The sequence below is a fragment of the Streptococcus dentasini genome, from assembly GCF_053206945.1.
This window is the reverse complement of record NZ_JBRUHS010000008.1, coordinates 1-56,197: the sequence shown is the minus strand read 5'-3', so window position 1 is coordinate 56,197 and position 56,197 is coordinate 1. Positions and strand designations below refer to the sequence as shown.

The following is a 56,197-nucleotide window of genomic DNA, read 5'->3' as shown; positions in this document are numbered from 1 at the left end:
CAGATAACCTTGCTGAAAATCAGGCTTACCAATACGCAGCTATCCGTAATATTCTTTATAGAAAAGGCTATGTGACAGAGGTTCTTGCGAATTACGAACCATCCCTGCAATACTTTAGCGAATGGTGGAAGCAGCTAGCTGGTGAGTCAGAAGGCAAGGATCAAAAAGGAATTTACCCGACATCGGCTAACTTCTCGACAGACCTTCATTCACTTGGTCAATTCATCCAAGAAGGCTATCGCAATCTATTCGAAACCGTTATCCGTGTTGATAAACCACGTAAAAATATCACTATTCCAAATGAAGAGGCAGATCTTGATGGACTCGGCTATCTTCAAGGTAAAGATGTTGATTTTGTCAATAAGAAAGCAACAGATGGTGTCTTGCTGGCTCATACAGACGGTGGTGTTCCAAATACCTACCTGACAATCCCTGAACAAAATGAGTTTACACTTGGCTATACGATTTATTTCTTTGAAATTGCTATTGCTATTTCAGGTTATCTCAACGGTGTGAATCCTTTTGACCAACCTGGTGTTGAAGCCTATAAGAAAAATATGTTTGCCCTGCTGGGTAAACCAGGTTTTGAAGACCTGAGTGCTGAACTGAATGCGCGTCTATAAGAATATCAAACTTTTTAAAAGAACTGAGAGTCTGTACCAATGTCTCATCAACCCCTAGGGTCGGAGTTTTTATCCGACCCTAGGGGTTTTTGATTGAGATATAGCAATCAGCTGCCCATTTTTTATGAGAATAGCTGTGTTAATGGTCAAGTCAAGTGCAACACGTTAGGTGGTAAACTAGAAAACCAGTGTTTAATTGCCTGAGCTGTTGGCCTTAGTAACTATAACCGAACCTAGTCGCTATGCTGTAAAAATCTAATCTGATGAAAAGCATCATATTAGTACACAAAATTTCTAAATTCCTGGGAAAAATGTGTCTTAATTTTATCTTGAAAGCGTTTTATAATTAAGTCGTTAAAAATAAATGGACGAGAGCTGAGCCTGAAATAAGTAAGAGTGAGCGCTACTACTGTCTCGAATTTCTTAGTCAGAGTCTCAGTTCTTATACCTAGTTAAAGGAGTTAAGAAAATGGCAGATTGGTTGAATATTATAGGTAAGACAGTTATTGTTACGGGGGCTTCATCGGGAATTGGGGAAGCAGTTGTAGATGAGCTGCTGGAACTTGGTGTCAATGTTGTGAATTTTGATATTGCAGATAAGAATAAAAAGCACGATAATTTTTTATTTCAAAAAGTAGATGTAACCTCACGTGAACAGGTTGAAGCAGCAGTGGCAGCGACTGTTGAACATTTTGGCACCATAGATGCCCTTGTCAACAACGCTGGTATTAATATTCCCCGCCTCTTGGTTGATCCCAAAGATCCCTATGGGCAATATGAACTTGATGATAAAATCTTTGAAAAGATTACCATGATTAATCAAAAGGGGCTCTATCTTGTCAGTCAGGCTGTTGGACGCATCTTAGTCAATAAAGGAGATGGTGTTATTATAAATATGGCTTCGGAGGCAGGTCTTGAGGGCTCTGAGGGACAGAGTGCCTACGCTGCCACAAAGGCAGCTGTTTACAGCTATACCCGCTCTTGGGCTAAGGAACTTGGGAAACACGGCGTTCGTGTTGTCGGAGTAGCACCTGGTATCATGGAAGCTACAGGACTGAGAACACTTGCCTACGAAGAGGCCTTGGGCTATACTAGGGGAAAAACAGTTGAACAAATTCGTGCAAGCTACGCTTCTACAAGTACGACTCCTCTTGGTCGCAGCGGTCACTTAAGCGAAGTGGCTGACCTCGTAGCTTATCTGATTTCCAAGCGTTCGAGTTACATTACAGGCGTTACGATTAACGTGGCTGGAGGAAAAACTCGCGGATAATAATTAAAAGTGAGGTTTAAGGGTGGCACTAGTTAATCGATGGTACCGAATTTTAAATCTCTTGGTTTCACAACACCAAGTTACGGTCGAAGAGGTGCGAAAAAACCTAGGCATCAGCACTAAAACGCTAAGAAGCAGTATTGATCAGCTAAACGATATTTTAGATGCCGATGTTCAGGTAGTACAAAGAGATGATAGTCTATTCTTGGAGGTAGCTGATTATGCTAGGTTGGAGGAGATTTTATCTGGCAGTTTGCGCAAGGAGAGCGACTTTAACTCTTCCAGCAGGCGGGCTTCCTATCTCATCAAACGCTTATTACAGAGTACTAAGCCTCTTTTGATTGATGATTTAGCTGAAGAAATAGGCGTCAGCCGCACAACCATTAACAAGGATTTAAAGCAGGTTAAAGAGCTGGCCAAAGACTACCAAGTTGAAATTTCAGGACGTCCAAACAGAGGCTTAGAAGTCTTTGGTGATGAGCTAAACTTACGGCTGTTTTACAGTCAACATGTTTACGCTTATTTCGGTTCAGAAACGTTAAAAAATGAGACTGGCTTTTTCTTACAGGAACTCTGTCAAAAATTTCAACTACCGAGAAAAATTCAAGATCTCCTAATCAAGGTGGTTGCGATCACAATTGCCCGTCTTAGGCGAGGAAAGTTCCTGACTCATCCAATTCCTTACTACATCAACGAATTGAAAGGTTCGCAGATTATGGATGAGCTAGTTTATCACCTTGAAATGACTTATAAAATCTCTCTTGGACAGTACGAACAGGATTTCCTAAGCTTTCCTTTGAATATTCAGTCTATAGCGGGCTTGGAGTATTGTACAATTGAAAACGCTCAAATCATAGCTCTCTATCAAGATATGGTTGAGCGTGTTAGAGGGACTCTGGATGTTGATTTTAATGATGAAAAGTTGCTTACTGATATTTATACCCATCTGAAATTCTTACTCAATCGTTTGGTCTTTCATGTGCCAGCTAGCGATATTTTTCACGGTGAAATTCAAAACAAGTTTCCTCTTGCTTTTAAAATGGCTGAAGTTGCTGCTAGTCTGCTGAGGGAAATATTTGCCTACCCAGTAGATGTCTCAGAAATCAGCTATTTAGCCCTTTATTTTGAAAGTATCCTTCGTGATTCTAATCAAACACAAGAAAGATCCAGCCGCAAAGTTGCAGTAGTCTGTACAACAGGTCTGGGAACAGCTGCAATGATAGCACGCCAATTAAAGAATGTTCTTGGCAATGATGTGGAGATTACTCAATATTCTGAGGAAAATTTTAAGCCGGAAGCCGATGATAATTACTTTGCTATCTTTACAACCGTTCCGCTAAAATATGGGAACTTAAAATCCCCTGTTATTCAATTAACCAATCTTTTTGATGACCATTGGCTTCGTGACATTTGGCAAAAGATTAAGACCTACCATCAGAAAGATTTAGAGACAACTGTCCTTAGATTTATACACCTAAAACAAGCGAAGTCATACAAAGCCTGTTTAATCGAGATGACAGCTGTTTTGAGAGAAGAACATTTGGTTGATGATGATTTTGGCAAGCGCATCTTGGAACGTGATAGGCAGCAGTCAACAATTTTTGGCAATGGTATTGCCTTTCCTCATGCTATCAATCACCTAGCAGATAAGCCAATCTTAATGTTAGGAGTTCTGCAAGATACCTTGCCAACACAGACCACTGAACTGGAATTTATTTTCCTTGTAGCTATTCCGCAAAAGCTGGATAAGCAAATAGAAACAGAATTGTTAGAACTCTATGATGATATTTTTAGAATTGCCAATAATGATAGCCTCAAAGAGGCTTTACGACCTGTGAAAACGGAGTCCGATTTTATTGCCTTAACCAAAAGCAAAGGAGTATTTTAATGGATTCAATACTTATACTGGGAATAGTCATTGTGTCTGCTTATGTTATGCAGATCCTGTTAGGGCTAAAGCAAATCAAACATTTTAATCAGGTATATAGCACTCTGCGTCAAAAAGGCCGTGTAGCTATTGGGCGCCGGTCGGGGAAATTAAAATCAGGAACCATCGTGATGTTTGCTATTGATAGTAACGGCAAGGTTCTTGCTGCTAAGAAAATGCAAGGGGTGACCATAGCCGCACAATTTAAAGATATGCCAGATTATCTGGGACAGGATATTCATTATTTTGATTACTATAACCCGCTGGTACGTAAAGAAAATAAGCTGTTGCGTATCGCCATTGAGGATGCCCGCGAAGTCTTCTTAAGGACAGAAGCCGGTACCTATAAAGATCTTCCTAAGGCGCCTCCTCTAGTTGATGCGACGACACAGCTGAAGCTATTGCCTCAGCGGCTAAAATTACAGTTTAAGAAAAAATAAAGGAGTTAAAAACCATGAATCATGTTACAAAATTAATTGAAGGCTTCATGAACCTATTCCAACTAGGTGGTGAAAATTTCGTCGGATGGTTGACAGGAATCGTTCCCAAAGTCCTCATGCTGTTGATTGCCATGAATGCCCTTATTGCCTTAGTTGGCGAAGAACGCATGAATAAACTGGGAGAATTATCTGCTAAGAACCCAGTGACACGCTATCTTATCCTCCCCTTCTTTGCTGCTTTTATGCTAGGGAATCCGATGGCCATAAGTATGGGACGCTTTGTTCCTGAATATTATAAACCCAGTTACATAGCCGCACAGATGCAGTTCTGTCACACGTCAAATGGGGTCTTCCCACATATTAATCCTAGTGAATTATTCGTATGGTTAGGGGTAGCCTCAGGAATTGAAGCACTAGGGTTGAGTACAATCCCTCTAGCGATCCGCTACTTGTTAGTGGGTCTCCTTATGAATTTCATCGGCGGCTGGGTGACTGACTTTACAACAGCCTATGTATCTAAGCAACAAGGAATCACCTTGAGTAAGAAAGTTGAATTGTCAAATAAGTAGAAAAAGAGGTAGAAAAATGGCCTATAGAAGTATTAGAGTCGTAAAAGGCAACGGTGGTTTCGGCGGACCATTGGTGATTACACCTACCGATGCAAAGCATAAATTTCTCTATATTACTGGTGGCGGTGAAAAGCCTGAAATTGTTGATAAAATTGCAGAACTTACAGGCATGGAAGCTGTTAACGGCTTTCAAACATCCATCCCAGATGAAGAAGTGGCTTTAGCTATTGTTGACTGCGGCGGGACTCTTCGTTGCGGTATCTATCCTAAAAAAGGCATTAAAACAATCAATATCGTTGCAACAGGAAAGTCAGGCCCTCTGGCTCAATATATCACAGAGGATATTTATGTTTCTGCTGTTGGGTTGGAGCAAATTTCACCTGTTGAAGCAGATGAATCTGTAACAGAAGCGGCTTCGGAAGTAGTCGAAGAGGAAAAAGGAGCCAGTTATGATACCAGCAAGAAAATTACGGAACAGCGCGCTGAATCTAGTTTTATTGCCCGTATTGGTATGGGAGCTGGTAGAGTAGTTGCCATTTTCAATCAGGCTGCGCGTGATGCTATTCAAACGATGCTAAATACCATCCTTCCCTTCATGGCCTTTGTTTCCTTGATTATTGGTATCATTAATGGAACAGGCGTTGGTAATTGGCTGTCCCATGTCCTTAGCCCCTTGGCCGGGAATATTTGGGGATTAATCCTTCTTGGTTTTATATGTTCTTTGCCTTTCTTATCTCCGCTCTTAGGGCCTGGTGCTGTCATTTCCCAATTAGTTGGTGCTCTGATTGGTACCGAGATCGGTAAAGGAAATATTCCTCCTCAGATGGCTCTGCCAGCCCTATTTGCGATCAATACTCAAAATGGCTGTGACTTTATCCCTGTTGGTTTAGGTTTAGCGGAAGCAGAAGCGGAAACTGTTGAGGTCGGTGTGCCTTCTGTTCTCTATTCACGCTTTCTTAACGGCGTCCCTCGCGTTATCGTTGCCTGGGTAGCCAGTATTGGGCTTTATTGATAGCAGCAGTGGTGAATAAATGCGGGTCAATAGAGGAAATTATTATATATAATCAAGTGATTAGAAAGTGAGAAGGTATGTCAAAAATTTTTGAAACAAGAGTGGCTGCAGTTGGTCCAGAAGCCCAAAGTATGGTAGAAGATGCCAATATGCTGATATTATTTGGCCAAGGAGCGCCGGCAGATTTAGCAGAATTCTGCTTTACAATTGATAATAATAATCTTACTGGTAGCCTAAAGAGTGACGGGAAAGTTTTAATCGATACGCAAGAGTATCGTATTACTGCAGTTGGAGATCTAGTTGAGACGAATCTCAAAAATTTAGGTCATATCACAATCTCCTTTGATGGTTCCAAAGAGAAAACCTTGCCAGGGACGCTTCACGTTGAAGGAAATGGTTTGCCTCAGCTGTCATCAGGAACGCTAGTGCAATTTTGGGATTAGTCTGGACAGCTGTTTAATATAGGTAATTTAGCATTAAACGGCTAACCCCCTCTTGCCTTGAATAATCTATTCAAGGTAAGAGGGGGTTTTTGTGTAGAGGTTTTTGCAAATTTTTTTTGAAAAAAGATCTACTTTTTAATATGATGGAAGCGCTTTATAATCTAAGTAGATGGGGGAAAGAACGATGAAGGAAAGAGCTCGTGCCGTCTTAAATCGATTGCTAAATTCGCAGATACCACTGACCATAAAGTATCTATCAAATGAATTTGAGGTCAGCGAGAGAACGATTCGCAACGACCTTGCCGCAATTGATGAATCGTTGATACAGTGCCGATTACCCTCGGTGAAAACCATCCGATCCAAAGGAGTGATGCTAAATTTAACAAGAGATGAAATCCAACAGCTAAAAGAATTTAATAAGGAAGGCTGTTCATCATTTAAATATTTAAGGCGAGAGGAGAGAGTGCTTGATTTAATTTTAGATATTGGCTTTGGAACAAGCCCCGTCTTTTTGACCAAGAAGGAGGAGACCTACCAGATTTCAAAATCTTCAATTGATGAAGATATCCGGCAGGTTCGAAAAAATTTGGCCCACTACCATGTCAAAGTTGTGAGTATTCCTAAAAAGGGTCTGCAGTTTCAAGCTAAAGAGCAGTTTATCAGAACAATGCTTTTTTCGATATTAAGCTCGGCCTTATTGGAAGTCGACAGTGACAAAAAGGATATCGTTTTTAAATATATCAACCAGTCTCAGTTACAGTACTTAGATGATAGTTACAGTCGCTTTATATCAAAAGTGGAAGTCAGCCATTACCGAACGAATTTTAATCTGCTGGCTTATATATGGCTTGAGCGAATGAAACAAGGGAAGTATATTTCGGATACCGATAAACAAAGAGATTCTGAAAGGGAAAAAACAGACCGTATTCAAAATTATATTAACGTGGTATCGGCTCGCTTATATCCTGATGTTAATGCAGAGGAGAAAAAATATATTTATTTTCTCCTCAATACCCTAAAAAGAGAAGATGACTACCGCCCCTTCAACTGGCTGGACCTGCAGTTATTGACCCTGCAATTTATTCAGTTTGTTGAAGATGGGACAGGGATTCCCTTTAATAAGAAGGAATTTCAGCTTCAAGAGGCTCTGTATACTCATATGATAGGTATGGTAGAGCGTATCAAGGGAGGTCTACAGCTCACGAATCCTCTGAAGGAAAAAATAAAACAGACCTACGGTCTCGTCTATCATGTCGTTGAAGAATTTCTAAAAAATGCAGAATATAAATTTGGTGGAAGTATTACAGATGATGAGATAGCCTTCCTAACAATACATTTTTCAACTGCTTTAAGTGAGCTTAATCAGGATAATAAATATTGGTACAGAGCAGTCGTTATTTGCAATCACGGTCTTGCTACGGGACGGCTGCTAGCAGAAAATCTAAAGGAATACTTCAATGTTGAAGTATTGGCGGTCTTAAGCAGCCGAGAAATCGATTTAGTTGAGAGGTTTGATGTCGATTTAGTTTTTTCGACAGTAGAACTTGACTATAGAGCCAAACCAACGATTATACTCGATTCTATCTTTAATGATGAGACCAAGTTACTCGTTCATAATTTTCTGGAGAATAATAGTCAATATCGACGATTAATATCTGTCAAGAGTGACTACACAGAAATGTTTCAGAACTTATTACGATTAATTGAAAGGCATTTAGGAGAGGTAAGTAAAGAGCTTTATACTTGTCTAGAGGAGTTATTCAATCATAATAAGTTAAACATTAATAAGAGGGAGGTGCAGCCTATGATTCAAGATGTATTATCTGATGATAATATTTCATTTGAAAAAGAAACATTTACCTGGCAAGAAGCCATTGAAAGAGTGGCTAAGCCACTGTTGAGCAAGGAGTTCATCACATATAACTATATACAGGCAATGATAGACAGTGTTGAGCAATATGGCCCCTATATCGTGATCGGCCCCCATCTTGCTTTAGCTCATGCTAGACCAGAAGATGGGGCTCAAAAATTAGGATTGAGTCTTTCCGTATTTGAAAAGCCGGTTGTTTTTGGTCACGAGTTTAATGATCCGGTACATGTCATATTTTGCCTATCTGCTACGGATTCTTATACGCATTTGAATGTTATGAAGAGTCTGGTCAATCTAATCAGGAAAGAGGATGACCTTAAGGCCTTAACAAGGGCGACAGACTTAGAAACCGTTAAGGAAATCTTATTTAAAGAAAGAAGTGAGGAGGAAAAATAAGATGGCTAAAAATTTAAATATTTTATTTGTTTGCGGAGCTGGTTTAGGTTCCAGCTTTGCTGCTCAAATGGCAGCAGAAGATGTTCTGAATAAGTATGGTATTGACGCTAAACTGGATCATGTAGATATTTCAACAGCAGCGTCAGTCGGACCGGATATTATTATTACGGCTCAAAATTTTGAAAAGCAATTCGCCCAGTTTTCAATTGATAAAGAAAAGACAGCGATTATCTTTTTAAAAAATATCGTGTCCAGTCAAGAAATAGAGGAAAAACTACTGCCTGTGCTTAAAGAACGTCATTTTATGTAATGACTCGTCTAAATGGAGGAAATAATTATGGGGATTATTAATTTTATCATCAATAATATTTTGACCCAGGCCTCAATTACCATCGCCTTAATCGCCATGCTCGGCCTGATTCTGCAGAAAAAATCAGTAGGGCAAATTATCTCAGGAACCTTAAAGACTCTCCTAGGTTTTCAAGTATTGAGCGCTGGTTCCAATATTATTGTTTCCAGTTTGACTTATTTTGGGAAGATTTTTCAGGCTGGATTTCATACACATGGGATCGTTCCTTCAATCGAAGCGATCAACGGCCAAGCCATGAATGATTTAGGCTTGGGTAGAGAGATCGCCTTAACCTTCCTTGCCATATTTGTTGTTAATGTTTTAATTGCTCGTTTTACTAAATGGAATTATATCTTTTTAACTGGGCAGGCCCTGCTTTGGATGGCAACGATGACAACAGTTTTTGGCTATTTTTCCGGTTTGCGTGGTTTTCTTCTCATCCTTATAGGCGGAGTCGTGGGTGGTATTTTTACAGTTGCTATGCCTGCTCTTGCTCAGCCGATTATCCGTAAAGTTACGGGAAATGATGATATCGCACTTGGACACTTTTGTACCATTGGCTATTTATTTGAAGCAGGAGTTGCTAAGCTATTTGGCGAACGTGGTGACCAGAAAAAATCCATCGAAGATATTGAAATGCCTAAATCTTTTGAGTTTTTACAAGATACTTATCTGTCAGTCATGGTGGTTATGGTTCCCTTGTATCTGATTACGGCGGCCTTTGCAGGAGCAGGAGCTGTTGACACAGGGAATCAAAATTATCTGATGTACGCATTTCTGCAGTCTATTCAGTTTGTTGTCGGTGTGTATGTCCTTCTTGCTGGTGTTCGCCTTCTTCTTGGTGAAATAGTACCGGCCTTCCGCGGTATTGCGATGAAGTTAGTGCCAGATGCTATTCCCGCTTTGGACTGTCCGGTTTTCTTCCCCTATTCGCCAAATGCTGTTATTCTTGGTTTTATCACAACAACGATTGGTACCGTCATAGCCATGTTTGTGCTTCCGATATTTGGTCTCGCCATGATTCTTCCCGGAATGCTAACAAACTTTTTTGCCGGCGGTACAGCAGGTATATTTGGAAATGCTGTAGGTGGCCGCAGGGGAGCTATCATTGGGGGAATTGCCCACGGCTTCTTCATCACTCTTTTGCCTGCCCTACTAGTTACAGCATTTAGCTCCCTTGGTTTTGTGAATGCGACAGCTACCGATGTTGATACGGTTACAGCAGCTCTCTTGTACTACTGGCTATTAAGTCCGATTTTCAAAATGTTTTAACGCCCCTATCTGATATTAAAGGAACTGGGTTGAAGAGGTGATTATACGATGTTTAAACTGTTTAAAAAAAGTCAAAAAACTACCGAAAGTACGAAGGTTCAGTATTCAGAAGAAGAGCTAGAAAAATTTAATAAGGAGATTAATCAGCTATTAGCAGACCAAGAACAACATTTGGACGATGCTGACTATTTTGAAAAACTGGGGCTGCTCTATGATAAAGTTTCCAAGAAAGATGAGGCTATTGCTCACTTGGAAAAAAGCTTATCCATTAAGCTGACAATAGGGGAGGGCTATAAAAAACTCATGTCGCTCTATAACCAAAGGCGAAAAGAAGCTGCTATGGCCCACGATGATGAATTAATTGAATATTATATGAGTAAAATGGACGAAATGCGTAATATTGCCAAGAAAGTAACCCTAACAGCTAAGGAGGATTAAAAATGTATAAAACGTTAAAAGAGTTGACAGATTATGCTGATAAATTAAATATGACTGTAGGTGCATTTAATATGCATAACTTGGAAATGCTACCTGAAATGATCAGAGCCGCTAAAGAAACTGGCCTGCCTATTGTCATCCAAACTAGCGTAGATACAGCCAAATACATCGGCTATGATGTCATAGTCGCTGTTTGTAAGCAATTAGCAGCTAATAATCCGGTAGACGTGGCCTTACATCTGGATCATGCACGAGATTTTAAGGCTATTCAAGATGCGATAGCAGCTGGCTATTCCAGTGTTATGTTTGATGGTTCAAACCTTCCCTTTAAAGAGAATATCGCAAAAACTAAGGCGGTTGTTGACTATGCCCATGCCAGAGGTGTCTCTGTAGAAGGAGAATTGGGTACAATCGGAGGAACCGAAGAAGGTATCTCTGTTTCTGAAGACGACAAAGAATATACCAGACCTAGCGATGCTATAAAATTTGTGGCTGAGACGGGAGTAGATGCTTTGGCTGTAGGCATCGGGACCAATCATGGCCAGTTTAAATCAAAAACAAATGTAAAAGTTCCCCTGCTTCAAAAAATTCACGAATCTGTTGAGGTTCCGCTTGTTATCCATGGCGGTACGGGTGTCAAAGAGGAAGATTACGCTGAGCTCATTAATAATGGGATCCGTAAATTTAATGTCGGTACAGAATTGCTTGTTAACTGGACACAGACAGCCAAAGGTTATTTTGAAGCGACAGAGGTCAATAAATCGCTGCGTCATAATATCATTCCTTGTAATGAAAAGGTCAAGGAAATTGTAAAGCACAAGCTTCTGTTATTTATGAATGCTGATAGCCCTTTAAATCGAGGAAACAGTCATGGATAAATTCCTGATATTAATTGCAGGTCCCCCTGCTACAGGTAAAACCTATTTGGTCAAGAAGATTATGGAAATCCAACCTCAATTATACAAAATTACACCTGATGAATTAAAAGAAACTATTGCGGACAGTGTCGGTTTTAATAACTTAGAAGAGAAGGCACAGTTGGAACAAATCGTTTGGCAGTCTTTTTATCAGGCGATCGGTGCTTATATGATGGTTGGCCAAAAAATAATCCTTAGCGACTATCCATTTTCTGATAAGCAAAAGCCTCTCTTAGCTGACTTAGCCGCTAAATACGGTTATAATATCCTTACTGTAAGGCTGGTTGCCGATTTTGACCTTCTGTGGAGCCGCCGCTTTCAGCGTGATCGAGACTACAGCAGACACCTAAGTCATATCATGACTCACTATCACTATGGTGATGAGTTACTTCAGCGCGAATTAGCGGATAACCACATTACAAAAGATGAATTCCGAGATATCCTCAACAAAAGAGACTATAACCATTTTGAACTCGGTCAGGTAGTTGAATTTGATGTCAGTGACTTCGCAAAAGTTGATTACACTGATCTTTTGTCCTACCTTGTTAAACTATAATTTTAATTTACGGCCTCACTTTGGAAACCAAAACTATACGTCAGTGACACCAGTCTATCGGACAAAGTATTACTGCACTTTGGCCTCTTGTCTGTTTCTGATTTTCTTTGAAGTAGGAAATGCCGACTCTTTAACAAATAGAGGATGCTATCAGAGACTAAAAGTAGCCCCATTCGTTAAGATGGAGCTATTTTTTGGAGATAATTAATATTCTTTCATCGTATGTCGTTTTCCTGCTGCAATAGCGTCGCTTTCTTTCATTTGAACAACTCGACTTTGGTTCGTGTCGGCAGGCATATTATCCATTGAGTACCAGTAGACATCAGCTGTCCCATCGCGAGCCACATAGACTATTCTATCTTGTTCTTGGTTTGGTTGTTCTTCATCTAATATTTTAGGGTCTTCTTGTGCTGGTTCTGACTGCACACTGGAGGAACTCTCTTGGATTGATGACGGCTGCTCTTGCGCTGCTATAGCAGTTGCTGAAATTTTCCCTTTCAGAAGAACTTTTTGAGGTTGTGGAGTACTTCGCCGAGTGACTAGTTGAAGTTGAATCATTGCTAAAAGCATTAAAGGCGATAATAGCCAATAAAGCTGCTAATATGTAAGTGATTTTTTTCATAAAGCTCTTTCCTAATAAAATGTTAGTGTTTACGAAATTATTATACAAGTTCTTTTTAATAAAACAATAGATTTTTTAAAATTAACAGAAATATATAACTGAAACGTTACTAAAGAACGCAATTAATTAAAAGAGTATAAAAAGCCCCCTAGGTTTTATTCCTAGGGAGCCAGAACTCCATTATAGATGTCACTTTGCTTGCTTCCCATCTAGCTCTTTACCCAGTTTAATGATGTAATCTTTAAGATCCTCTTTAACTTGTGGGTGCTGTAAGGCATAATCAATAGAGGTCTTCATAAAACCAAACTTATCTCCCACATCATAGCGGTTACCCCTAAACTCACGCGCAAAGACACGCTGAGTCTTATTCAAGGTATCGATAGCATCGGTCAACTGAACCTCATTGCCTGCACCAGGCTCTTGGGTTTCTAGAATGCTGAAAATTTCTGGTGTCAGTAAGTAGCGTCCGATAATAGCTAAATCACTTGGAGCTTCATCCGGCTCTGGTTTTTCGACAAAGGTTTCTACCGAATAGAGACCTGCTTCTCCTTGTCCTTGTGGAGCAATCACACCGTAGGCAGATACTTCATCATGGGGAACAGGCATAACTGCAATAGTGGAGGCGTGAGTTTCTTGATAATCGTCGATAAGCTGTTTTGTTAGAGGAACTGCCTTATCGTCTGTAATATCCATAAGATCATCACCTAGCATGACGACGAAGGGCTCATTACCGACAAAAGCCTTGGCTTGAAGTACAGCATCGCCTAGTCCGCGCGGATGGCTCTGACGGATAAAGTGGAGGTTGATTGCTGTGGTATCATTGACCAATTTAAGCAAATCAGTTTTGCCCTTTTGTTCCAGATTGTATTCTAGCTCAAAATTGGAATCAAAGTGATCTTCAATTGACCGTTTAGCTTTACCGGTTACGACTAAAATCTCCTCAATTCCAGATTTCAAGGCTTCCTCAACAATGAATTGAATTGTTGGCTTATCGACAATCGGCAGCATTTCTTTAGCCAGAGCTTTTGTAGCTGGCAAAAAACGAGTTCCCAAGCCTGCAGCTGGGATAACAGCTTTTCTAACTTTAGTCATGTTTTTTGTTTCCTTCTTAGATACTCTTTACTATTTAATGTTGTCTTCCTGCCACTCATTTTCTGAGCGGAGTTCGTTGGACATCATGTTAAGGATGGATTCCTTAATATCTGCCCCCTCGTAGATAGCCTTGTAAATAGCTGTAGTGATAGGCATATAAACGCCCAGCTGCTGGGACAATTCATAGGCAACCTTAGTAGTTGAAATCCCTTCAATTACCATTCCCATATTTCGCTCGACATCTTCTAATTTTTCACCGCGCCCAAGAGCGTCCCCAGCTCGCCAATTGCGTGAATGAACAGAAGTTCCCGTGACAATGAGATCACCGACACCAGATAAGCCGCTGTAGGTCAGTGGATTGGCTCCCATCTTGACACCTAAGCGCGTGATTTCAGCCAGTCCGCGTGTAATGACAGCAGCTTTGGCGTTGTCGCCATAACCCATACCGTGTAGGGCTCCGGCCCCGACTGCAATAATATTTTTTAAAGCTCCGGCAGTTTCAACCCCGACCACATCTTGATTGGTATAGAGACGGAAGTAGCGATTGCTGAAAATCTCCTGTACATATCTAGCAGCATTGAGATCTTTTGAGGCTGCCGTAATAAGAGTCAGATCGCGAACGATTGTCTCTTCCGCATGACTGGGACCAGATACGACGACAATTTCACTGCGCAGTTCTGATGGGATTTCCTCTTCCAGAATCGTAGACAAACGTTCGTGCGTGCCTGGTTCAAGTCCCTTGGAAGCGTGCATGATAACCACCTTGTGATCCAGAAGTTCAGCGACTTGTTTTGCTACTAGGCGGGTAACCTTAGTCGGTACCACAAAGAGAATAGCATCAACAGCCTCTAAAGCCTCTTTTAAGTCCTTATAGGCTTTGATTCTTTCATCCAAGACTATATCTTTGAAGTAGAGGGTGTTCATATGTTTGGTATTAATTTCATCAATCTGTTCTGGGATATTGCCCCAAATGCGGACCTCATGCCCGTTGTCATTAAGAACCTGAGCAAGGGCAGTCCCCCATGATCCCGGCCCTAAAACAGCGACTTTTTGTTTTGTCATAATAGGTCTCCATATCATAATATCGCTCTCATTATATCATAAAATAAGGGAAAAAGAGTGGTTAAGCGCAAATAGAAAACTTGTTTTTAACCGCTGTCAGCCCGTGATATAAGGGGGCTGACAGCGATGAAGTAGCTAGTTTTTTATTTTCTATTGCGAATATAGTATAATAAGTGCTAGCAATTATTATGAGGTGAACCATGTCAAAAATTCGTGGCTTTGAACTTATCAGCCAATATACTGATGAAAAATTACTGCCCAAGCGAGCGACGACCCATGCAGCTGGTTATGATTTAAAAGTAGCGGAGACAGTAGAAATTCCGGCTGGTGCTATTGCTTTAGTGCCCACAGGAGTCAAGGCCTATATGCAGCCGGGAGAAGTCCTCTATCTTTATGATCGCTCTTCTAATCCGCGTAAAAAGGGCTTGGTGCTCATCAATTCAGTTGGTGTTATCGATGGCGATTACTATAACAACCCTAATAATGAAGGGCATATCTTTGCTCAAATGCAAAATATCAGTGATCAACCAGTAACCCTCGAAATCGGCGAGCGTATTGTCCAAGCCGTCTTTGCCCCTTTCTTGATTGCTGATGGCGATCAAGCTGATGGTGTACGAACAGGAGGCTTCGGTTCGACAGGTCAGTGAACTTTTGTCATGATAAACTAGATTTATCTGGTGCATAGCGATAACCATCTGAATTGATATGAAATAAAGATGGTACAAGAAAAAGGAGATCTACCATAGCAAAGAAAAAATCAAGTTTCGTCTGTCAGGAGTGTGGCTATAACTCTCCTAAATATTTAGGACGCTGCCCTAATTGTGGCAGCTGGTCCTCTTTTGTGGAAGAGGTTGAGGCTCCAGAAGTTAAGAACGCTAGAGTCAGTTTAACAGGCGAAAAAACAAAACCGACCAAGTTAAAAGATGTCTCTTCTATTGATTATGCCAGAATCAAGACGAGTATGGGAGAGTTTAACCGAGTTCTTGGTGGCGGTGTGGTGCCCGGCAGTCTGGTTCTTATCGGTGGGGATCCCGGTATCGGGAAATCGACTCTCTTGCTGCAGGTCTCGACTCAGTTGGCCAATAAGGGAACGGTACTCTATGTTTCTGGGGAAGAATCGGCCGAGCAAATCAAGCTGCGCAGTGAGCGCCTAGGCCATATTGACAATGAATTTTACATCTACGCTGAAACTAATATGCAACATATTCGCTCTGAAATCGAGCGTCTGAAGCCAGATTTTCTGATTATCGACTCTATCCAGACGGTTATGAGTCCTGAAATTACCAGTGTTCAAGGTTCTGTTTCTCAGGTGCGGGAGGTGACAGCTGAGCTTATGCAGCTGGCCAAGAGCAATAATATCGCCACCTTTATCGTGGGTCATGTGACCAAGGAAGGAACTCTGGCTGGTCCGCGGATGCTGGAACACATGGTCGATACAGTTCTCTATTTTGAAGGGGAGCGCCACCATACCTTTCGGATTTTACGGGCGGTGAAAAACCGCTTTGGCTCCACCAATGAGATTGGTATTTTTGAAATGCAGACGGGTGGCCTGGTCGAAGTCCTCAACCCTAGTCAGCTCTTCTTGGAAGAGCGCTTGGACGGGGCGACAGGCTCGGCTATTGTCGTCACCATGGAAGGGACACGCCCGATTTTAGCTGAGGTTCAAGCCTTAGTCACACCGACGGTTTTTGGCAATGCCAAGCGGACAACGACTGGTTTAGATTTCAATAGGGTCAGTTTAATCATGGCTGTTTTGGAGAAGCGCTGTGGTCTCCTCCTGCAAAATCAAGATGCCTATCTCAAGTCAGCTGGTGGGGTCAAGCTGGACGAGCCAGCCATTGATCTGGCGGTGGCAGTCGCTATTGCCTCCTCCTACAAGGAAGCACCGACCAATGCTCAGGATGCCTTCATCGGTGAAATCGGTCTGACAGGAGAAATTCGCCGTGTCAATCGAATTGAGCAGCGCATCAATGAGGCTGCCAAGCTTGGATTCACCAAAGTTTACGTTCCTAAAAATGCACTCCATGATGTCACAACTCCTAAAACGATAGAAGTTATCGGTGTATCAACTGTTGGAGAAGTTCTACAGAAAGTTTTTAAATAGATGAAACAACTAGACGACAAGGATATTGTCTACGGTGTACATGCCGTAACGGAAAGCCTGCAGGCTAACACTGGTAATAAACTCTACATTCAAGATGATCTGCGTGGCAAAAATGTGGATAAAATTAAAGACCTAGCAGCTGAGAAAAAGGTCTCTGTCTCTTGGATGCCCAAGAAAAGTTTAAATGAGATGACAGGCGGGGCGGTTCATCAAGGATTTGTCCTGCGTGTGTCTGAATTCGCCTATACTGACTTAGCTGATATTTTAAAGAAAGCAGATCAGCAGGACAATCCCCTTATCCTTATCTTGGATGGACTTAACGACCCTCATAATTTTGGTTCTATCCTGCGGACAGCTGATGCAACCAATGTGACCGGCATCATCATTCCCAAACATCGGGCGGTTGGTGTCACTCCGGTTGTTGCCAAGACCTCGACGGGCGCAGCTGAACATGTTCCTGTTGCTCGTGTGACCAATCTCAGTCAAACTATTGATCAGCTTAAAGGGCAAGGGTTTTGGGTTTTTGGCACCGACATGGATGGAACGCCTGCCCACAGATGGAATACAGTTGGCAAGCTAGCCTTGATTATCGGCAATGAAGGCAGGGGTATCTCTGCTAATATTAAGAAGCAGGTAGACGAGATGGTTACCATCCCTATGACAGGCCATGTCCAAAGTCTGAATGCCAGCGTGGCTGCAGCCATTCTCATGTATGAGGTCTTCAGAAATAAATTATGATCAAAAGAGATTGTCAGCAGATATTAGAGGTCAGTCGAAGGATTAGATCAATTGATGGATGATGGTAAAGTTATCATGGAATTTTGTTTTGGTTTATTTTATCTACTTTGCTAATATCGCTTACCGACTTTAATAAGGAGGTGCTATGGTCAGAAGAAAAATTTTAATGGTTGATGGCTACAATATGATTGCCTTTTGGCAGGAGACGCGACAGCTCTTTAAAACCAACCAATTGGATGCCGCTAGAAATATCCTTCTGAGTAAACTTAGCCATTATGCCAGTTTTGAAGCTATTGAAATTATCTGTGTTTTTGATGCCCAATATGTTCCAGGCAGCCGACAACGCTATGATGATTATCAATTGACCGTTGTTTTTACTCAGGAAGATGAGACAGCTGATTCCTATATTGAGCGGACAGCTGCTGAACTTAATACACGACTTAATCTTGTTGAAGTCGCGACCAGTGACCTCAATGAACAGTGGACAATTTTCTCACAAGGAGCCCTACGGGTTTCGGCGCGCGAATTAGAAGAGCGAGTCAATATTGTCAAATCAAACCTAGACCAGCTGTCCAAAGATATTGAATTGTATACCCCCCGCCTAGGATCCTTTGACGAAAAGCAGTTGGACCAACTTCAAGGCCTCCTAGACGATTTATAACGCATTCAGGTGGGCAAGTCCTTCCTTTTTTGATATAATAATTCACGTTATATTTTTAGGGAGATGGCAATGACGTTTAAGATTATTACAGATTCGACAGCTGATTTAAATGAAGACTGGGCTAACCAGCAGGATATTGACATTCTAGGGTTAACAATTACCCTAGACGGCAAGGACTATCCAACAGTTGGTACTGACCGCATAACCAGTGACGTTTTACTGGAGTCTATGCAAAATGGCGGTCAGCCGACGACTAGTCAGGTCAATGTTGGTCAATTTGAAGCCGCTTTTCGCAAATACGCTGAAGAGAAGCAGTCAGTTCTTTATTTAGCATTCTCATCTCTTTTTTCTGGGACTTATCAGAGTAGCTTGATAGCACGTGATTTAGTTTTAGAAGATTATCCAGATGCGTGTATTGAAATTGTTGATACGAGAGCTGCAGCCGGTGGAGAAGGCTATCTTTCTATCCTTGCAGCTCAAATGCGGGACCAAGGGGCTAGCCTTGAGGAGGTCAAGGCCGCAGTCTCTCATATTATTCCGCGGCTCCGGACTTACTTTCTTGTCGATGACCTCTACCATCTCATGCGTGGCGGCCGTCTGTCTAAGAGTTCTGCGCTCCTTGGCAGTCTCGTAAATATTAAACCCCTCCTATGGTTGGACGCTGAAGGGAAGCTAGTACCTCTGGCCAAGTTGCGTGGCCGTAAAAAGGGAATGAAGGAAATGGTCAACCGGGCGCTTCAAGATGTTGAAACCAATACCGCTATTGTTGCCTACGCTAATGACGAAGCAGGAGCTGAGTCCCTTAAAGCACAGTTATTAGAAAGTCCATCGATTTCTGAAGTACTTATGATGCCGCTGGGGCCAGTCATCTCGGCCCATGTTGGCCCGAATACCTTAGCCATCTTTACGATCGGCCATGAGCCTCGCTAGGCGGATCAGTACAGGAAACTTTTTCGCTGACGAAATGCCTTAGCCTGATTTGTAAACGGTGAACTTTAATCATAAAAAAACTTCAAGTTCTTGAACTACAATGCTCAGGAGCTTATTTTTTCTTTTTACGAACATGACCTTGTAGAATTACTCTTGTTATGTTATCATGGTACAAAATTTAAGTAAAAATTTTAACGGAGATTTAAGAAAGAAAAGAATGTTATGGTAAATGTAAAAACTGCGCAAGACTATTGGATTAGTTTGGAATGCTGGTCTTTACTGGAATCTTAACATGAGGGCTGGGTTGCTGCTGGTCTTAATGAAGATTTGGCTGGCTGCTCTAATTGATGTCATTATCCTCATCAATTTCCGTATCTTAATCTATGTCATGCTTGCTCATAAAACTATTCACTCAGACGAAAACTCACTGCAAAATGGAGATACTATGAAAATATTTTTAGAAAAACTCAAATGGATTGGTCTTGCTCTTGGCCTCTTTCTGGCCGAGCAGGCAGGAGTATTTGTTATTAGTTTTGCGGCTGTTGTTAAAACAATAGCAAAACATGGTCGACAAGCCGATCCCAGTCATCTTTTACCGGCTGGCCCAATTGGTGTTGGTCTAGCTGTCTTAGTGGAGTTAGGAGCTCTAGCCCTGGCCGTTTGGCTCCTTTATAGGTGGGATTTTATTAAGAAGAAAGGGTTGAACTGGAAAATCTTAGTTTTTGGTCTTATTCTTGCTTATGCTTTAGTGCTAGGGATTGAGCAGGTAGCTAGTTTTATCATGCAGCTGGAAGATAAGACCAATACATCTAACCAACAGGCTGTGGAAAGTATGCTGTCCTACGTTCCAGCTTTCTTTATGATTATTGCGGTGGCTATCACAGCACCAGTTATTGAAGAATTAATTTTTCGTGGCTTTATTCAGCAAAAGCTCTTTCGCAATCCTTGGCTTAGCTATCTCTTTGGTAGTCTAGCATTTGGTTTGGCGCATACCCCTGATTCTTGGGGAGCAGCACTGGCTTACATTGGTATGGGAGCTGTTATAGGCTTCTTTGCCTTTAAATATAAACGGCTAGAGTATGGTATTGCCCTGCACATCCTCAATAATTTTATTTCTGTTTTAATCATGTACCAAATGATTAGCCTGCCTTGGTAGGTCAAGTTAGTAATTAAAATCGGCGGTTGGATTACCTATGGGAGGTAAGGGCTTGGTCTTTGGTTTTGTAGCGATGCAATCCAAGCGGGTTGAATATAGCATCGCTATCCACATATTTATGAATGCCTACGCTTCCTTCATCATGATTTTGATAACCTTAGGTCAATAAGGCTTAAAGAAATAAGGTGAAAGGCGTACGTCCGACTGAGCGGGCTAGATGTAATTGATAACCAGCACAATCCTAGACTCTATCGCATTGATATTTTCCTATTCATTCCAATCTTTACCATATGCTGACCTGATGGTAGGATTTTTATAGAAATACTAAAACTCCTCAGAAATCAATATTTCTGAGGAGTTTTGCTAGAAAATTAAAATAGACAAAGCGAGTCTTAGTTAAATTTGCTGTCCCTGACTAAGATTCTGTGTACTGGCTAGGACAGTTTGTGTAACAATACTCATGGCTTGATCCTTAGGCAAGCTATGCTTGACCCCAGCCAGAGCTGTGAAAGTATCAAAATTCTTCTCAGCAATTTCAAAGGTAGATCCGAAACTATCGGTGATGTTTTTTGCTAAGTCCCAGACTTGCTCATTCACATGCTGATTGGCGCAGATGGCCGTGGTACTTTGCAAAATCTGAGCATTAATATTAGGCATAATCCGAATCGGAGGCAGGCTAGGGTCGGTTAGCTCAGCCAAACGCTTTAGGTTGCTTCCAGCTGCCATGGATATGATGGGTTGGTGAAAGTCCAAGGGTGCCAGAACAGTTGGCAAGACCTGAGGATAGATTCCTAAGATGATGAGGTCAGCCTCCGCAACTAGATCTGTTTGATTTGGCAAGGCTAGGACGCCTAATTGTTCAGCTTGACGGGCTGTTTTTTTTGCGAGTTCCGTCCGGCCACTAAAATATCAAAGTCTGTTTTCTCTAGGCCCTTGATGATGGCTGTTGCCATCTTTCCAAGGCCGATAAATCCAATCGCAGCCCGCAGACTAACACCAGTTGCGTTAGTAAAGTCCCTTTCCTGAATAGTTTTTGATCAGATCAACTGTTGAGCGATCCAACTTTTTGATAATAGCTTGCAAGAAAGCCTGTGCTTGGTAAAAATCATCTATATTGTAGAGAGTTTGGTGGGAGTGGATGTAGCGAGCACAAACACCAATGGTAGTTGAAGGCACTCCGCTATTTTGCAGGTGGGCAGCTCCAGCATCAGTGCCACCTTTGGCTGCATAGTATTGGTACTTAATACCAGCCTCCTCGGCAGTCGTTAAGAGAAAATCACGCATGTTTCGCAGCATGATATGTCCGGGGTCATAAAAACGAATCAAGGTACCATCGCCGATTTTACCTTGGTCCCCATAAACATCGCCTGCAGGTGAGCAATCAACGGCAAAAAAGAGCTCAGGGTCAAACTTGGTCGTTGAAACATGGGCTCCGCGCAGGCCAACTTCCTCTTGAACATTGGCGCCAGCAATCAGGGTATTGTCCAGCTGGCTTACTTTCAGACTGTTTAAGAGCTCAGTTACCATGAGAATTCCATAGCGATTATCCCAAGCCTTGCTGATGATGTTTTTCCGATTAGCTGTCAGGATCGCTTGACTGTCTGGCACAATGATGTCACCAGGAGTAATGCCAAAGCTGTAAGCTTCACTTTTGTCACTAAAACCCCCGTCAAAGATAATATCAGCAACCGCTGGCAGGCTAGTTTGACCATTTTGTCCCCGCAAGAAATGTGGCGGAACGGATCCCGAAATAATGGGCAGATTCTGACCCGAGCGCGTGATTAAAGTAAAACGCTGCGAGGAGAGAACCAGTGGATTCCATCCTCCTATGGCAACAGCCCTCAGAGTACCATCTTCCTTAATGTCACTGACCATAAAGCCGACCTCGTCCATGTGGGCAGCCACCATGATACGGGGAGCCTCAGCCCTTGTACTTTCTTTAATTCCAAAGAGTCCCCCCAGCCCGTCGGTTTCAATGCTGTCAACATGAGGTTCAATAGCCCGACGCAGATAATCTCGTACCTGAAACTCATGTCCTGCGATACCTTTAAGCGCTGTCACTTCTTGAATTTTTGTAAATAAGTCTGTCATTGCGTCCTCACTTTCTTAGTCCTATTTTAGCATAAAGCTGGTCGGATAGCTGTCCTTGCCCGATTCTGCCTGTCGCCAAAGGCCTTCATTTATGATAAAATGAAAGGCATGAAACATAAGAAATTACTGCTAACAACAGGTCTGATAGGTCTAGCGGGTTTAGCGGCTCTGAGCTATGGTCTGAAACAAAAAATGGCTGACCGTAAGCAGACAAGCATTTTAGCTGAGATCAGAGCTTATTTTAGTCAGATGGGGGATGTTCAAGTCCTCTATATCAAGGATTATGAGACACAAGGTGCCAGTTTATCGGGTGGTCTGGTCTTTGAAGATGGCCGCGTCCTTGATTTTATCTATGATGACGGCCATATTTCCTACAGCGAGGGTCAAGAAAATGCTTAAACCAGAAACTTACGAAGAATTAGCTGCTTATTTAGAACAAGACGGCCGTTTTGTCTTCTTATTCACAGCTGACTGGTGTCCGGACTGCCAGTTTCTCTATCCTTTTTTGGATGAGCTAGAAGCCGATAATCCCCATGTTACCTTTGTTCAAGTAGACCGCGATGCCTTTATGCCCCTAGCCCAAAAGTGGGATATCTTTGGGATTCCTAGTTTGATTGTCATTGAAAATGGTCAGGAAATCGGACGCCTAGTCAATAAACTCAGAAAAACCAAAGAGGAAATCAATCAGTTTTTAGCCAGTTTCAAGTGAGGGAAAAGAAGAAATATGATTTATGCCTATAATAAAGAACAAGTCGGCGATGTTTTGATGGTGATCTTGCAAGACACTAAGGATGTTAAACGTGAGGTTGAGCGCAAGGGAAAAGTGGCGCGTGTCTTTGAGACGGCAACTAATAAGACCCTAGCTTGGAATATTTTTGAAGCTTCTAGCCTCATTCAACTTGATGCAAATGGTCAAGTTTTTCCATCAGCTACTGATTTAGAAGTCTTAAACAATGAGTTGAAAAAAGAAGGGTTCACGGCAGCTCTCGAAGTGACTCCTAGCCCAGTTTTTGTTGTAGGGCAAATCAAGGAAATGGAAGCTCATCCGGACAGTGACCATCTCAACATCTGTCAAGTACAGATTGCGCCTGACCAAACTGTTCAAATCGTAGCGGGTGCCCCCAATGCAGCGGTCGGTCTTAAAACGATCGTAGCCCTTCCAGGCGCCATGATGCCAAGCGGTAGCCTTATCTTCTCAGGCAAGCTCCGTGGTGTTGAGAGCTACGGCATGATGTGCGCTCCGCGGGAATTAGCCTTGCCAAACGCTCCGCAAAAGCGTGGAATTATTGAATTGGATGAGAATGCTTCTATCGGTGAGCGTTTTGACCCGATGAAACATTGGAAAGGGTAAGGTCAAATATTAGATTGAAAAAGGAGACCTCAATTGCTGGAATATAAAAAACAGCTCGAGGTCTTTTTATATTTAGGCTTAATGTCAATTTAGTAATGCTATATCTTAACATTCAGAGAGGACAAGGGTTTGTCCTCTCTATTTGTATGTTCAAAATAAAAAGTATCTTAGCTTTAAACTTCTTGGATGATCTAAAACTAAAGGTCTTTGTATTTTTGGATTTTTACTTTGATAGGTTAAATAGAAAAAATATGATTCAATTAGCGATAAAAAATAAAAAAATACGATAAAAAATAAAAAAATATGAAAAAATATGTTGAAATCGCTTTCTTTTAGTGCTAAAATATAGGCGAAGTTAATAAATAGGAGGAAAGATATGAAATTAGCGACAAGGATTAATTCCTATCTGAGAATTGATGGTTATAATTTGGAAAAAACCTTTTCAGACTTTGAAACTGCTGGTCTAGGTTATGTTGATCTCAATTATCCAGAGCATACTAAGGGGATTTCGTCTGAAGAAATGAAGAAACTTTTAGACAAGCATAACCTTATTTTGAATGGACTGGCGCTTAGGTTCCGGGGTGATTTTATTAATGGTGAACTAGGCAACGCAGATCCTGCTGTTGCAGCTAAGGCACGCCAGTTGTGTAAGGATGCAGCCGATTATTGCCGAGCAATAGGCGGAGAGGTTATCACTATTTGGTTGGGGTTTGATGGGTTCGACTACAGCTTTCAAATCAACTATCACAAGGTTTGGAATCAGTTAGTAAAGGCTTATCAAGAAATTTGTGATTACGCTCCAGATTTGAAAATCAGCATTGAATATAAACCCTATGAAGAAAGAGCTTACGCTTTTGTCGACAGCATGGGAATAACGGGAATGCTGCTAAGCGAAGTGAATCGTGAGAATATCGGTGTTACTCTGGATTACTGCCATATGCTTATGAAACATGAAAATCCAGCTTTTGCCGCAGATGTTTTTGGCAGTCGGGGGCAGCTGTATGGTATCCATGCAAATGATGGCTATGGTGTTGCTGATGACGGCCTGATGATTGGAACAGCATCCCCCTTTAAAACCTTGGAACTTTTGTACTACCTGAAAAAGCATGATTATCAGGGAGTCGTCTATTTTGACACTTTCCCAGTTATTGAACCTGCTGTAGAAGAGGCAGAAAGAAATGTTGCCATGATTACCTATATGGATCAGTTAATTGACACAGTCGGAATGGACCATATCCAAGATATTATTGATAAAAACGATGCTATTGCAGCTAATAAATTAATGTTAACTTTCTTAAAAGGAAATAAAGACTAGGGAGGTGATTACCTATGGCGGATTACAAAGCAACTGCAAAAGGGATTTTAGAGCATATTGGTGGACCAGAAAATATCTCTAATATGACTCACTGTGCTACACGGTTACGTTTAAACTTGAAAGATCCATCTAAGGCAGATGATGCTGCTGTTAAAGCTGTAGATGGTGTTGTGGATGTTGTCAACAGAGCCGGACAGTATCAGATATTAATTGGTACAGAAGTCCCCCATGTTTATGACGAATTTGAGATACTCGTAAAAGGCAATACAGAGAATTCTTTGGAAGAATCATCAGGTCAAGGTGGCAGTATTATCAGTAAGATTTTTTCTGCTATATCAGGAATTTTTGCACCCTTACTGCCGGCTTTAGCTGGATCAGGAATTTTACGCGGCCTACTTATTTTAAGTGTCCAATTGGGCTGGATTAGTGATAAAAGCGGTACCTATAGCATTTTGTTTGCTGCCTCTATGGCTGTTTTCTACTTTCTTCCGGTTTTACTCGCCTTTTCTTCTGCACGGCGTTTCGGAGCCAGTCCCTACGTTTCAGCCTTAATTGGAGCTGCTTTATTGCATCCTGACTTTTTATCTTTGCTAGGAAAGACAGGTAATGGTGCTACGACAAGTTTTTTTGGAATTCCAGTTGTCTTGATGAATTACAACTCAACGGTTGTTCCTATTATACTTGCGATTTGGGCTTACTCTTACCTCTATAAGTGGTTAGACAAGCATATTCCAGAAACACTTAAGCTTGTTCTGATTCCTTTGGTGTCTCTAGCTATTATGGTGCCCTTAACCGTTATTGTTATTGGTCCGATTGGCGTATACAGTGGTGAAGGAATTGCTAATGTTGTTAATTGGTTAATTGAACGCAGTGGTGTACTGACAGGTATCCTTGTTGGCGGTGGCTGGAGCGTCTTGGTCAGCTTTGGTATCCACTGGGCAGTCAACCCTATTATGATTAATAATATTTCTCAAAATGGCTATGATTATATCTGTCCTCTGACCTTTGCCTGTAACTTTGCTGTTATTGGAACGGCCTTTGGAGTTTGGCTCAAGGCAAGGAATAAAAACCTTAAAAATTTTGCGATGACAGGCGTCATTACCATTGCATTATCAGCAATTATTGAGCCTACCCTATTTGGTATGCTTGTAAAAAACAAAAAACTGTTTTTGGCACAAATTATTGCAGGTGCAGCTGGCGGAGCTTATCTAGGTTTGACTAAAGTTGTTACCAACGCTTTTGTGTTCGGCAGTGTAACAACCTTTCCGGCATTTATCGAAAGCAATGCCAATGTTATTAATGGTGTTATCGGTCTAGGGATTTCTGTTCTTGTTGGTGCCGTTCTTGGCTTTGTTTTCACAAGTAGAGATGACCAGCTAGCTTAGACGACTGCATGAAATAATTTTCTGAATATGGTATCATTATTACCAAAATAAAGGTAGATAATAAGATGATTCCATACGAAAGACAACAAAAAATATTAAGCTTGTTAAAGGATACTGAATTAGTCAAATTTGATGAGATTCAATCCGTATTTCCACACGTTTCTTCCTCAACACTGCGGCGCGATTTAAAAGAGCTTGAAAAGAACAATAAAATTGAATATTTATCAGGCGGTGCTATTAAATTAATGTCAACTGTGGGAGAGATTCCAATCACAATGCGCAATACGCTTCATGGTGATAAAAAAGATAAAATCGCTAACCTAGCGGCTAAACGAATTCACGATGGCGATGTTATCTATCTCGATTCTGGCTCGACATGCTCAGTATTGTTTAGAAAAATTCTAAATAAGAGGATTACAATCTACACGACCAATACTGATTTATTCGCACTTGCTGACAGTGTTGTAGCGGAAGTTATTATCTTAGGAGGTCAATTTAATCCTATAAACTCCTCAGTAAGTGGTGCATTAACTGAAACGAACCTGAGGAGTATCTATTTCGGTAAATCTTTTTTAGGGGTTAATGGTGTTGATGAAAAATTTGGGGTAACAACTCCGACACTTGTCGAAGCGACTAAAAAGAAGATAGTACGGGAACATTCCGATGAAGTTTATCTCCTGTGTGATAGCACTAAATTTCATAATTTATCCAATGTCAAGGCCTTTGATCTAAAGGATGTCACGGTCATATCAGATCGCTGGGATGACAGCCTTGGGAAGGTTACCTCTATGATAGCAGCTGATTGATGTTATTAATTAGTGATAAGTAAGGTTCTGTATCCGTTTCTTCTGGAAAATCAAATGCTAGATATTGAGACGTCAGGAGACAAAATCGCCATTGTTTATTTTTAGCGGGCGAGCTAGTAAAGAAGCAAGGCAGCCTGCCTATAGCGGCTGCCTTTAGTTAGTGGGATACTTGGCCGCTTTCTAAGCCTAGGCGGTAACTCAAAGTGGTTCCTTTTTGGACCGCTTGATCCCTTTAAGTTGTTACCTTGCCTAGTCTGATAGGATCTTCTTTGAATGTAAGAGATTGTGCTTTATAAATGTGGACTGCCTTCGGATCTAAAGTTTTTAGAGATTGTGCTGTATCTGTAGCGATTTTCTTAATTTTTGTCGTATCGTTTAACTGCTTAATTGTCCTATGGAGGAGGATGTTATGACGACATTATTGTGTCCCAGCATGATGTGCGCAGATTTCGGCCATTTACAAAAAGAAGTTGAAAACCTGAATCGTGCTGATGTGGATATCTATCACTGTGATATTATGGACGGTGAATTTGTTCCTAATATAACCATGGGAATTAATGATATTAAAGCCATTAGAAAATACACCGATAAATTAATTGACTGTCACTTAATGATTGAAAAACCTGGAAATAAAGTGGATTGGTTTATTGATGCAGGTGTAGATTTGATCTATATTCACCCAGAAAGTGAACGTTACGTAGTGAAAACACTCAGCCATATCAAGGATAGTGGAAAATTAACTGGCCTAGCGCTAAATCCCGATACAAGTGTTGAAACAGTCGGTGAAATGCTAGAATTAGTTGACTACCTGCTGGTTATGACAGTTAATCCAGGATTTGCAGGCCAGAAATTTATTGATTTTACTAAGAAAAAGATAAAAAGGCTGGTTGATTTAAAATCAGACTACCATTATAAGATTATGATTGATGGTGCTTGTAGTCCAGCTATTATCGAAGAATTAAGTGCCCTTGGAGCCGATGGGTTCATCTTAGGCACCAGCGCCTTATTTGGCAAAGAAAAACCTTACGCAGAGATAGTAAAGGAATTACACAAGTTATGAAAATTGGTATTGGAAATGATCATGTTGCTGTAGAATATAAGCAGGCTCTTAAGGCATATATTGAAGATAAGTATGGCTATGAAGTTGTCAACTATGGGACAGACAGTACAGAGCGATTTCATTATCCCGAATCCGGGAAAGCTGTGGCTGAAGCAGTAGCTTCCAATAAGATCGATAAGGGAATTCTAATTTGCGGTACTGGTGTTGGCATTGGTATTTCGGCAAACAAAATCAAAGGCATTCGCTGTGTCATTTGCAGCGATCCTTATTCAGCTAAATTGTCCCGCCAGCATAATGATACGAACGTTTTGGCTTTTGGCTCCCGCGTAGTCGGATTAGAAGTAGCGAAGATGATTGTGGATGAATGGCTCACGGCAGAGTATGAAGGTGGACGTCATCAAGTGAGGTTGGATATGATTTCTGATATTGAAAATCAGGGAAATATAGATTAAGAGTAATCTACAAAAGTATTTAAATTTTTTTCGGTTTCTATTATTTTTTCATCTCTTTTACGAATAAATAAGGTGAGGAGGTGAAATGATGTATAATAAAGTCATTCTTATCGGCCGCTTAGTTGCTGCCCCCGAGATGATTAAAACATCCTCGGATAAATCAGTTACCCATGTGACTTTGGCTGTTAACCGACGTTTCAAGTCGCAAGACGGTGAGCGTCAGGCGGATTTTATCAATATCGTCTTATGGGGAAAACTAGCTGAGACGCTGGTTTCCTACGCCAACAAGGGTAGTTTGCTGTCTCTTGATGGTGAGATACGCACACGCCGTTACGATAAAGATGGTCAAACTCGCTATGTAACTGAGGTTCTAGCCCAGTCTTTCCAGCTTCTAGAAAGTCGGGCTCAGCGTGCCGTACGTGAAAATAATACGGCTAGTGACTTAGCGGATCTTGTCCTTGAGGAAGAAGAGCTTCCCTTTTAGGTCTGACGTATCCTTATCCTAATACTCAAAGAGTATCAAACAACTTTCACATCCATATAACTCCAGGGTCTGAAGTAAAACTCCTGCTTCAGGCCTTTTTTGCCTTGGTAAGGAAGAATCTCAAACAAGAAAATGTTATAATAGGAATGATATTAAGAATGCAAACGGATAAAAAACAAAATGGGAGGTCAGCTCATGAAAATTATCTTCAGTGATATTGATGGAACGTTACTTAACCAATATCATGCTGTAACGCCGGCTACACAGGAAGCTATCAGAGCTTGTGTTGCTAAGGGGCTTTATTTTGTACCAGTATCGGCCCGTATGCCAGAAGCTATTCGCCCTATTATGGCAACAATTGGGGTTAATAGCCCCTTGATCGCTTACAATGGAGCTTTACTTCAGACTGAAGATGGTAGGACTATTGCGTCCAAATCTCTTCCTATGGCAGAGGCGATTGCTATTGCTCAAACGATTGAAAATATGGCTAAGGACTTAGCTTGGAATATTTATTCTTATCAGGATTGGTTCTCCTCTTATCAAGCACACGATTTAGTCGAAAACGAAGAAGTTGTGGTTGGGCTTAAATCGCAAGCAAGCCGGCTTTCTGAACTTACCCATATTCAGGAAGCTCATAAGGTCTTGGTCATGTGCCCGCCAGAAAAAACCGATGCTGTGTTACAAGAACTTAAAAACTCCTATCCCAGCTTATCGATTGCCAAATCTCTGCCCCATTTGATTGAAGTTATGGCAGCTGGTATTGATAAGGGACAGGCAATCACGGCTCTTTGTGCCTACTATCAAGTCCCTAAAGCTGAAACGATGGCCTTTGGTGACAATTATAATGATTTGGAAATGCTAGAAACAGTGGGTCAAGGAGTTGTTATGGGGAATGCTCCTGAGCCTTTGCAAAAGCGTATAGGCAGAGTGACATTGGATCATAACCATGATGGTATTGCTAAAGTTTTAAGAGAAGAAATACTGTAGGTGATGGTTTGAAAAAACGCAAGTTTGTTATGGGAAACTTTCTGTTAGCCTGTATTATTATAGCTATTTCCTATGCCTACTATCAGTACCAGCCAGCTGTTCAGGGGCAAAAAAGGATTGGGGTCACCTTTATGACCATGAACAACAGTTTTTACAGCTATCTCAATTCGCAGATAAAAAAAGTAACCGATGAAAAGGGTGATGTCCTGCTCCTTAGAAATCCTGTATTAAGCAGCGATAAGCAGGCTGAACAGGTGAGAAAATTTGTCCAACAAGATGTCGATGCGCTTATTATCAATCCCGTTAATGGTAATGATAAGCAACTGTTATCGGCTGTAAAACAAGCCAAACGCTCGGGTATTAAAGTAGTGGTAGTCGACAGTCAGCTAGCTGATGATTTGGCTGATACCACTGTGGTATCAGATAACTATCAAGCCGGTGTCATACTAGGCAAACGCTTAATGGTCAGTCAGTCATCGGCTAATATTTACCTCCTGGCTCATGAGGGGACCTATTCAGCAGATGAAAGGCTTCAGGGCTTTAAGGACACTATATCAGGCCGCAAGGATTACCATATTGTCGGAGATGCCAATGCTCAAGGTCAGACGGAGCTAGCTATGCCTCTGACTGCCAAGGCCTTAACGGAGAATCCTCAAATTGACACAATCATGGCGATCAATGATCGCAGTGCTATCGGTGCACTGGCTGCTCAGGAGAACCTCAAACTTTCTCAGTCCAAAATGATCTACAGTGTTGATGGCTCTCCCGATGTTAAATCTCTGATTGCTAGAGGAGACAGCCATTTAGTCAGTGTAGCCCAATTTCCAACCCAAATGGCTGATAAGAGTATTGACGCTGTTTATCAGCTTTTAGAGGGAGATGAGGTCAAAAAAAGGATTACCATTCCTGTAAAGCTGGTGGATAAAGACAACATAGCTGATTATAATTTGACGGGGTGGGAATAATGACGAGTCAACGTGTCATAACATTAGCGCGCTACAGTCTTGTTGTACTCAATTTTTTTGCAATTTGGAACATTGGTATGACCTACCTTTTGACGAGTAAATACATTGTAGCCCACCATTTGAGCCAATCCTTGTTAGAAAACTTAGAAATAGTGCCCCAACCTCCTAGTATCGTCTTCTTTCTTTCTCTAGGGCTCTACCTGTGCTTAGTGGGGGTTATCTATTTCAGAGAGCGCCAAGGACAGGCTAATTTCAATTTAGCAGCTGGATTGATTCTGCTAGAGTTTTTAGTGATGCTAGCAGTTTTCAAGACTCTCCAATATTCTTATAATGGTATTTTTCTGCTAGTGTTTTTAGATATCTTTTTTAGCTTAGACTATACCGTTTTGCAGCGCAAGCGCAGCTGGGCAGCAGTGCTGTTTATGAGTTCGCTTATGCTTCTCATCTCTGATCCAGATGTCTTATCCAGTATTATCAAGATTCCTTCTTTGGACACCTACTTAGAATTTTATTCGGAACAGACACAATTTGGTTTTAAGCTAGTCAAAAACCTTCTCTATTCCTTTAATCTTGTTGCTTTTTTCGGTTCTTTTATTTTTTACATTGTTATTAGTGCCAAGGAACGTCAGGAAATGCAGGAAAAACTGCAGGAAATTGCTAAAATTAATGAGGATCTGAATGCCTACGCAGATCTAACGGAAAAAATTACCGAAGATCGTGAACGCAAGCGGATTTCACGCGAAATCCATGATACCTTAGGTCATGCTTTGACAGGAATTTCGTCGGGAATGGACGCTGTCTCGGTGCTGATTGATTTGAACCCTGATAAGGCTAAGGAACAAGTCGATAAGATGTCTCTAGTCGTGCGCAATAGTATTCAGGATGTCCGTCGCTCTCTTGATAAACTTCGACCGGGGGCTTTGGAAGGTCATACACTGAAAGAAGCACTCAAAAATATGCTGTTGGAGTACCAAAGTTTATCCTCTTTGCAGATTGATTTTGTCTACGACTGGGGAGATGTTGACTTAGACGTCACAACCGAGGACATTATCTTTCGAGCTATTCAGGAGTCGGTTACCAATTCTTTGCGCCACGGTCATGCCAGCATAGTCACTATTCGATGTTATCAGGATGATACCTCTTACCGTATCGTCATTCACGATGATGGCCAAGGATGCGAGCATATCAATATGGGCTATGGACTTATGCAGATGCAGGAGCGGCTCAGCATGGTTGGCGGCCGCATCTCTTATGATGGCAGCCAAGGTTTTTTAACTCATATTACTATTCCGAGAATGAAAGGACAAATTCATGATTAAGGTGATGATTGCAGATGATCAGGAGCTGATCCGCGACTCCCTTCAAATTATTCTGTCAGCCCACGAAGATATAGATGTCGTTGGAACGGCTAGCAATGGCTTTGAAGTTTTAGAAGCTATTGCCTCCGAGCGTCCTGATGTTATCTTAATGGATATTCGCATGCCTAAAATGGACGGTGTTATGTGTACTCAGCGGGTAAAAGAACTGTATCCAGATGTTAAAATTATTATCTTGACGACCTTTGATGATGATGATTTTATTTTTAGTGCACTTAAGTTTGGTGCTTCGGGCTACCTCTTAAAGGGAGTATCAACACAGGAGCTTTATAAAGCAATTATTACTGTCTACGATGGCAAATCTATGCTCAATCCAGATATTGCAACTAAGGTGTTTAAGCTGTTCTCGCAGATGGCCCAATCAAATTTGAGTATTCAGGTAGAAGATGATCAGGTAGCTGATTTATCTAAAGCTGAATGGCGAATTATCCAGCAAGTTGGGTTTGGCTTGTCCAATAAAGAAATTGCGACAAAACTTTATCTGTCAGAAGGGACCATTCGCAACTATCTATCTAATATCCTCTCCAAACTTTCCCTGCGTGACCGAACCCAGCTGGCTATTTGGGCTGTTCAAACAGGTGTGACAACCAGAAATTTTGAGGATTAGATATATGGTAAAACATAAGTGGAAGAAGCTTCACTGGCAGATGTTGCTGCTGCTTTCCCTCCTTTTAGGGGTGGTCAGCCTGATTTACTGGAGCCGTTTTCATACTGTTCACTTGGAGCTGGGACTCTATACAGATAGCAGTTGGAATGTCCCCAGTGATGAAGGAACTCGCTTGATGGATCATGTTATTGCTAAGTTTGAAAAGGAGCACCCTAATGTTAAGGTGACTTATGAAAGCGGTATTGATAAGGATGATTATGCTGACTGGCTGTCAGACAAGATCGTTCTAGGGCAGACACCTGATATCTTTATGGTCCCTGACGGCAGTTTTAGCTCTTTAGCTCAAAACCAGACTCTTCTCAATCTCAGCCCCTATTTTAAGAAGCTCAATACCAATGATTTTTATCAATCCAGTCTCAAAGCTGGCCAGTACCGAGGCAAAAGTTATGGTCTGCCCTATGAAAATAATGTCATGATGCTTTGTATTAACAAGGATTTACTCAAGCAGGCAGGTGTCAGGATTCCTGAAGAGGGTTGGGACTTGGAAGAGTTTTATCAGCTGTGCAAAAGGTTAACTAAGGATACTGATGGGGATGGTAATCTTGACCAATTTGGAGTGACCGAATACAGTTGGCGGGATGCAGTATCAGCCTACGGGCTGTCTATTTTCGCCGCTGACAATTCACAAAAAGTCTCCATCAACAATCCCCAAATCAAATCGGCGCTAGACTATTATACTAAGCTGGATAAGCTATCTGGAACAACCAAATTGACCTCAAAAGATTTTGATAAGGGGAATGTAGCCTTTATGCCCATGACTCTGGCGGAATATCGAACCTATAAACCATACCCTTATCATGTTGCCAAATATTCCTCTTTTGAGTGGACCTGTGTTCGCATGCCCGTAAAATCCTCCAGAGTAATTCCTAATCAGCTCCAGACCTCCCTTTTTGGAATTTCATCTAAGAGCGGTCATAAAAGTCTAGCTTGGGAATTTATGAAACTTTTGGTTGAGAATGAACATCAGAGCCAACTAATGAAGAATTCTCCTGGAGCCTCTGTGAAGAAATCCGTGGTAACAAGCAGTTCTATGACTAAGCTTTTTAATCAGGATAGCCTCGGTGGTAACGCTCTTACTACCGACAATTTGACAGCTATGCTCTCACACTCGCGTGTTGAACCTCGCTCTCTAACCACCCAGGAGATATTAGACAAGGCTGATTACCTCATAGCTCAGTCCATATCGGAGGATAGCTTGGACGATGATTTACAGGCAATTCAGGATAAGCTGAACCAGTAGGCAAAAACCAGACTTATCTCCAATGATTAAAACCAATTAAAAACGCTCGCTCAAGGAGGGTCTGCGGCCTACTAGCAGCGTAAGTAAGCTACAAATAAAAGCGTTGGGAAGACAAGCGTCTTAGGAATTTGTCTTCTCGGCTCTTTTTCTTTTTAGTGACAAATGTCATTGTATGAGTGACAAGTGTTAATCGCATGATGTGACAAACAACAATGTAAAAGCGTTTCCAATTTTTGTAAAATAAAGACAATAAAAGGAGGGTCTTATGAAGTATCTGGTGTTAGTCAGTCACGGTGGCTTGGCCGAGGGATTGAAAACCTCGTTGGCCATGTTTGCTGGCGATAAGATTGATCAAGTTCTAGCTTTTGGTCTGCAGAATGGTAAGTCAGTTGACGACTTTGCTAGTCAAGTCAAGGAAGGCTTGGAAGCTCAGACAAATGAGCAGGATGAGTTTGTTGTTCTAGCGGATATTGTCGGCGGTAGTCCTCTGACAACATTCCTAAATGTTTTGGCCGAAAAAGGAAAATTGGACACAGCGCTAGTCATTGGCGGAATGAATCTGACAGCCGCTCTAACGGCTGTTGTCATGAAGGATATGCTGGAAGGGGAAGCTTTGGCAGAAAATATTCTATCGGAGGCTTCAACAGCTCTTCAGCAATTCCAAGTATCTGATGATGATGCTGACGACGATGATGACATTTAGTTAGTAGTGCTTGATGGTTAACTTCAAGTCTTTCTAGCTGGTAAAAATGCTATATTTAGCAATTTTGCTAACCATTTTATTGTAATTATAACTAGCCTTAGGCTAAATTTATTTTAAGAGGAGACAAGAACATGTCAATTTCATTTGTTCGTATCGATGACCGTATGATTCACGGTCAAACTGTAACACGTTGGGCAAAAGAGTACCCATGCGATGGGTTGATTGCGGTAAATGACGCAGCTGCCAATAATAAGGTGTTAATCCAAGCTTACAAGGGAGCATCGGATAAGAAAACTTTTGTTTGGACCAAAGAAGCTTTTGCGCAAAAATCTAAAAAAGTAACAGATTCTGATAGCCGCTACTTCCTCATCGCTAAGAATCCTATCGATATGAAGGAAATTTTGGTGGATCAAGGCTTTGTACCAGATGACATTAAAGAAATTATTGTCGGTCCAGCTAATGACCGTCCTGGTGCTGTCAAACTTGGTAACAACCAGTCAATCACTCAAGAAGAGGCCGATGCTATTGAAGAGATTGAGAAAGCTGGTTACAAGGTGAAATTCCAGCTCCTACCAGATGTTTCTATCGGCTACTGGTCAGACTTTAAATCACAATTTGGTTATTAACGTAGAAGGCTTGTCTAGGTTTTAAAACACTGGGTAAACTACGGCAATCGTTATGGTGGCTTACCTATCTACCTTACTAACTTTATAGAAACTGCCTATAAGCAGTTTTGTCTGGTGATAAAGAGAAAGGCGATTGTCGCCAGTTTTCTCGTAACGTTTTAGTATCTTGTTAACTGAACACGGGCTAAAATCCTAGTAAAAAAGATAAACGTCCTTGTGTCTTTACGACACAGCGTCCGTTTCCTATTTTTATACGGATTTCTTCACGCCCTTTGTATCTTGCTAATTGAATACGAGCTGCGAGCTGTGTCAAAAAGACAGCTTCTCCTAGAGTCTTGCGACTCTTCGTCGAACCTGCTATTTTGCCTCTGCTCGCTGACGCTCTTAGTATCTTGGTAATTGAACACGGGCTAAAAGCGTCGAGAAAAAGATAGCCTGCCTTATGCGCAAAGCGCATGGCGTTAGGCTCCTATTTTCTTCTCGCTTTCTTAACGCCCTTTGTATCTTTAAATAAAGGAGAATTATTATGACAATTTCTTGGTTACAAGCAGCCATTCTTGGCTTGTTTGCCTGTTTGTCTTCCATGCCTGGCCTAGGTGGTACGACCATTGGTAACTACACTTTAGGTCGTCCCTTAGTCGGAGGTCTGGTCTGTGGCCTGATCCTTGGAGATCTTAAAACGGGTATCGTTTGTGGGGTTGCTATGCAGCTCGTTTACATCGCCTTGGTAACACCTGGTGGTACTGTATCAGCCGATGTTCGTGCGGTATCTTATATCGGTATTCCTTTGGCGATGGTTGCTATTCATTCACAAGGGCTGTCAGCTAATTCAGCTGATGCAGCTAACCTTGCAAAATCAATGGGAACCTTGGTAGGTACTATTGGTACCGTGCTTTTCTACGGAACAGCTACTATGAACCTAGTATGGCAGCACATCGGCTGGAGAGCTGTTGAAAAGAGAGATTATAAAAAACTGTATGCAGTAGACTGGGGCCTTCCTTGGGTCTCCCATATCATCTTTTCATTCATCCCAACGCTAATTATGTGTAAATTAGGAGCAAGCGCAGTTACGGCGTTGAAAGAAGCACTGCCACTGGATGGTATTCCAATGAAGACCCTCTTTACGGTAGGTTCCTTGCTCCCATGTGTAGGGATTGCTATTCTTTTGAAACAAATTGTTGATAAGGCAGTTGACTTTATCCCATTCTTTGTTGGATTTACTCTTGCAGCATCATTGGGATTGAACTTGGTATCATGTGCAGTCATTTCCCTTATCTTTGCGGTCTTGTTCTATGAACTAGAAATGGCTAAAAACGCTAAGGCTACAGCAGTAGCTGGTGCAGATAATCTAGAATTTGATGACGATGAGGAGGATATCTAAGATGGCTCAAAAGAAAATTTCAAAGAAAACACTAACTAAATCCTTCCATCATTGGTATTATGGGAACTTAACCTGCTTCTCACAAGAGCATATGCAGACCTTTGGTTACCTGACCTCTATGCTGCCAATCGTTGAAGAGCTTTACGATAATGAAGATGATAAAGCGCGTTCGATGCAGACCTATACGGCCTTCTTCAATACAGAACCACAACTTGGTTCCCTTATTGTTGGGGTAACAGCTGGCTTGGAAGAAGCTCGTGCGAATGGTTCAGATGGTGTTGATGATGAAACTATCAATGGTCTACGTGCTGGTTTGATGGGACCGGTTGCTGGTATCGGTGATTCCCTTGTTGTCGGTACTTTGATTCCAATTATCTTAGGGATTGCCCTTGGCTTGTCAACTGGCGGTTCGCCGGTCGGTGCGATATTCTATATTGTGGTTTGGAATCTCTTAGCCTACTTCGGTATGCGTTTTGCCTACTTCAAGGGCTATGAACTTGGGGATAAGGCAGTTGAAGTTTTGGTTGGCCCTCAAGGACAAGCTATCCGTAAAGCCGTAGCTATCGTTGGTGGTATGGTTGTCGGTGCTGTAGCTGCGACTTGGGTTCCTATTAAAACATCCTTTGAATTGAAGAATTCTTCTGGAAAAGCTTTCTTAGTGCTGCAAGACCAGTTGGATGGTGTTTATCCAGGCTTGTTAACAGCTTTAATTACCGTTTTCTGCTGGTGGTTGATGGCTAAGAAAAATATGTCGCCAATTAAAGTTATGCTGCTCTTAGTAGTTCTTGCTCTTGTTGGTGTCCTGACAGGCTTCTTCGATCCAGGATTAAAATACTAAATCAAAAAATGGAGCGCTTATGCTGACAGAAAAAGAATTTATCACCGGTTATGAGAAGGAGATTGCCTACCAAAAGCATATGATTGAAAATCTAGGACGTTGGTTTACGCTGATGTTTCTCATTGCTAGCATTGGTATCATCTTAGTTTATCTGCTTTCAGCATATCTCGTCGTTCGTATTATCGGTATTGTCCTGATTATCTTGGGAGTATTAGGAATGCTGCTCTTTGGCTACGGTATTTACAAGGGGCGCCTTAATGTCCAAAAAGTTATCGATGACTTTGAAGAAAAGATGACTCGGGCAAAAGCAAAATAAAACAAAAACTTTGTCGGAAGACAGAGTTTTTTCTTGACTATTTTTGACCAAATGATACAATGATAAGTGTAATTAGCACTCAAGATATTAGAGTGCTAAAAAATATTGGAGGTTTATTATGTTGAAGCCATTAGGTGATCGTATTGTTGTAAAATTTGAAGAAGTAGAAGAAACGACAGCAAGTGGTTTTGTTCTAGCGGGCGGCTCTCATGAAGCCACTAAAACAGCGACTGTTGTAGCCGTTGGTCAGGGTAGTCGTACCTTGACAGGAGAACTCGTTGCTCCAAGCGTTTCTGCGGGTGATAAAGTACTCGTTGAAAATGGAGCTGGTCTTGACGTCAAAGACGGTGATGACAAGGTCTCAATCATTCGCGAAGCAGATATTTTAGCTGTATTAGCCTAATCGGCTAGATGATCCATGTCTGTAGTAATTTTATAAATAGAAACTTTAGAAAGTAGGAAAGTAACTATTATGGCAAAAGATATTAAATTTTCAGCTGATGCCCGTTCCGCTATGGTGCGCGGGGTTGATGCGTTGGCAGATACTGTTAAGGTAACGCTTGGCCCTAAAGGCCGTAATGTTGTTTTGGAAAAATCCTTTGGTTCACCTTTGATTACGAATGATGGTGTAACTATTGCTAAGGAAATCGAACTAGAAGACCATTTTGAAAACATGGGAGCTAAATTAGTTTCAGAAGTTGCTTCAAAAACTAATGATATTGCAGGTGACGGAACCACTACAGCCACTGTTTTGACCCAAGCCATCGTTCGCGAAGGGCTTAAGAATGTTACGGCAGGTGCCAACCCAATTGGTATCCGTCGGGGTATCGAAACAGCTGTTTCAACAGCTGTTGAAGGCTTAAAAGCTATCGCTCAACCAGTTTCTGGTAAAGAAGCTATTGCACAAGTTGCTGCTGTATCTTCACGTTCTGAAAAAGTTGGTGAATACATTTCAGAAGCTATGGAAAAAGTTGGCAATGACGGTGTCATCACCATTGAAGAATCCCGTGGTATGGAAACTGAATTGGACGTTGTTGAAGGGATGCAATTTGATCGCGGTTACCTCTCTCAATACATGGTAACCGATAACGAAAAGATGGTTGCTGATCTGGATAATCCTTATATCTTGATTACCGATAAGAAAATTTCAAATATCCAAGATGTACTTCCTCTTTTAGAAGAAGTACTTAAAACCAGCCGCCCGCTCTTGATTATCGCAGACGATGTTGATGGTGAAGCTTTGCCTACATTGGTTCTAAATAAGATTCGCGGAACCTTTAATGTTGTTGCGGTTAAGGCACCAGGTTTTGGTGATCGCCGCAAGGCTATGCTGGAAGATATTGCTGTTTTGACTGGTGGTACTGTCATTACCGAAGACCTTGGCTTGGAACTCAAGGATGCCAGCATTGCTTCTCTCGGTCAGGCTGCTAAAATCACTATCGACAAAGATTCAACAGTGATTGTTGAAGGAGCTGGAGAAGCCTCTGCCATTACAGAGCGTGTCAACTTGATCAAATCACAATTAGAAACAACAACATCAGACTTTGATCGTGAAAAGTTGCAAGAACGGTTGGCAAAATTATCTGGTGGTGTTGCAGTTATCAAGGTTGGTGCTGCGACTGAAACCGAATTAAAAGAAATGAAACTCCGCATTGAAGATGCCCTTAATGCAACCCGCGCTGCTGTTGAAGAAGGTATCGTTGCCGGTGGTGGTACAGCCCTTGTTAATGTCATTGAAAAAGTTGCCTCTCTTGATGTGAAGGGGGATGAAGCAACTGGCCGTAATATTGTCCTGCGTGCGCTTGAAGAACCCGTTCGTCAAATTGCCCGTAACGCTGGCTATGAAGGTTCTGTTATCATCGAAAAACTTAAAGCTAGCGCTGTTGGTACAGGCTTTAATGCAGCCGATGGAAGCTGGGTAGATATGGTTGAAGCAGGAATCATTGATCCTGTCAAAGTTAGCCGTTCAGCCCTGCAAAATGCAGCTTCTGTTGCTAGCCTCATTCTAACAACTGAAGCTGTTGTCGCTGATCACCCAGAAGAGTCATCAGCACCGGCAGCACCAGCTATGGATCCAGGTATGATGGGTGGCATGATGTAATAAAGGCATGCGCACAAGCTATAAAAACTAGCCCAATGATGGCTAGTTTTTTTTGATGCGATTTAATTTGGCTCCCCTTTGCGTTTTTAAGAGAGCATCTCACCATTCAAATCGATGAAAATTTTAGTTTTGAACTGCTTAGAGTTTCTAAAGCCCAAAGTTTGGTATTTGATAAGTCGATTTTTTAATCTGTCAAGAAAAAGTTTGAAATATTCTGAAAATAATTCAATGAATCCGATTTCCTGCCTGAAATCGGAGGGAGACGCTGTTTTTTAGGCCGCAGCCTATTTGAGACAGAGGGTCTGTTTTCAGGAAGACAGGTTTTTGATTGACAATCTTTTTTCTTTAGTCTAAAATTAGTTAACAAAAGTAATTACCTTTGTTAACTAAAAGGAGGAAAACAATGCCATCTACTGCCCAGCTTTTTTCACAGGTCTATGATAAGGCTCTAATCCGCTATCAGAATAACCCGAACAGGAGCAAGGATTTTCCGGAATTATCTGCTGGTGACAGCCACTACATTGAGATACTCTACGGTTTAGGTAAGACGAGTCTGACTGATTTTGCTGCTAAGGCTGGTATTTCAAGACCGGCTGCCAGCCGCATTATCCAGAACTTTACCAAAAAGGGCTACGTCTTAAAAACCCCTTCCAGACAGGACAAACGGGTCTCTTATCTGGAGCTGGTGCCCGATTTGCAAGAGCACAGCCGCAGGAATTTCCTTCTGGCTGATCAGGTCTTTATGGAAATGCTGTCCGTTTTAAGCGATCAGGAACAAGAAGACCTGCACCGTTTGATTGAAAAGATCAATAAGGAGTTTTAGCTGAATGGAACAAAAGAAGATTGAACAGAAAGCCCTGATGGTTGGTATCGTCATGAATGTTCTGATGGGGCTGTCGGGACTGATTGTTTACCGCATTACCAGAATTGAGGCCCTCTTTATTGATGCCTATTACACCATCATTGCCCTGTTTTCCGGTCTGCTGGCTATCTTTATTTCCAAAACCAGTGCCAAGAGGACAGACTTATTTCCCAACGGTTTCTTTATTTTGGAGCCCCTCTATGCCCTTTTGAAATCCAGCCTGTCGCTGCTGCTGCTGACTTCGTCAACAATTACCGTCTCTATCAGTGCTTACCGCTATTTTGTCCACGGACAGGGAGACATTCTCAATGCTTTGCCTGTTGTCCCCTACACGCTTGTTATGGTTTGCCTCTGCCTCAGTCTGTCTTTTTACTATAAGAGACAGAATAAGAAAATCGGCGGAGCCAGCACCATGCTGCTGTCTGAAAGCAAAAATTCGCTGGTTGACGGGATGATTTCAGCTGGTGTCGGGGTTGCTGCGCTGCTGGTATTTATGCTTGATGCAGACTCTCCTTTAGGTTTTCTCAAATACACTGGTGACTTCTTCATCACAGTTGTGTTGGTTGCCATCACCATTAAGGAGCCCCTGTCAATTGTCCGCAGTGCCAGTATTGAGATTGCAGGCGGAGCCTTGAAGCAGGGGCAGGCAAAAAAGGAGATTGAGACCTGTATCCGCAGGCATTTTGATGGGGAAAACCTTATCGGGGATTGCCTGGTCTACAAGGTCGGCATGTCTTTTGAGGTTTATCTCCAGCTGGACAGCCAGGCTCAAAGGATAGATCTCAATCAATTGAGCAGCAAGAAAGGCGCTATTTTAAAAGAACTCAGACAAACCTATGAATTTATCGACCTAAACTATATTTACTAAGGAGAACAAACCATGAAGATTAATGTTTATAACGAATACGACCCTTTGAAAACCGTAATCATCGGTGACGCCAGCAAGCTCTATTTTCCGGATAGCCATGCTATTGAAAATGAGGAAAATAAACCTTGGTGGGAAAAGTTAAGAAACAATACGATTTTTCCTCTGCTGCGAGGCAAAAAGGTCCCCTATTTTATCACTAAGCAGTATCAAAAAGAATTGGCTGACTTTGAAAAACTGCTGAAGGAACACCAGGTAGAGGTCTTGAAGCTTGAGCCGATTGACTACCCTGCTACCCTGCCGCCTAAGGAAATGGGAATGGGGCAGATGTATGCTCGAGACAGTGCGATGTCCGTAGGTGACCTCTTCATTGAGGGCAATCTCCAGATTGATATGCGCAAAAAAGAAAGGCTGGGCTATCAAAAAATTGTCGCTGACCTCAAAAAAAATAAGAAGGTAGCGACCATGTCCCAGCATGAAACGGCTTGTCTGGAGGGCGGTGATGTGATTGTGGATTACCCCAATGTCTTTGTCGGTATCGGAAAATACGCCAGCAACCTGCCTGGAGTTAACTGGCTGCGAAAACAGCTGGACAGTTCTTGGAAGATTATCCCCATTCGTATCAAGGACAGCGCCATCCTCCACCTGGACTGCTGCATGACCATTATCGGCCCCAAGACAGCAATCATCTGCCGCGAGGTCCTCGAAGAACTGCCGGAAGAGCTGGCTGATTTTACCTTTATTGATATTGATAAAAAGGTCAGACAGGAAATGGCCGGTAATGTTCTGGTTCTGGGAAACAAGAAGGTCGTCGTCCAAAAGCGGCATAAGAAGCTGCAGGAGGATCTGAAAAAACACGGCTTTACTCCCTTGCCCCTCTCGTTCACCTGGCACGCTTTCCTCGAAGGCGCCTTCCGCTGTGCTTCCTGTCCGCTGGAGAGGGAGAAATAAGACTGATGGACAGAACCAAGCCAGTCTGAAACAGACAAAGCAGCGGCTTAGACTATACTATTTTGCGGCCGACACATCTGACCAAGAGACTCAAGATTGCCTATCGGCTGGTCAGACGCGACGAACTCTTTAAGCGTGGCTTCTCCGTTTCCCGCGCAAGTGTTGCTGCGGTCTTTGTTGACATTGCCAAAAATCCCAATCAATTGAGTAAGGACAGTATTGGTATTGGAGCCAGTTAACAGCTTTATAGCCATATAGCCTTCTTCGACAATCAAGATTATCCCTTGTCAAGCGCCTTGATGAGGGAAAGGCTCCAGTGGCACTTTTCAGCCTGTTCCCTTGAAACAAGATTGTAACAGTTTTCTACCGTCGGTTGCCGTTCCTAGGCTGCTTTTGATTGTCATTGAGTCTAACGACAATGGCGGATAAGAAACATTAGACAAAAAAACACGGCGAGAGCATCTTGCCGTGTTTTGATGACCTACAAAGTTTTTTGGATGCTTCCTTAGGCGATATCGGACGATAGCAACTGCTTTCAAATAAGTGAGCCAGGCTGTCGTCTGCTCTATTTTCAACCTCCCAGACTGTCTGAGTAACCCTAAAGTCTCAAAGTTTCTGAGCAGCTGAAACCCAATTTGTAAAATTAAGCTAGACAGAAAAAGCCATCTATGTTAGGCTCAGATAAACTACCACATTTGTCTGAAAGGAACTAACATAAATGACCTACACCCATCTTACCACAAACGAACTCGTAATGATAGAGGCATATTACCAAGCAGGTAAGACAGTTTGTGACATTTCAAAGTCACTTGGTAGATCACGACAAACGATTTACAATGTTCTTTCTTCTCTGAAAGCTGGCCATTCGGCTTATGACTATTATGAGCGTTACAAAACTAACAAGAAGCGTTGTGGCCGGAAAAAGACCCAACTCACCAAACCAGTACAAGAGTTTATTCAATCCTATCTAGCATCAGATTGGAGTCTCGATGTGATAAAAGGTACCTATCCTGATAACATCCCTTGTTCTATGAGAACCCTCTATCGCTTAGCTGACCGTGGTATCTTCCATAAAAATGATTTACCCTGGCAAGGGAAACGAAAACCTAATGGGAAGAAGGAAAGGCGTGGCAAACAAGCTTTTCGCAGAGATATTCGTGAGCGTACTGAAAGGTATCCAGAGTTCGAAAGTGAATTTGGTCATCTTGAAGGGGGACACCATTGTTGGCAAGAATCATAAAAGTGCCGTTATAACGCTGGTTGAGAAGCAGTCAAAAGCCATTATCACACTTCAAACAAATGGACGAAACGCGAGTGCTATTGAGGAATCCGTCAGTCAGTGGTTGTCAAAGTTTCCAAGACATCTCTTCAAGTCCATTACGTTTGATGTTGGGAAAGAGTTCTCCAATTGGAAGTCCATTTCCAATAAACATGATATTGACATTTTCTTTGCAGATCCAGGCTGCCCAGGTCAACGAGGTCTTAATGAGCATTCTAACGGCCTATTAAGACGACACGGACTTCCTAAGCAGATGGACTTCAATGGTATTTCCCAAAAATATTTATCAGCTATAGCTGATAAAAGAAATAGGATTCCTAGGAAATCTTTAAATTATCAAACACCATATCAAGTTTTTCTGACTAACTTGAAAATGTCTAACTTAATTTGACAAATGAGATTATAAGAGATGGCTATTTAAACCAGCCTAGTGATAGATAGATTTTATATTGTAGCGAATATAGCGTTTGGTCAGTTGCCAGACTTGTCTGCTGATGAGAAGGGCTAAGGGGAGGGCTGCCAAACCAATCACAAAAAGGAGTAGGCAGACCCAACTGTTTACTTTCAGGGTTAGGTCGGGAAACAGGTAGATAGACATTTGCCCTTTATTAAAGAAATAGGCCAATGGGGAGATGATAAAGAGGGTAACATAGGTCCAGATTACCAGAATACAAAATAGGAGGAAGATACCAACTGTTGTCAGAAAATAGGTATTGAAGGTGATGATGCCAATCAAGGCCCAGATGTTTAATGATTTTTTGTTTCCCCCTGTTTCTCCTAGGAAGTAGCGGAGGTCCACTTGATAAATCTGACTTAGATCTTTTAAGACATAAATATTAGGAAGGGTCTTGCCCTGTTCCCAGCGAGAAACAGCCTGCCGAGTTACAAATAAACGTTGGGCGACCTCTTCTTGGGTCAATTTCGCAGTATGGCGGGCTTCCTGCAATTTGCTGGCGATTTCTTCCATCGGTTCACCTCCTTAGCAGTTTTTAACTATTCTACCACAAATCAATAAAAAGTGGGGTACTGGTGGTAGTTGATAACCAAGGGCAATCTGCAGATAGTAAGGGAGTGTGGCAAAATGACATCTTGCTAATCCATTTTGATTTTTGCAGAGTATGACTAGGTATCTTGACATTGGCTAATGCCCAATCAGACAAGCTTTTTATAAAGATGGGTTGACAGACTTGTCAACCTATCTTTACAGTGAAAGAGGAGGAGTGATTTAGGTTGTTTTGTGGGATTTTTCAAAAATATTACCCTTTAAAAAATAAGCAATCATCATAGAAAAACAACTAGAAAGCCTATTGCAGAGGGGGTCAACAACTTGTTGCTTGCTCTGGACGACAGAAAGGCTTATACTCAACGAAAATCAAAAATAGACGAGGCGACAAAGTGCAGACCGTACTTGGTTACGGCAAGCTGAAGTCAACAAAGTATAGTTTTGATTTTCAAAGAGTATTAGGCTAGAGTTGGGTTAACCGACACCTATCAATTTAGAAAGGAAACATTATGATGAAAAAACTACTATGTATCATCTTTACAGTGTTACTGTTATTGAGCCATTTAATCGGAGGACCTGTCAGGGCGGATGAGAAACTGCCCTCAGGGACGAGTTCTCAGGAGATTGGAAATCAGATTACCAACTTTGTCGAAGACAATAAAGAGAGCACCGCTGCTATGGAGACCGCTGTTTTCAAGGCTGACACTACTATCTATGAAGGCTATTTTGGCTACATGAATAAAGAGACAGGGCTTAAGGCGGATGAGACAGCAGTCTTTGAATGGGGGTCTATCACTAAAACGGTGACCTGGCTTAGTGTTATGCAACAGGTGGAGGCAGGTCACATCGACTTGAAGGCTGATATTCGGACCTATCTGCCCAAGGGATTTCTCAAAAATCTCAAATTTGATAAGCCTGTCACCATGTTGGATCTGATGAATCATCAAGGAGGCTTTCAGGAGAGTGTCTCCAATATGTTCTTAGAGAGTCCAGCCCAGGCCCTCTCTTTAGAAGACTTTCTGAGGGAGGTGCAACCTCCTCAAATTGATGTGCCAGGGACGGTCACAGCTTACAGTAACTGGGGGACTGCCTTAGCAGCCTATATTGTTCAGAGGGTCAGTGGGGAGGATTTTGCGGACTATGTCCATGGTCATATTTTTGAGCCTCTGGGGATGAAGCACAGCCTGATTAGAACGGACCGTTCTGACAATGCCTTGGTCAAGAAGCAACGGGAGCGTAATCATAGTTACTATCCTACAGGAGAACTGAGAGGAAAGGCCGACGATTACACTAACGATTATCCAACTGGTGCTATTATCAGTACCTTGGGTGATTTGAAAACCTACGGACAAGCCCTATTAAAACAAGAGGAAGGTCCAATTTTCAAGCATAAGGAGACCTGGGAGCAGTTATTCACCCCTAGTGTCTACTATCCCAATAGCGACATTCCAAGGAATAGGCATGGTTTTTGGGAGACCCAGTATGGGGTAGCTGTTACAGGGCATCCTGGGGGAATGGATGGCTACACCAGCAATTTAGTGTTAGATTTGAAAAATGGCATCGGTATGGTGGTTATGACTAATCAACAGACAGAACAGACCTACAATGACAAAATGTTGGAGTTGGTCTTTGGTCAAGCCCAACAGCAGAAGGCTGTGCAACTAAAGAATCCTTACTATGTATCCAGTGCAAGAATCGAACACGGCCCCCTTTCCTACCTAGAACTTCTGTTCACTAGCGATGCGCAATCCCCTGCCTTTAAGAATCGTGTCTTGAACAAGTATTATGAGATAGATCAGTTAGAAGATGGGAGAGAAGTGATTGCTTCTGGTGCTATGGATAATCTAGCCCAACCTAGTTGGAAGGTCTGGCTCAACTATGGCAGTATATTAACCTTTGTCCTAGCCCTTCTTTATGCTTTAGGTCACTTGATTTATATGGTCGTTCGATGGTTGTTCTGCAAAATTAAGGGGAAGTCAGCAGGGATAAGGGATAAGAACTCTAGCCTATCCTTAGGCCTAACCCTCCTTCTAGGAGGCTTATCGGGTCATTTTATCTATCAGACCTTAATGATGGTAGCTACTCATAGAATGCAGGGCATCAATGAACAGGACTGGCACAACCTTCTGCTCGCTGTGTTGACCCCTCTTGCTGTGCTTATCTTGCTTAAGTCTATCCTTGATGACTGGAAGAAAAAGAAGACTGGTCCTCAGCTACCTTGGAAGACCCGGTTGCATATCTGCCTAACAAGGCTAGCAGGCTTATCCATGATCTGCTTCATTTATTACTGGGATCTCTATCAGTGGTGGTTAATCTAGGATTGAGGAGATGTCGTGTCAAACCGTTTAATAGAGGAGGAAGAGATGTTCAATAAAAAAATAAGAGAGAGAGGCGGAAGGAGCGTTGATCACCAAGCATTGAGGCTGTTTTTTAGCATTTTAATACCAGCCAGTATCCTGCTGGAGGTAGTCTATATAATCCATCCCTCTCAACTGCTAATCTTTGGATTAATGTGGGTGCCAGGATTGGCTGCCATCATTACCTCCAAGATCCATTATAGAAAAGACAGGGTCTTGGGCTGGCAGGGAGCGGGTTTAAAGGATAATGCCTTGGCAGTGGCTCTACCATTCGTTTACCTGATGCTATCTTATACGGTCGCTTGGTCTATATTGAGGGATTCGACTACAGGTTTTGGGCACTTGGTTACTGAGATAACCAATCGCATGCCTATCCTCCTTTATGTGGGGCTCTCCCTAGTTTTTGGCTTGGGAGCTGCGGCGGGAGAAGAGATAGGTTGGCGGGGCTTCCTTTACCCCCTGCTGGAGCGTCTATATGGCAGAACTAGGGCGATTGTCATCAGCGCAGGTATTTGGGGTGTTTGGCACCTACCACTCATCATATCAGGCCATTACCAGTCAGCAACCAACCTAATCTATGGCCTTTTGATGTTTATGGTAGAGATTCTAATGATCTCAGTCCCTATGTCATGGCTTAGAAGTGTGTCAGGGAGTGTCATTCCTCCCATCCTTCTTCACGGTGCCCATAACTTCTTTGATCAGGCAGTATTTAGCCCCCTTAGCACAGATCCGAATATAGCCTATTTTGCAGGTGAACAAGGCTTTATAACTGTGCTCTGCATAGGAATCATAGCCTTTATGGTCTTCAAAAATTGGCCCAAAACCGCGCCTGCAAACTTAAAATAAGGAAAGTGAGAAACATATGGCATCAATGATTTTAGAAACTCAGAATCTGAACAAGACCTTCTCAGACCAGACAATCCTGAGTAATTGCAACATGCACGTGGAGGCGGGAACTATTTACGGTCTCTTAGGAGCCAACGGCGCTGGGAAGACAACCATTTTCAAGGCAGTGACCGGCCTTATCAAGCCGACAGCCGGCCAGATTAGTCTTTTCGGCCAGAGCGCTGACAGTCAAGGAACTGCTGTCCTAGCTGACATCGGCCTCCTGATTGAGACACCAATCTTCTACGAGCACCTATCAGCCAAGGAAAACCTGGCTATTCACCTAGCATATATGGACAGGGAAGGTGAGTCTATTGAGGCGACTCTTAGACGGGTTGGCTTGGCCGACACAGGTAAACAGCCGGTTTCCAAGTTCTCTCTGGGCATGCGGCAGCGCTTGGCTATTGCCCGTGCCTTTGTCCACCAACCCAAACTCTTAATCTTGGACGAGCCCATAAACGGCCTGGACCCCATGGGTATTCGGGAGATGCGAACACTCTTTCAGGAATTGGTTGGCGAGGGCAAGACTCTCATCATCTCCAGCCATATCCTGAGCGAAATCGAGCATGTGGCTGACACGATTGGCGTTCTGGCTGGTGGTCAGATTATCAAAGAAGTCTCCATGGACCAAATCCGCAGGGAAAATCCAAACGGCCTGGAAGATTATTTCTTGACTATCATGATGGGAGGAACTTATGCTTAAACTAATTAAACTGGAACTGAGGCGAACCAATCTCAGAACTTATATCGTAGCCAGTCTAGCGATTTTTCTCTGTAATTCGCTGATAATGTTCGGTGGAATCAGCTCAAATCAAATCATGACCGCAAATCTGCTAACGACTAGTAGCAATCTGGGAGTCTTGCTGACACTTTGTTTCAGTGTCTTGGGAGCGGTTATGTACGGACGCCTGATGATCACTGAGTATAGCGGAAAAAACGCCGTCCTGCTCTTTAGCTATCCTGTCAAACGCGAAAGCATCTTTCTAGCCAAACTTCTTCTAGTAGCAGGGTTTATCTTAACTGCTTTCATGGTAAGCAGCCTGCTGATTGGCCTGATGATTATGCTGGCGGGACCACTCAATGGGAGTCTGCTCTACCACTTTGGCCTAGCAGAACTGTTCCAGTATTGGAGTATCGGTCTGGGCGCTGCTATGATAGCTCTGGCTATATCTGCATTAGCTCTCCTAATCGGTTTTCTGATGAATTCCGTATCCGCTACTATTGTCAGCGCAGTGATCATTATCAGTTTTGCAACCAGTACAATCACCGGAATTCTAGCGACTGGCCTCCCTGCTATCAGTCTGGCCATTATTCTCTCTCTTCTTACCCTTGTAGCAATCACCGGCTTACTCAGCCAGCGTATCAGGAAAATGGAGGTTTGATATCGTATGCAGATTAGTTTCATGCAGACGGGACTTTGGCTGGCTCCAGCCTTTTCCTACTGAGCGTAGCAATTATTTACTTTCGGAAAAAGGAAAATCATTAACTAGGAAAGGAGTTATTTCTAATGACTAAAGACACAAAACTAATCGAACCTCAACCTAAACTCATCTGGCCTTACCTAGCCTGGGCCTTCGGCTGGAGCTGGGGCTTCTGGGGACTATGTATTCTCCTCAAGAACCTTTGGCCGGAAAATCCGCCTATGCCCTATCTGGTTCTTGAAGGGACTCTCTTTACCATCGGCGTTTTCGGACCAATGACAGCTAGTCTGATTGTGCTCAAAAAGAAAGGGCTCAAGGCTACCATTTCCTTTATTTTCTCGGGCAGAAGAGGGACTTGGCTTTGGTTCCTTATCTACGGTGGAGCCCTAATAGTCATTTATGCCCTAGCCTCTAGTGGCAGATTAATAGACGGAGCATTAGCGATAATATCATTGGGCTTTATCTTTCAAGCTATCTTGGGAGGAGGCATGGAAGAACCTGGCTGGCGGGGCTTCCTGCAACCAGCTTTGGAGAAAAAATTCTCCTTTCCTCTAGCGACCGTCCTTGTGGGTACCGTGTGGACCCTTTGGCATATCCCTTTCTGGTTTTACGACCGATTTTATGATCGAAGCCAAATGTCTTTCATGGCCTTTCTTGTCAGTTGTATAGTCGAATCTTTCTGGTATGCTGCGCTTTACAAGAGAACACGATCGGTTATTGCTTGTAACTTCTTCCATGTACTATGCAATGTTGCTACCGCAAGCTTTGTTGGTATAAACGAAGCTGCAGATGGTGATTTATCTAAAATCAATCCGATTTTTTACCTTGGTGGTCTGGCGCTCTTGACCCTTTTCAGTATCTACCACTGGTACCGGACGGATAAGGAGGAACGAACGCAGGAGGTAAGAAATTTCTGACCTGAGCACTGTTTTTCTGACTAATGAAAGGAAAAAATGCTAATGACTAAGGACAACAAAACAATCGAACCGCACCCTAAACTCATCTGGCCTTATCTGGCTTGGACCTTTGGCTGGAGCTGGGGCTTCTGGTTGCTCAGTATTCTCCTCAAGAATTTTTGGACGCTCAGTCTCCTTAACAGGCTGCAGACACGATCTTGCCCGCCTGTGTATTAGCCGCTGACCTCAATCTTAGAGTTTTTAAGTAGCGGCTATGAAAATATTAGACAAATTTTGTTCTTTCTGTTATACTGTGTTTAATAATAAAAACCGACCGGTCAGTATAATCATAAAAGGAGATATCTATGGAACACTCAAGACAAAGTATTCATGAGAAAATCCTTGCTCAAAATAAAGCATTCTTAGACAGGCAGAAACAAATGTTGATTAGGCAGCAGAAGCGGCGAAAGGACTTTCTGAAACAACAGACTAAGAAAAATAAAGCCTTTCTACTGAAGGCTACCACTGGTGAGACGGGACTCAGATATGCTAGGTTAGGTCGAAAAGCTGGCTATGCTGTAGCAGGTGCGGGGGCTCTGGTCACACTGATCAGTCCGCTTAATGGCTTGGGACTGCTGGCAGCAGGCACAACAACTATTCTGTCCAATCATTACAGGATTAAACGGCTCAAGGCAAATAGGAGGTATCCGTTATGACAAAGATAAAATTGCTGAGTAAGGAAGAAAGAAGACAACGCCGAGGACTGGGCTGGGCCTGTGTGGCACTGGCTTTCAGCGCTGTTATTGTGCTGACAGAACTTATCCATGAGTTTAATGAGGATTAGCGATAGAGCTGGCGTAAACCGTTCTCACCTCGTTACGCATCATAACTCTAGCCATCCGCAAGGTTTACGTGAATTTTTCACCTTGTATTCTAAGGGGATAGTGACGGATCTAGAGTAGGCTCTAAATATAAAGAGTGGGAAACTCTAGTTTTGCGACTTTCTGGTTTTTTATACGTCATCTTCGGAGATGAGGGTATTTTGCAGGTGACAGCGCAGCTAACATAGAGGGTTGTCCCACTTTTTTTAGAAAAAAACCGGTTGGTTGGTTTTTATAATGAGGTTCACTAGCTAAACACCATCAGATATTTACGGATCAGCTGATTAGATAGATAATTTTTTAAGGAAGCAAGCACAGAGGCTGAGCGTCCATTTTACAGAAGCTATTGGTGGAAAAATAAATCCGAAGAAAGCGAGAAATAAATGACAACAATGATTTTAGAAACACAGGGCTTGAGCAAGGTCTACTCTGGTCGGGAAATCTTGAGCAACTGTGACCTACACGTAGAGGAGGGGAGCATTTACGGGCTTCTAGGAGCCAACGGTGCTGGCAAGACTACGATTTTTAAGGCGGTGACAGGGCTCATCAAGCCGACAGCTGGTCAAATCAGCATTTTTGGTCAGAGTGCCGATAGTCAGGGCTCTGCAATTTTGGCAGACATCGGTCTCTTGATCGAAACGCCCATCTTTTATGAGCACCTCTCTGCCAAGGACAATCTGTCTATTCACCTAGCCTATATGGACCGGGAAGGTCAGGATATTGAAGCAGCTCTCAGGCGGGTTGGTCTAGCTGATACCAGTCAGCAACCCGTCTCCAAATTCTCCCTAGGGATGCGCCAGCGCCTGGCCATTGCCCGAGCGATTGTCCACAGGCCCAAATTGCTCATCTTGGACGAGCCAATCAACGGCTTAGACCCTATGGGCATTCGGGAGATGCGGACTCTTTTTCAGGAACTGACTGCCGAGGGCATGACTCTGATGATTTCCAGTCATATCCTCAGTGAAATCGAGCATGTAGCCGATACCATCGGTGTGCTGGCTGGTGGCCGTATTGTTCGGGAAGTGCCGATGGAGCAAATCAGAAAAGAAAATCCAAACGGTCTGGAAGACTATTTCTTATCTATCATGACAGGAGGCGACTATGCTTAAATTGATCAACCTTGAACTCAAACGCACCAATCTTAAACCTTATATCATTTCGGCTGTTTTGATTAACCTTTTTGTCCTTGCTGTTTTACACATTGGAGGTTTTGCGAGTGAGAATCCCGAGATAAGGGAACCCGGGGGTTCCCCGATGGCTACACCCACTGGTTTCACTAGTTTCTTTTCTGTTCTGATGATTGTTTGTTTTGCGGTTTTAGCAGCAGTCATGTTTGGTCGCTTGGTGGTCAACGAGTATAGTGGCAAAAATGCAAGTTTACTCTTTAGCTACCCTGTTAAACGCTCCAAGGTGCTTCTGGCCAAACTGGTTTTGCTTGCTGTCTTCATTGTACTCAGTATGGTTATAGGGACCACAATCTTCCTGCCTTTCTTCATGGCTAGTAACGCCCTTTGGCATTTGCTGTCTTTTGCTGTAGACCTTGCTTGGTTAGGATTGATGTTATGGTCCATCTTAAGCGCTAGTCTCATCACTGTTGCTATATCAATGGTCAGTCTTTGTATTGGCCTTTGGAGGAATTCTCTACCAGCCACTATTGTGTCTGCACTAGTAATCATGGCGCCCTTTACCAACCTCTTGATTGGAGCCCTCCGAATAAATCCTGCCCTATTGTTTCTATTAGCTGGAACTTCTGCAGGGGTTATCCTAATTTCCTATGGTATTTTGGTGAGAAGGCTGAATCAGCGAGAAGTCTGAGGTAGAGGTAATACTTAAAGAAAATCAAAATAGACAGTCTAACAAAATAAGGAGGGCACTGTGTACAGCTACACACGCAAAGTTCACTACTACGAAACCGATAAGATGGGCATTGTCCATCATTCCAACTATATCCGCTGGATGGAAGAAGCTAGGATTGCCTTTGTAAATGATTTGGGTTACAGCTATGAGCGCTTAGAGGCGCAACAGCTGATTTCGCCAGTCTCAGAGTTGTCCTGCCGTTATAAAAACAGTACAGCCTTCGCCCAAGATATCCAGATTGACACGCTGATTATCAAGCTCAATGGGGTCCGCTGTGTCTTTTATTACCGCATGTACCGAGTAGAGGACGGAGTGCTGGTTTTCGAGGGCAAGACAGAGCATTATTTTATCGATCCGCTGGGTCAGTTGGTCAATATCAAGCGAGGATTTCCAGAGTTTTATCGAGCCTTGGTTGATTATCAGAAAAGTCAGGATGTTCACGATTTAAGAGCTTAAGCAGAAAGGAGTTTTTTAGATGATACAGTTTAAAAAGCTTTTAACAACTGGTCTGCTAGCGCTGGGCCTGCTAACAGCTCCAGCCGTTCAGGCCAGCGAAAAACTGCCGTCTGGCAACACTTATGACAACATCGGAAGCAAGATTGAAGCCTTTGTGGACCAGCACAAGGACACGACCGCTGGTATGGAAACAGCGGTTTTCACCGCTGACGAGACCCTCTACGAGGGACACTTTGGCTATATGGATAAGAAAAAGGGCATCAAGGCTGATGAAACCTCTGTCTTTGAGTGGGGCTCTACAACCAAAACGGTAACTTGGATTAGTGTTATGCAACAGGTCGAGGCTGGCAGGATTGACCTCAAGGCAGATATCAGAACTTATCTGCCCAAGGGCTTTCTCAGAAACCTCAGGTTTGACAAACCTGTCACCATGTTGGATTTGATGAATCATAAGGCTGGTTTTCAGGAAAGTGGTACAAAGTTACAGACTGATAAGGTTGAGAACCTGCTCAGTCTCAAGGATTATCTGGCCCAGGTCCAACCACCCCAAGTCTATGAGCCAGGAACGGTGACCGCCTATTCCAACTGGGGGACGGCCTTGGCCGGCTATATTGTTCAGGAAGTGACCGGTCAGGTCTTCGCTGACTATGTCAAACAGGAAATTTTTGAGCCTTTAGGAATGAAACATACTTCCATCAAACCTGATTTGTCTGACAACGCCTATGTAAAAAAAGAGCGATCCTTTAATCAGAGTTATGATCCTACAGGAAAATCTATTGGCAAGGCTTCATTCTTCATTAGTCCTTACCCTGCAGGGTCAATCATTAGTACACTGAGCGACCTCAAGACCTATGCTCAAGCCTTGCTCAAGCAAGAAGCGGGCGTTCTCTTTGACAAAAAGGCGACTTGGGATGAGCTCTTCAGAGTCAGTGATGTTTATGGAAACAGTGAGATTCCCAAAAATCGCCATGGTTTCTGGGTCATGCAGCGTGCCGTTGCGGTCACCGAACACGGTGGCAACACTAGAGGTTATTCTAACGGTCTTAAGCTGGATTTGAAAAACAAGGTCGGTCTGGTCGTCATGACTAATCAGTTTAGTGAGAAAATTTATAATTATCAAATGCCTGAATTGATCTTCGGGAAATACAAGGACTCCCCTCTGGCTAAACGGCCTAAGGATACCTATTCCGGAACCTATCTGACCTCAAGAACCTTTGTAGAAGGCCCCTTGTCTGCCTTTAATCTTCTGATGACCAAGCAGAGTCAGTCAGAAAACTTTGAGACTGAGTTGGGCCAAGGGGTTTTCCATTTTTACAATGTCGCCAAAACTCCAGATGGCAGAGAGCTTATCAGTTTACCAATAGCAGATTATCTGTCCGTCCCTCAGGGACAGGTTTGGCTTATGTACGGTACTGCTATAGCGGGAGGGCTAGCTGTTATCTATGCCCTCGGCCATCTCCTTATCAGCGCTATAACTTGGCTAATTCGCAGGCTGAAGAAGAAAACTGTACCCGCCCAGCCCAAGCTTTGGCAGCATTTACTGGCAGGACTGATTACCCTAGCAGGTCTAACTTTCGGTGTTTTGTTCATGCTATTTAGCTCTCGGGCCGTTGACACCATCCCATTCCTAGCTATTGGCTTTGCCGTGATCGGTCTGGCCCTGGTGGGTCTCCTCATCTGGCGACTGATTTTCAGACCCAAGGGACAGCTGGACTGGAGAGCCAAGCTACACTACGGTCTGAGCGTAACCGCCAGCCTTGCGACTCTCTGGTTTATCTACTTCTTTGACCTTTACCAGTGGTGGGGCATGTAAGATTATGAAAGGAAAAAATGCTAATGACTAAAGACAACAAAATGATCGAACCACACCCAAAACTGATTTGGCCTTATCTG

Annotated in this window: 59 protein-coding genes and 5 pseudogenes (1 of these 64 cut by a window edge); 58 read left to right on the top strand and 6 right to left on the bottom strand. The window is 42.5% G+C overall.

Annotated elements, in window-relative coordinates:
* The 13 genes from ACVR1G_RS07150 to ACVR1G_RS07090 form a co-directional block, all read left to right on the top strand.
* Positions 1 to 623, top strand: partial view of a glucose-6-phosphate isomerase gene (locus ACVR1G_RS07150; RefSeq protein WP_447452497.1) — the end only. Its footprint begins 727 nt before the window's first position; the window shows 623 of its 1,350 coding nt (coding positions 728-1,350); its start codon lies beyond the left edge, outside the window; the stop codon is at positions 621 to 623.
* A gap of 469 nt (positions 624 to 1,092) precedes the next feature.
* Positions 1,093 to 1,893: an SDR family oxidoreductase gene (locus tag ACVR1G_RS07145; RefSeq protein ID WP_447452496.1), complete on the top strand. Its 801-nt coding sequence runs from the start codon at positions 1,093 to 1,095 to the stop codon at positions 1,891 to 1,893.
* A 22-nt stretch (positions 1,894 to 1,915) separates the two neighbouring features.
* Positions 1,916 to 3,781 (top strand): BglG family transcription antiterminator, encoded by a 1,866-nt coding sequence (locus ACVR1G_RS07140; protein WP_447452495.1) that lies wholly within the window; start codon positions 1,916 to 1,918, stop codon positions 3,779 to 3,781.
* On the top strand, positions 3,781 to 4,260 hold the full coding sequence (locus ACVR1G_RS07135; RefSeq protein ID WP_447452494.1) for a transcriptional regulator GutM: 480 nt from the start codon (positions 3,781 to 3,783) through the stop codon (positions 4,258 to 4,260). Before ACVR1G_RS07140 ends, ACVR1G_RS07135 begins: the two co-directional genes overlap by 1 nt.
* A gap of 14 nt (positions 4,261 to 4,274) precedes the next feature.
* Positions 4,275 to 4,829 carry a PTS glucitol/sorbitol transporter subunit IIC gene (gene srlA, locus ACVR1G_RS07130; RefSeq protein WP_447452493.1) on the top strand — a complete coding sequence of 185 codons (555 nt, stop codon included), beginning with the start codon at positions 4,275 to 4,277 and terminating at the stop codon, positions 4,827 to 4,829.
* Between the two features lie 16 nt (positions 4,830 to 4,845).
* Positions 4,846 to 5,841 carry a PTS glucitol/sorbitol transporter subunit IIB gene (gene srlE / locus ACVR1G_RS07125; protein WP_447452492.1) on the top strand — a complete coding sequence of 332 codons (996 nt, stop codon included), beginning with the start codon at positions 4,846 to 4,848 and terminating at the stop codon, positions 5,839 to 5,841.
* Positions 5,842 to 5,918: 77 nt separating this feature from the next.
* Positions 5,919 to 6,284 (top strand): PTS glucitol/sorbitol transporter subunit IIA, encoded by a 366-nt coding sequence (locus ACVR1G_RS07120; protein WP_447452491.1) that lies wholly within the window; start codon positions 5,919 to 5,921, stop codon positions 6,282 to 6,284.
* A 184-nt stretch (positions 6,285 to 6,468) separates the two neighbouring features.
* On the top strand, positions 6,469 to 8,550 hold the full coding sequence (locus tag ACVR1G_RS07115) for a BglG family transcription antiterminator (protein ID WP_447452490.1): 2,082 nt from the start codon (positions 6,469 to 6,471) through the stop codon (positions 8,548 to 8,550).
* Position 8,551: 1 nt separating this feature from the next.
* Entirely contained in the window at positions 8,552 to 8,860 is a 309-nt protein-coding gene (locus ACVR1G_RS07110; protein WP_447452489.1) for a PTS sugar transporter subunit IIB, read from the top strand.
* 27 nt (positions 8,861 to 8,887) lie between these two features.
* Complete coding sequence (locus ACVR1G_RS07105; protein ID WP_447452488.1) at positions 8,888 to 10,171, top strand: PTS sugar transporter subunit IIC; 1,284 nt, start codon at positions 8,888 to 8,890, stop codon at positions 10,169 to 10,171.
* A 48-nt stretch (positions 10,172 to 10,219) separates the two neighbouring features.
* Positions 10,220 to 10,609, top strand: coding sequence for a tetratricopeptide repeat protein (locus ACVR1G_RS07100; protein ID WP_447452487.1), 390 nt, complete (start codon positions 10,220 to 10,222; stop codon positions 10,607 to 10,609).
* 2 nt (positions 10,610 to 10,611) lie between these two features.
* Positions 10,612 to 11,487, top strand: coding sequence for a class II fructose-bisphosphate aldolase (locus tag ACVR1G_RS07095; RefSeq protein WP_447452486.1), 876 nt, complete (start codon positions 10,612 to 10,614; stop codon positions 11,485 to 11,487).
* Positions 11,480 to 12,082, top strand: a complete 603-nt coding sequence (locus ACVR1G_RS07090; RefSeq protein WP_447452485.1) for a P-loop nucleotide/nucleoside kinase family protein — start codon at positions 11,480 to 11,482, stop codon at positions 12,080 to 12,082. Before ACVR1G_RS07095 ends, ACVR1G_RS07090 begins: the two co-directional genes overlap by 8 nt.
* Positions 12,083 to 12,286: 204 nt before the next feature.
* Here ACVR1G_RS07090 and ACVR1G_RS07085 read toward each other — a convergent pair whose 3' ends face one another.
* The 3 genes from ACVR1G_RS07085 to ACVR1G_RS07075 form a co-directional block, all read right to left on the bottom strand.
* The gene (locus tag ACVR1G_RS07085) at positions 12,287 to 12,640 is read right to left on the bottom strand and encodes a hypothetical protein (protein WP_447452544.1); all 354 of its coding nucleotides are present in this window, start codon (positions 12,638 to 12,640) and stop codon (positions 12,287 to 12,289) included.
* Between the two features lie 253 nt (positions 12,641 to 12,893).
* Positions 12,894 to 13,796, bottom strand: coding sequence for a UTP--glucose-1-phosphate uridylyltransferase GalU (gene galU / locus ACVR1G_RS07080; RefSeq protein ID WP_447452484.1), 903 nt, complete (start codon positions 13,794 to 13,796; stop codon positions 12,894 to 12,896).
* 30 nt (positions 13,797 to 13,826) lie between these two features.
* The gene (locus tag ACVR1G_RS07075; RefSeq protein ID WP_447452483.1) at positions 13,827 to 14,858 is read right to left on the bottom strand and encodes an NAD(P)H-dependent glycerol-3-phosphate dehydrogenase; all 1,032 of its coding nucleotides are present in this window, start codon (positions 14,856 to 14,858) and stop codon (positions 13,827 to 13,829) included.
* 200 nt (positions 14,859 to 15,058) lie between these two features.
* On the opposite strand from ACVR1G_RS07075, the gene ACVR1G_RS07070 reads away from it, so the two are divergent.
* From ACVR1G_RS07070 to ACVR1G_RS07040, 7 genes and pseudogenes are all read left to right on the top strand, one after another.
* Positions 15,059 to 15,505 (top strand): dUTP diphosphatase, encoded by a 447-nt coding sequence (locus ACVR1G_RS07070; protein WP_447452482.1) that lies wholly within the window; start codon positions 15,059 to 15,061, stop codon positions 15,503 to 15,505.
* A gap of 95 nt (positions 15,506 to 15,600) precedes the next feature.
* Positions 15,601 to 16,962 carry a DNA repair protein RadA gene (gene radA, locus ACVR1G_RS07065; RefSeq protein ID WP_447452541.1) on the top strand — a complete coding sequence of 454 codons (1,362 nt, stop codon included), beginning with the start codon at positions 15,601 to 15,603 and terminating at the stop codon, positions 16,960 to 16,962.
* Positions 16,963 to 17,700 carry a 23S rRNA (guanosine(2251)-2'-O)-methyltransferase RlmB gene (gene rlmB / locus ACVR1G_RS07060; RefSeq protein WP_447452481.1) on the top strand — a complete coding sequence of 246 codons (738 nt, stop codon included), beginning with the start codon at positions 16,963 to 16,965 and terminating at the stop codon, positions 17,698 to 17,700.
* A 145-nt stretch (positions 17,701 to 17,845) separates the two neighbouring features.
* Positions 17,846 to 18,361, top strand: coding sequence for an NYN domain-containing protein (locus tag ACVR1G_RS07055; protein WP_447452480.1), 516 nt, complete (start codon positions 17,846 to 17,848; stop codon positions 18,359 to 18,361).
* Positions 18,362 to 18,430: 69 nt separating this feature from the next.
* Complete coding sequence (locus ACVR1G_RS07050) at positions 18,431 to 19,291, top strand: DegV family protein (RefSeq protein ID WP_447452479.1); 861 nt, start codon at positions 18,431 to 18,433, stop codon at positions 19,289 to 19,291.
* Between the two features lie 292 nt (positions 19,292 to 19,583).
* A complete protein-coding gene (locus ACVR1G_RS07045) occupies positions 19,584 to 20,447 on the top strand; it encodes a CPBP family intramembrane glutamic endopeptidase (protein ID WP_447452478.1) in 864 nt (287 codons plus the stop codon).
* Between the two features lie 18 nt (positions 20,448 to 20,465).
* Positions 20,466 to 20,616, top strand: a pseudogene (locus ACVR1G_RS07040) (CPBP family intramembrane glutamate endopeptidase); the annotation flags it as partial.
* 236 nt (positions 20,617 to 20,852) lie between these two features.
* Here the strand turns inward: ACVR1G_RS07040 and ACVR1G_RS07035 are convergent.
* Positions 20,853 to 21,400 (bottom strand): annotated as a pseudogene (locus ACVR1G_RS07035) (NAD(P)-binding domain-containing protein); the annotation flags it as partial.
* Between the two features lie 52 nt (positions 21,401 to 21,452).
* Complete coding sequence (gene pepA / locus ACVR1G_RS07030) at positions 21,453 to 22,538, bottom strand: glutamyl aminopeptidase (RefSeq protein WP_447452477.1); 1,086 nt, start codon at positions 22,536 to 22,538, stop codon at positions 21,453 to 21,455.
* 108 nt (positions 22,539 to 22,646) lie between these two features.
* Between pepA and ACVR1G_RS07025 the strand changes: the two genes are divergently transcribed.
* The 26 genes and pseudogenes from ACVR1G_RS07025 to ACVR1G_RS06900 all read left to right on the top strand — a co-directional run bounded on the left by ACVR1G_RS07025 (position 22,647) and on the right by ACVR1G_RS06900 (position 44,939).
* On the top strand, positions 22,647 to 22,937 hold the full coding sequence (locus ACVR1G_RS07025) for a DUF4651 domain-containing protein (protein ID WP_447452476.1): 291 nt from the start codon (positions 22,647 to 22,649) through the stop codon (positions 22,935 to 22,937).
* The gene (locus tag ACVR1G_RS07020) at positions 22,930 to 23,247 is read left to right on the top strand and encodes a thioredoxin family protein (protein ID WP_447452475.1); all 318 of its coding nucleotides are present in this window, start codon (positions 22,930 to 22,932) and stop codon (positions 23,245 to 23,247) included. The genes ACVR1G_RS07025 and ACVR1G_RS07020 overlap by 8 nt, the downstream gene beginning before the upstream one ends.
* 15 nt (positions 23,248 to 23,262) lie before the next feature.
* Entirely contained in the window at positions 23,263 to 23,889 is a 627-nt protein-coding gene (gene ytpR / locus ACVR1G_RS07015) for a YtpR family tRNA-binding protein (RefSeq protein ID WP_447452474.1), read from the top strand.
* A gap of 376 nt (positions 23,890 to 24,265) precedes the next feature.
* Positions 24,266 to 25,204 carry a sugar phosphate isomerase/epimerase family protein gene (locus tag ACVR1G_RS07010; RefSeq protein ID WP_447452473.1) on the top strand — a complete coding sequence of 313 codons (939 nt, stop codon included), beginning with the start codon at positions 24,266 to 24,268 and terminating at the stop codon, positions 25,202 to 25,204.
* 14 nt (positions 25,205 to 25,218) lie between these two features.
* Positions 25,219 to 26,589: a PTS transporter subunit EIIC gene (locus ACVR1G_RS07005; RefSeq protein WP_447452472.1), complete on the top strand. Its 1,371-nt coding sequence runs from the start codon at positions 25,219 to 25,221 to the stop codon at positions 26,587 to 26,589.
* Between the two features lie 65 nt (positions 26,590 to 26,654).
* Complete coding sequence (locus ACVR1G_RS07000; protein WP_447452471.1) at positions 26,655 to 27,395, top strand: DeoR/GlpR family DNA-binding transcription regulator; 741 nt, start codon at positions 26,655 to 26,657, stop codon at positions 27,393 to 27,395.
* Positions 27,396 to 27,804: 409 nt separating this feature from the next.
* Positions 27,805 to 28,455, top strand: coding sequence for a ribulose-phosphate 3-epimerase (locus tag ACVR1G_RS06995; protein WP_447452470.1), 651 nt, complete (start codon positions 27,805 to 27,807; stop codon positions 28,453 to 28,455).
* The gene (gene rpiB, locus ACVR1G_RS06990) at positions 28,452 to 28,907 is read left to right on the top strand and encodes a ribose 5-phosphate isomerase B (protein WP_447452469.1); all 456 of its coding nucleotides are present in this window, start codon (positions 28,452 to 28,454) and stop codon (positions 28,905 to 28,907) included. Before ACVR1G_RS06995 ends, rpiB begins: the two co-directional genes overlap by 4 nt.
* 88 nt (positions 28,908 to 28,995) lie before the next feature.
* On the top strand, positions 28,996 to 29,391 hold the full coding sequence (locus tag ACVR1G_RS06985; protein WP_447452540.1) for a single-stranded DNA-binding protein: 396 nt from the start codon (positions 28,996 to 28,998) through the stop codon (positions 29,389 to 29,391).
* Between the two features lie 195 nt (positions 29,392 to 29,586).
* Positions 29,587 to 30,378: a Cof-type HAD-IIB family hydrolase gene (locus tag ACVR1G_RS06980; protein ID WP_447452468.1), complete on the top strand. Its 792-nt coding sequence runs from the start codon at positions 29,587 to 29,589 to the stop codon at positions 30,376 to 30,378.
* 8 nt (positions 30,379 to 30,386) lie between these two features.
* A complete protein-coding gene (locus ACVR1G_RS06975) occupies positions 30,387 to 31,343 on the top strand; it encodes a substrate-binding domain-containing protein (RefSeq protein ID WP_447452467.1) in 957 nt (318 codons plus the stop codon).
* The gene (locus ACVR1G_RS06970; RefSeq protein WP_447452466.1) at positions 31,343 to 32,662 is read left to right on the top strand and encodes a sensor histidine kinase; all 1,320 of its coding nucleotides are present in this window, start codon (positions 31,343 to 31,345) and stop codon (positions 32,660 to 32,662) included. Before ACVR1G_RS06975 ends, ACVR1G_RS06970 begins: the two co-directional genes overlap by 1 nt.
* Positions 32,655 to 33,326, top strand: coding sequence for a response regulator (locus ACVR1G_RS06965; protein WP_447452465.1), 672 nt, complete (start codon positions 32,655 to 32,657; stop codon positions 33,324 to 33,326). The genes ACVR1G_RS06970 and ACVR1G_RS06965 overlap by 8 nt, the downstream gene beginning before the upstream one ends.
* 4 nt (positions 33,327 to 33,330) lie before the next feature.
* Positions 33,331 to 34,626, top strand: coding sequence for an ABC transporter substrate-binding protein (locus ACVR1G_RS06960; RefSeq protein ID WP_447452464.1), 1,296 nt, complete (start codon positions 33,331 to 33,333; stop codon positions 34,624 to 34,626).
* 265 nt (positions 34,627 to 34,891) lie between these two features.
* The gene (locus ACVR1G_RS06955; protein ID WP_447452463.1) at positions 34,892 to 35,329 is read left to right on the top strand and encodes a PTS sugar transporter subunit IIA; all 438 of its coding nucleotides are present in this window, start codon (positions 34,892 to 34,894) and stop codon (positions 35,327 to 35,329) included.
* Positions 35,330 to 35,460: 131 nt separating this feature from the next.
* Complete coding sequence (locus ACVR1G_RS06950) at positions 35,461 to 35,955, top strand: PTS sugar transporter subunit IIB (protein ID WP_447452462.1); 495 nt, start codon at positions 35,461 to 35,463, stop codon at positions 35,953 to 35,955.
* A 526-nt stretch (positions 35,956 to 36,481) separates the two neighbouring features.
* Positions 36,482 to 37,336, top strand: a complete 855-nt coding sequence (locus ACVR1G_RS06945) for a PTS mannose/fructose/sorbose/N-acetylgalactosamine transporter subunit IIC (protein WP_447452461.1) — start codon at positions 36,482 to 36,484, stop codon at positions 37,334 to 37,336.
* Between the two features lies 1 nt (position 37,337).
* Positions 37,338 to 38,174 carry a PTS system mannose/fructose/sorbose family transporter subunit IID gene (locus tag ACVR1G_RS06940; protein WP_447452460.1) on the top strand — a complete coding sequence of 279 codons (837 nt, stop codon included), beginning with the start codon at positions 37,338 to 37,340 and terminating at the stop codon, positions 38,172 to 38,174.
* A gap of 19 nt (positions 38,175 to 38,193) precedes the next feature.
* Positions 38,194 to 38,490 carry a DUF202 domain-containing protein gene (locus ACVR1G_RS06935; protein WP_447452459.1) on the top strand — a complete coding sequence of 99 codons (297 nt, stop codon included), beginning with the start codon at positions 38,194 to 38,196 and terminating at the stop codon, positions 38,488 to 38,490.
* Positions 38,491 to 38,608: 118 nt separating this feature from the next.
* Positions 38,609 to 38,893 (top strand): co-chaperone GroES, encoded by a 285-nt coding sequence (gene groES / locus ACVR1G_RS06930; protein WP_447452458.1) that lies wholly within the window; start codon positions 38,609 to 38,611, stop codon positions 38,891 to 38,893.
* Positions 38,894 to 38,962: 69 nt separating this feature from the next.
* Positions 38,963 to 40,591 (top strand): chaperonin GroEL, encoded by a 1,629-nt coding sequence (groL, locus tag ACVR1G_RS06925; protein ID WP_447452457.1) that lies wholly within the window; start codon positions 38,963 to 38,965, stop codon positions 40,589 to 40,591.
* A 403-nt stretch (positions 40,592 to 40,994) separates the two neighbouring features.
* Positions 40,995 to 41,414, top strand: a complete 420-nt coding sequence (locus tag ACVR1G_RS06920; protein WP_447452456.1) for a MarR family winged helix-turn-helix transcriptional regulator — start codon at positions 40,995 to 40,997, stop codon at positions 41,412 to 41,414.
* Positions 41,415 to 41,418: 4 nt separating this feature from the next.
* The gene (locus ACVR1G_RS06915) at positions 41,419 to 42,321 is read left to right on the top strand and encodes a cation transporter (RefSeq protein ID WP_447452455.1); all 903 of its coding nucleotides are present in this window, start codon (positions 41,419 to 41,421) and stop codon (positions 42,319 to 42,321) included.
* Between the two features lie 12 nt (positions 42,322 to 42,333).
* Entirely contained in the window at positions 42,334 to 43,269 is a 936-nt protein-coding gene (locus ACVR1G_RS06910) for a dimethylarginine dimethylaminohydrolase family protein (RefSeq protein WP_447452454.1), read from the top strand.
* A gap of 47 nt (positions 43,270 to 43,316) precedes the next feature.
* Positions 43,317 to 43,508: pseudogene (locus ACVR1G_RS06905) on the top strand (NAD(P)H-binding protein); the annotation flags it as partial.
* A 479-nt stretch (positions 43,509 to 43,987) separates the two neighbouring features.
* Positions 43,988 to 44,939, top strand: a pseudogene (locus ACVR1G_RS06900) (IS30 family transposase).
* Between the two features lie 36 nt (positions 44,940 to 44,975).
* Here the strand turns inward: ACVR1G_RS06900 and ACVR1G_RS06895 are convergent.
* A complete protein-coding gene (locus ACVR1G_RS06895; protein WP_447452453.1) occupies positions 44,976 to 45,515 on the bottom strand; it encodes a helix-turn-helix domain-containing protein in 540 nt (179 codons plus the stop codon).
* Positions 45,516 to 46,060: 545 nt separating this feature from the next.
* Between ACVR1G_RS06895 and ACVR1G_RS06890 the strand changes: the two genes are divergently transcribed.
* The 12 genes and pseudogenes from ACVR1G_RS06890 (at position 46,061) to ACVR1G_RS06835 (ending at position 56,117) form a co-directional block, all read left to right on the top strand.
* Positions 46,061 to 47,869, top strand: coding sequence for a serine hydrolase domain-containing protein (locus ACVR1G_RS06890; RefSeq protein WP_447452452.1), 1,809 nt, complete (start codon positions 46,061 to 46,063; stop codon positions 47,867 to 47,869).
* A gap of 45 nt (positions 47,870 to 47,914) precedes the next feature.
* On the top strand, positions 47,915 to 48,754 hold the full coding sequence (locus tag ACVR1G_RS06885; protein WP_447452451.1) for a CPBP family intramembrane glutamic endopeptidase: 840 nt from the start codon (positions 47,915 to 47,917) through the stop codon (positions 48,752 to 48,754).
* A 16-nt stretch (positions 48,755 to 48,770) separates the two neighbouring features.
* Complete coding sequence (locus ACVR1G_RS06880; RefSeq protein ID WP_447452450.1) at positions 48,771 to 49,496, top strand: ABC transporter ATP-binding protein; 726 nt, start codon at positions 48,771 to 48,773, stop codon at positions 49,494 to 49,496.
* On the top strand, positions 49,489 to 50,175 hold the full coding sequence (locus ACVR1G_RS06875) for an ABC transporter permease (RefSeq protein ID WP_447452449.1): 687 nt from the start codon (positions 49,489 to 49,491) through the stop codon (positions 50,173 to 50,175). Before ACVR1G_RS06880 ends, ACVR1G_RS06875 begins: the two co-directional genes overlap by 8 nt.
* Before the next feature lie 125 nt (positions 50,176 to 50,300).
* Positions 50,301 to 51,131, top strand: a complete 831-nt coding sequence (locus ACVR1G_RS06870) for a CPBP family intramembrane glutamic endopeptidase (protein WP_447452448.1) — start codon at positions 50,301 to 50,303, stop codon at positions 51,129 to 51,131.
* Positions 51,132 to 51,173: 42 nt separating this feature from the next.
* Positions 51,174 to 51,293 (top strand): annotated as a pseudogene (locus tag ACVR1G_RS06865) (CPBP family intramembrane glutamic endopeptidase); the annotation flags it as partial.
* Between the two features lie 182 nt (positions 51,294 to 51,475).
* Entirely contained in the window at positions 51,476 to 51,826 is a 351-nt protein-coding gene (locus ACVR1G_RS06860) for a hypothetical protein (protein WP_447452447.1), read from the top strand.
* Positions 51,823 to 51,954: a hypothetical protein gene (locus ACVR1G_RS06855; protein WP_447452446.1), complete on the top strand. Its 132-nt coding sequence runs from the start codon at positions 51,823 to 51,825 to the stop codon at positions 51,952 to 51,954. Before ACVR1G_RS06860 ends, ACVR1G_RS06855 begins: the two co-directional genes overlap by 4 nt.
* Before the next feature lie 420 nt (positions 51,955 to 52,374).
* Positions 52,375 to 53,100, top strand: a complete 726-nt coding sequence (locus ACVR1G_RS06850; protein ID WP_447452445.1) for an ABC transporter ATP-binding protein — start codon at positions 52,375 to 52,377, stop codon at positions 53,098 to 53,100.
* Positions 53,093 to 53,806, top strand: coding sequence for an ABC transporter permease (locus ACVR1G_RS06845; protein ID WP_447452444.1), 714 nt, complete (start codon positions 53,093 to 53,095; stop codon positions 53,804 to 53,806). The genes ACVR1G_RS06850 and ACVR1G_RS06845 overlap by 8 nt, the downstream gene beginning before the upstream one ends.
* 60 nt (positions 53,807 to 53,866) lie before the next feature.
* Positions 53,867 to 54,304, top strand: coding sequence for an acyl-CoA thioesterase (locus tag ACVR1G_RS06840; protein WP_447452443.1), 438 nt, complete (start codon positions 53,867 to 53,869; stop codon positions 54,302 to 54,304).
* Between the two features lie 19 nt (positions 54,305 to 54,323).
* Positions 54,324 to 56,117 carry a serine hydrolase gene (locus ACVR1G_RS06835; RefSeq protein WP_447452442.1) on the top strand — a complete coding sequence of 598 codons (1,794 nt, stop codon included), beginning with the start codon at positions 54,324 to 54,326 and terminating at the stop codon, positions 56,115 to 56,117.
* The last annotated feature ends 80 nt before the right edge of the window (positions 56,118 to 56,197 follow it).

Excerpts from the sequence above, each read along its gene's own strand:
- ACVR1G_RS07145 (WP_447452496.1), top strand. The coding sequence starts at position 1,093 with ATGGCAGATTGGTTGAATATTATAGGTAAGACAGTTATTGTTACGGGG.
- ACVR1G_RS07135 (WP_447452494.1), top strand. The coding sequence starts at position 3,781 with ATGGATTCAATACTTATACTGGGAATAGTCATTGTGTCTGCTTATGTT.
- srlA (WP_447452493.1), top strand. The coding sequence starts at position 4,275 with ATGAATCATGTTACAAAATTAATTGAAGGCTTCATGAACCTATTCCAA.
- srlE (WP_447452492.1), top strand. The coding sequence starts at position 4,846 with ATGGCCTATAGAAGTATTAGAGTCGTAAAAGGCAACGGTGGTTTCGGC.
- ACVR1G_RS07120 (WP_447452491.1), top strand. The coding sequence starts at position 5,919 with ATGTCAAAAATTTTTGAAACAAGAGTGGCTGCAGTTGGTCCAGAAGCC.
- ACVR1G_RS07115 (WP_447452490.1), top strand. The coding sequence starts at position 6,469 with ATGAAGGAAAGAGCTCGTGCCGTCTTAAATCGATTGCTAAATTCGCAG.
- ACVR1G_RS07110 (WP_447452489.1), top strand. The coding sequence starts at position 8,552 with ATGGCTAAAAATTTAAATATTTTATTTGTTTGCGGAGCTGGTTTAGGT.
- ACVR1G_RS07105 (WP_447452488.1), top strand. The coding sequence starts at position 8,888 with ATGGGGATTATTAATTTTATCATCAATAATATTTTGACCCAGGCCTCA.
- ACVR1G_RS07100 (WP_447452487.1), top strand. The coding sequence starts at position 10,220 with ATGTTTAAACTGTTTAAAAAAAGTCAAAAAACTACCGAAAGTACGAAG.
- ACVR1G_RS07095 (WP_447452486.1), top strand. The coding sequence starts at position 10,612 with ATGTATAAAACGTTAAAAGAGTTGACAGATTATGCTGATAAATTAAAT.
- ACVR1G_RS07090 (WP_447452485.1), top strand. The coding sequence starts at position 11,480 with ATGGATAAATTCCTGATATTAATTGCAGGTCCCCCTGCTACAGGTAAA.
- ACVR1G_RS07085 (WP_447452544.1), bottom strand. The coding sequence starts at position 12,640 with ATGATTCAACTTCAACTAGTCACTCGGCGAAGTACTCCACAACCTCAA.
- galU (WP_447452484.1), bottom strand. The coding sequence starts at position 13,796 with ATGACTAAAGTTAGAAAAGCTGTTATCCCAGCTGCAGGCTTGGGAACT.
- ACVR1G_RS07075 (WP_447452483.1), bottom strand. The coding sequence starts at position 14,858 with ATGACAAAACAAAAAGTCGCTGTTTTAGGGCCGGGATCATGGGGGACT.
- ACVR1G_RS07070 (WP_447452482.1), top strand. The coding sequence starts at position 15,059 with ATGTCAAAAATTCGTGGCTTTGAACTTATCAGCCAATATACTGATGAA.
- rlmB (WP_447452481.1), top strand. The coding sequence starts at position 16,963 with ATGAAACAACTAGACGACAAGGATATTGTCTACGGTGTACATGCCGTA.
- ACVR1G_RS07055 (WP_447452480.1), top strand. The coding sequence starts at position 17,846 with ATGGTCAGAAGAAAAATTTTAATGGTTGATGGCTACAATATGATTGCC.
- ACVR1G_RS07050 (WP_447452479.1), top strand. The coding sequence starts at position 18,431 with ATGACGTTTAAGATTATTACAGATTCGACAGCTGATTTAAATGAAGAC.
- ACVR1G_RS07045 (WP_447452478.1), top strand. The coding sequence starts at position 19,584 with ATGAGGGCTGGGTTGCTGCTGGTCTTAATGAAGATTTGGCTGGCTGCT.
- pepA (WP_447452477.1), bottom strand. The coding sequence starts at position 22,538 with ATGACAGACTTATTTACAAAAATTCAAGAAGTGACAGCGCTTAAAGGT.
- ACVR1G_RS07025 (WP_447452476.1), top strand. The coding sequence starts at position 22,647 with ATGAAACATAAGAAATTACTGCTAACAACAGGTCTGATAGGTCTAGCG.
- ACVR1G_RS07020 (WP_447452475.1), top strand. The coding sequence starts at position 22,930 with ATGCTTAAACCAGAAACTTACGAAGAATTAGCTGCTTATTTAGAACAA.
- ytpR (WP_447452474.1), top strand. The coding sequence starts at position 23,263 with ATGATTTATGCCTATAATAAAGAACAAGTCGGCGATGTTTTGATGGTG.
- ACVR1G_RS07010 (WP_447452473.1), top strand. The coding sequence starts at position 24,266 with ATGAAATTAGCGACAAGGATTAATTCCTATCTGAGAATTGATGGTTAT.
- ACVR1G_RS07005 (WP_447452472.1), top strand. The coding sequence starts at position 25,219 with ATGGCGGATTACAAAGCAACTGCAAAAGGGATTTTAGAGCATATTGGT.
- ACVR1G_RS07000 (WP_447452471.1), top strand. The coding sequence starts at position 26,655 with ATGATTCCATACGAAAGACAACAAAAAATATTAAGCTTGTTAAAGGAT.
- ACVR1G_RS06995 (WP_447452470.1), top strand. The coding sequence starts at position 27,805 with ATGACGACATTATTGTGTCCCAGCATGATGTGCGCAGATTTCGGCCAT.
- rpiB (WP_447452469.1), top strand. The coding sequence starts at position 28,452 with ATGAAAATTGGTATTGGAAATGATCATGTTGCTGTAGAATATAAGCAG.
- ACVR1G_RS06985 (WP_447452540.1), top strand. The coding sequence starts at position 28,996 with ATGTATAATAAAGTCATTCTTATCGGCCGCTTAGTTGCTGCCCCCGAG.
- ACVR1G_RS06980 (WP_447452468.1), top strand. The coding sequence starts at position 29,587 with ATGAAAATTATCTTCAGTGATATTGATGGAACGTTACTTAACCAATAT.
- ACVR1G_RS06970 (WP_447452466.1), top strand. The coding sequence starts at position 31,343 with ATGACGAGTCAACGTGTCATAACATTAGCGCGCTACAGTCTTGTTGTA.
- ACVR1G_RS06965 (WP_447452465.1), top strand. The coding sequence starts at position 32,655 with ATGATTAAGGTGATGATTGCAGATGATCAGGAGCTGATCCGCGACTCC.
- ACVR1G_RS06960 (WP_447452464.1), top strand. The coding sequence starts at position 33,331 with ATGGTAAAACATAAGTGGAAGAAGCTTCACTGGCAGATGTTGCTGCTG.
- ACVR1G_RS06955 (WP_447452463.1), top strand. The coding sequence starts at position 34,892 with ATGAAGTATCTGGTGTTAGTCAGTCACGGTGGCTTGGCCGAGGGATTG.
- ACVR1G_RS06950 (WP_447452462.1), top strand. The coding sequence starts at position 35,461 with ATGTCAATTTCATTTGTTCGTATCGATGACCGTATGATTCACGGTCAA.
- ACVR1G_RS06945 (WP_447452461.1), top strand. The coding sequence starts at position 36,482 with ATGACAATTTCTTGGTTACAAGCAGCCATTCTTGGCTTGTTTGCCTGT.
- ACVR1G_RS06940 (WP_447452460.1), top strand. The coding sequence starts at position 37,338 with ATGGCTCAAAAGAAAATTTCAAAGAAAACACTAACTAAATCCTTCCAT.
- ACVR1G_RS06935 (WP_447452459.1), top strand. The coding sequence starts at position 38,194 with ATGCTGACAGAAAAAGAATTTATCACCGGTTATGAGAAGGAGATTGCC.
- groES (WP_447452458.1), top strand. The coding sequence starts at position 38,609 with ATGTTGAAGCCATTAGGTGATCGTATTGTTGTAAAATTTGAAGAAGTA.
- groL (WP_447452457.1), top strand. The coding sequence starts at position 38,963 with ATGGCAAAAGATATTAAATTTTCAGCTGATGCCCGTTCCGCTATGGTG.
- ACVR1G_RS06920 (WP_447452456.1), top strand. The coding sequence starts at position 40,995 with ATGCCATCTACTGCCCAGCTTTTTTCACAGGTCTATGATAAGGCTCTA.
- ACVR1G_RS06915 (WP_447452455.1), top strand. The coding sequence starts at position 41,419 with ATGGAACAAAAGAAGATTGAACAGAAAGCCCTGATGGTTGGTATCGTC.
- ACVR1G_RS06910 (WP_447452454.1), top strand. The coding sequence starts at position 42,334 with ATGAAGATTAATGTTTATAACGAATACGACCCTTTGAAAACCGTAATC.
- ACVR1G_RS06895 (WP_447452453.1), bottom strand. The coding sequence starts at position 45,515 with ATGGAAGAAATCGCCAGCAAATTGCAGGAAGCCCGCCATACTGCGAAA.
- ACVR1G_RS06890 (WP_447452452.1), top strand. The coding sequence starts at position 46,061 with ATGATGAAAAAACTACTATGTATCATCTTTACAGTGTTACTGTTATTG.
- ACVR1G_RS06885 (WP_447452451.1), top strand. The coding sequence starts at position 47,915 with ATGTTCAATAAAAAAATAAGAGAGAGAGGCGGAAGGAGCGTTGATCAC.
- ACVR1G_RS06880 (WP_447452450.1), top strand. The coding sequence starts at position 48,771 with ATGGCATCAATGATTTTAGAAACTCAGAATCTGAACAAGACCTTCTCA.
- ACVR1G_RS06875 (WP_447452449.1), top strand. The coding sequence starts at position 49,489 with ATGCTTAAACTAATTAAACTGGAACTGAGGCGAACCAATCTCAGAACT.
- ACVR1G_RS06870 (WP_447452448.1), top strand. The coding sequence starts at position 50,301 with ATGACTAAAGACACAAAACTAATCGAACCTCAACCTAAACTCATCTGG.
- ACVR1G_RS06860 (WP_447452447.1), top strand. The coding sequence starts at position 51,476 with ATGGAACACTCAAGACAAAGTATTCATGAGAAAATCCTTGCTCAAAAT.
- ACVR1G_RS06855 (WP_447452446.1), top strand. The coding sequence starts at position 51,823 with ATGACAAAGATAAAATTGCTGAGTAAGGAAGAAAGAAGACAACGCCGA.
- ACVR1G_RS06850 (WP_447452445.1), top strand. The coding sequence starts at position 52,375 with ATGACAACAATGATTTTAGAAACACAGGGCTTGAGCAAGGTCTACTCT.
- ACVR1G_RS06845 (WP_447452444.1), top strand. The coding sequence starts at position 53,093 with ATGCTTAAATTGATCAACCTTGAACTCAAACGCACCAATCTTAAACCT.
- ACVR1G_RS06835 (WP_447452442.1), top strand. The coding sequence starts at position 54,324 with ATGATACAGTTTAAAAAGCTTTTAACAACTGGTCTGCTAGCGCTGGGC.